A 56,889-nucleotide genomic window follows, 5' to 3' on the forward strand; every position below is an offset into this window, starting at 1 on the left:
ATGGTGTTTGCCGAAGAATCGACCGTGGCGCCGTTCGCCCTGCGCGCGCGCCGCGAAGGCTTGCGCGACTTCGGCGCGGTGATGAGCCCGCACAACGCGTTTGCCGTGCTGCAGGGCATCGAAACCCTGGGCCTGCGCATGGACCGCCATGTTGCCAATACCCGCAAGGTCATCGATTTTCTATTGTCCAATCCGGCCGTGGAATCGGTGTCCTATCCCGAGCTGCCGACCCACCCCGACCACGAGCTGGCCAAGACCCTGCTGCCGAAGGGCGCCGGCGCCGTGTTCACCTTCAACCTGCGCGGCGACCGCGCGGCCGGCCAGCGCTTCGTCGACAGCCTGGCCATCTTTTCTCACCTGGCCAATGTGGGCGACGCCAAGTCGCTGGTGATCCACCCCGCCTCCACCACCCACTTCCGCGTGCCCAACGAACAGCTCGAACAGGCCGGCATCACGCAAGGCACGATGCGCCTGTCGGTGGGGCTGGAAGACGCGGACGACCTGATCGCGGACCTGGCGCGTGGCCTGAAACTGTCACAGAAAGGCGCCTGAGATGATCTACATCGTCGACAACGCAAGCGCTTATTGCTACACGGGCGGCAAGCCATTCAACGCCGCGCAACCGACCGCCGTGTTTATCCACGGTGCGCAGAACGACCATAGCGTGTGGGCGCTGCAGACACGCTACTTTGCCCACCACGGCTGGAATGTGCTGGCGGTCGACCTGCCCGGCCATGGCAGGAGCGCAGGCGACGCCAAAACCACGGTGGAGGAACTGTCGCGCTGGATACTGGCGGTGCTCGACGCGGCCGGCGTGCCGCAGGCCATGCTGGTCGGCCACAGCATGGGTTCCCTGATCGCGCTGGAAGCGGCGTACCAGGCGCCCGGGCGCGTCAGCCAGCTGGCCATGCTGGGTTCGACCTATCCAATGAAAGTGTCGCCGGCGCTGCTGGAAACGTCGAAAAACGACGAGCAGGCGGCGATCGACATGGTCAATCTCTGGTCGCATTCCTCGATCGCGCAAAAGCCGTCGTTTCCCGGCCCCGGTTTCTACGCCATGGGCGGCGCGCGCCGGCTCAAGCAGCGCATCGCTGCCATCAATCCGGCGCACGTATTCCATACCGATTTTTATGCCTGCAATGCCTACGCCAATGGCGAAGCCGCGGCAGCGTCCATCCACTGCCCGACCCTGTTCCTTTTCGGCGCGCGCGACATGATGACGCCGCCAAAATCGACCAAGCTGCTGGTCTGCGCCATCGCGCATGGCAAGGTGGTGCAGGTCGATGCCGGCCATGAACTGATGGCCGAGCAGCCCGACGCCGTGCTCGACGCCCTGTATGCGTTTGCCGCCACCAAACCCGCTTTTTTAACGAAAACTTCATGATTTCCACCGCCGTCCTGTTCAGCACCCACCACCTTCCCGACCATCCGGATTTTGACATCGACGCCATCTCTGGCCTGGCCGAATGGCGGCAAGCCACGCCGATGCTGTTCAAGCTGCTGCTGGGCAGCTCTGCGCAGGCCATTACCTGGCCCCTCTACGACGATGGCGAGGAACATGTTTGCGTGCTGGCCGCACCGATGGCCCAGGCGCGCGCCAGCTGGCAGGCGCTGGCCGCGCTGATGGACAAGCCGCGCGACGCGGCCGCCATCGTTGCGCGCAGCGCCATCGCCAGCTTGCTGGCCAACGGCGAACAGTGGCTGGTGCTCGATGGCGTGCAGTTGATAGGCCACGATATCGGCACGCCCGAGTTTGCACAGCAGCTGCAGGCGATCGCCGCCGAAGCGGCAGCGCTGCAGGCGGCGTTGCTGTGCGGCGACCGGGAAGTACTCGCGCCGCTGCTGGCCGCCAATATGGACGCCATCGGCTACTGGTGTTCCTCTGCCAGCGCGCACCTGGCCAATATCGAAGAACGCGCGGTCGAAGAACTGCCGTTCATGCAGCGGCTGAACGTGCTCGCATGGGTGGAGGAAGCGCAGTGCTACGAAGTGACTGCCATCGCCGATCCTGCCGTGCACGGACTGGTCACGCCGTATGGCCGCTGGATCGTGCCGCTGGAAATGCAGGCGGTCGACCTGGGCAGTCACTATGCCGAGGAAGGCTGGATCACCTATGCGCCGGCCACGCAGCCCGGCTGTCAGGGTCTGCTGGATCTGAACGGCACCATCGTGCTGCCGCCCGCACCTGGCGCGCTGTATGTGATCAGCCCCCATCTGGCGCAGCAGATCGCGCCAGACGGCACCAGCAGCCTGCTGCACCTGCCCGACGGCAGATTGCTGATGGATAAGGTGTGCCAGATCGGCCAACGCGAGGATCAGCTATTCGACTTCGAGCGCGATATGCAGGATAACGATGAGCGCAATGTGTGCGGGGTGATCGATGCGACAGGCATGCTTGTGGTGCCGCCCCAATACAGCTCGGTGCAGGACTTCGGCACGCGAAAAAAAATCGCCATCGTCAGCCAGCGTATCGGCGAGCGCTTTCTGTTCGGGCTCGTCAACAGCAAGGGCGAACCGCTGGCGCCGTGCCAGTACACCTTCATCGACAGCGCCACCACCTCGTCGCCGCCGAAGCTGCGCAAGAACCTGGTCTACGCCATCGACGCGCAGGGCCTGGTCTGCATGCTGACCCTGGACGGCAAGCAGGCCTTCAAGCCGCAATATGCTCCCGCGCACCATCTGCACGGCGTCACCGCGCAAAGCGACTTCCTGTTCGTGCTCAAGGACGGCATGGTGTGGCGCATGGATTTTGCGGGCGGGCTGCTGGTGCAGGTCGACACGCTCGACGGCTTCCGGGCCGATATCTCGGCGCAGCTGAACCAGGCCCTGGGCTTGAACAAGCAAGCACCCGTGGAGCGCAACAGCTATACGCCGGCACAGCTGCTGGAACTGGCCGACCACGACCAGCTGCGCGCCATCGCCGCCCTGCTGCTGCAAGGTGACGAGGCACTGGCCCGGCGCTGCGTGGACCTTGCATTGGAAGAACTGAAGGAAGACGACCCGGAAGAAGAATATGAAGGCGACACGCCGGAAGCGGCCTGCCTGTTCCTGCTATGGTCGACCGCTGCCGACGCGCTGGGCCATGGCACCACGCTGGACTGGAAGTCGGTTGATGAAATCGCCATGATCGGCCAGCATATCGCCGTGCCGGCCCTGCAGGACTTCACGTGGGACGGCGAGGAGGATGGCGCCAGCATCACCGATGGTTTCGAGGCCATCGCGCGCCACCTGGCGCCGCACGGATTGCAGCTGGTGAACATGCAGGGTGGCGAGGACACCTATTGGCTGGCCGTGCTGCGCGATCAGGACAGAAAGGCCTTTGAGGCGATTGCGCGGCAGTCGGCCATCGAACCCGTCTTTTATTGAGTCACTTGCAGCGCACTTCGCCAAAGTGCTTGGCCAGGCTCATGCCCAGGCCTTCTTCCACCGCGCCTTCGACCTGGGCCGCCAGGCGCGCCGCTTCTTCGGCCGCCTCGATGTCGCGCTCGTTGGTGGAACCGGCCGGGTAGCCGGAGTTCACCCGCATGCCGCCGAACACGAACAGGCGGTAGACGTCGGCCAGGGTGATGCGGTTGACATTGCCCAGCAAGACCCAGTGGTCGGAACTGTCGGCCACCCGCTTGCCCCATTGCACGCGCACGGCCGCTTCCACATTGACCCGGCCCACCCAGCCCTGCTCGACCATCTTGTCGAGCAGTTTTTCCATTTCATCGAAGCCCAGCCGCGTGCTGCTGCGGATCTCGGCCGCGCCCACCAGCGCCGAGTCGGCGCAGTGGCAGGCCTGGTGCAGCACTTTCAGGATCGCCACGGCGTCGACGAATTCGCTGCCGGGCGCCGCCTGGTACCACCAGCGCTCGTATTTGACGACTGGCAAGGCGGCCACCAGCAAGGCGCCCACCAGGGTGATCATCCAGCTGAGGTAAATCCACACCAGGAACAGCGGCAGCGCGGCCAAGGCGCCGTAGATGCGCGAATAGGTGGGGAAGTCCTGGATGAATTCGCCGAAACCACGCTTGGCCACCTCGAACGCCAGCGCCGCCAGCAGGCCGCCCCAGGCCGCGTCGCGCCAGTCGACGTCGCGGTTCGGCACCGTCATGTACAGCAAGGTGAACGCCAGCATGGTCAGGCCGATCGACACCAGGGTATAGAACACGGCGCCGAGGAAAGGCACGTCGCCCACCAGGCCGCTGGTGGCCATGAAGACCCGCGTGGTCACCGTCAGCGACACGCCCACCAGCAGCGGCCCCAGCGTCACGATCGCCCAGTACACCAGCAGCCGCCTGGTCCAGCGCCGCTCCTGGCGCACGCGCCAGATGCGGTTGAACACGCGCTCGATCAGGTTCATCATCGCCACCGACGTGAAAATCAGCGCGCCGGCACCGATCGCCGACAGGCGCGTCGCTTTCGAGGCAAACGTGGTCAGGTAGCCGAGGATAGTGTTCGAGATACCCTTGGGCATCACGCTCTGGATAAAATAATCTTCCAGCGCGTGGCGGAAGGTATTGAACAGCGGAAAAGTGGTAAAGATGGCCAGCGCCAGGGTCAGCAGCGGCACCAGCGCGAACACGGTGGCGAACGTCAGGCTGCCTGCCACTTGCGGCAAGCTTTCCTCGCGCACGCGGCGACCGGCAAACAGCAGCAGGTCGCGCACTTCGGGCCACTTCATGCCGCGCATGACGGCGATGCCGAAGCGCACGGTCTGCGACAGGTAGAGGAAGAAGGACTGTATGGTTTTTAAAAACATGTAATCGAAATCAGAACGGCGCCATGTCGGCTTCGTATCGGGCTGCAAAGCGCCCTATAATACCAATGATGAAGCCTACCAATCTGATTATTCTCGTATTGTTCTACTCCCGCCATGGCGCCACGCGACTATTGGCCGAACTGATCGCGCAAGGCGTGGAAAGCGTACCCGGCTGCGATGCCCGGCTGCGCACCGTGCCGGCCGTCTCCACCGTGGCCGAAGCCACCGCGCCGGACGTGCCCGCGCATGGCGCGCCCTATGTGGAACTGGACGACCTGCAGGAATGCGCGGGCCTGGCGCTGGGGTCGCCCACGCGCTTCGGCAATATGGCCGCGGCCATGAAGTATTTCTGGGACGGTACGGCCAGCGACTGGCTGGCCGGCAGCCTGGCCGGCAAGCCCGCCTGCGTGTTCACCTCCACCGGCAGCCTGCACGGCGGCCAGGAATCGACCCTGCTGTCGATGATGATCCCGCTGTTCCACCACGGCATGCTGGTGATGGGCCTGCCCTATACCCACCCGGAACTGATGACGACCTCCACCGGCGGCTCGCCGTATGGCGCCACGCACTGGTCCGGCATCGATGGCGACAAGGCCATCAGCGAGGATGAAAAACGCCTCGCCCTGGCGCTGGGCCGCCGCTTGGCCGAAAACGCCGTCAAGCTGGCGGGCGCCTGATGAACGGCGTGCTGCACAAGTATTTTCACTGGGGCGCGATCGCCAGCCTGGCCACCTTGATCGTCTGGTGCGTGCTGTGGGAAACCGTGCTCGCGCCCCTGAAACCGGGCGGCTCCTGGCTGGCCCTGAAAGCCGTGCCGCTCCTGATTCCGCTATATGGCGTGATCAAGCGCGACGTGTACACGCTGCAATGGTCGTCGATGGTGATCCTGCTGTACTTCACCGAAGGCGTGGTACGCGGCTACAGCGACACCAATCCGACGTCGGCCTTCATGGCCTGGGGCGAAGCGATCATCGTCTGCGTGTATTTCTTCTGCGCCGTGCTGTATCTGCGACCATATAAAAAAGCCGCCAAGCGCATGGCCAGGGAATTGCTGGAAAAAGTAAACAAGGTAAATATCAAAAAATGAGCGACCGAACCGATTTCCTTGATGCCTGCCGCGAACTGCTGGGCGACACCTTTGTGCTGACCGATGCGCCCGACATGGCGCCCTTCCTGACCGACTGGCGCGACCGTTTTACCGGTGTCGCGCTGGCCGTGCTGCGCCCCGCTTCGGTGGAACAGGTGGCCGGCGTGCTGCGCGCCTGCAGCCAGTGGTCGATTCCGGTGGTGCCTCAGGGCGGCAATACGGGCCTGGTATTGGGCAGCATCCCGGATGCGTCCGGCACGGCCGTGGTGCTGTCGCTGGCGCGGCTGAACAGCATCCGCCAGCTCGATGCCGTCAACCGCACCATCACGGTCGACGCCGGCTGCATCCTGCAGACCATCCAGGAAGCGGCGACCAACGCGGGCTGCCTGTTTCCGCTGTCGCTGGCGGCCGAAGGCAGTTGCACCATCGGCGGCAACCTGGCCACCAATGCGGGCGGCACGGCCGTGCTGCGCTATGGCAATACACGCGAGCTGTGCCTGGGCCTGGAAGTGGTCACGCCGCAAGGCGAAGTCTGGTCCGGCTTGCGCGGCCTGCGCAAGGACAATACCGGCTATGACCTGCGCGACCTGTATATCGGCGCAGAAGGCACGCTGGGCGTGATCACGGGCGCCGTGATGAAACTGTACCCGCAGCCGAAAGCCTGCATCACGGCGCTGGCCGCGATGGAGTCGCCCGCCCACGCGCTGCGGCTGTTACGCCTGATGCAGGACCATTGCGGCGCCAGCCTGACCGGTTTCGAGCTGATGTCGCGCTATTGTTTGCAGCTGGTGGCCGAGCAGTTCCCGCAACTGCCGCGTCCGTTTGCCGAAGCGCATGGCCAATATGTGCTGCTGGAACTGTCCAGCAGCCAGTCCGAGGCGCATGCCATCGAATTGCTGGAAGCGAGCATAGGCGCGGCGCTGGAAGAGGACTTGATCGCCGACGCCGTGGTCGCCAGTTCGGTCGCGCAATCGGAAGGCCTGTGGCAGCTGCGCGAACATATTCCGCTGGCCCAGGCGCAGGCCGGCAAGAACATCAAGCACGATATCTCGCTGCCGATCTCCGTCATCGCCGACTTTATCGCCATCACCGACGTGGCCTTGGCAACGGCCTTCCCCGGCTGCCAGCTGGTGTGTTTCGGCCACCTGGGCGACGGCAACCTGCATTACAACGTGGCGCCGCCAGCCGGCATGACGGACAGCGATTTTCTGGCCAACCAGGACGCCATCAACCGCATCGTGCATGATCGGGTAGCAGAGTTTGGCGGCTCGATCTCGGCCGAACACGGCATCGGCGCTCTGAAAAAGGCGGACCTGGCCCACTACAAGTCGCCGCTGGAACTACAGCTGATGCGCGCCGTCAAGCAGGCGCTGGACCCGCGGAACATCATGAATCCGGGGAAGATATTGTGAGAGCGCTTGTCTTTTTGCTGTTCGCGGCCAGCAACTGTGCCAGCGCGCAGACCGCCTACAAATGCGTGCAGAACGGCCAGACCAGCTACAGCGAAACGCCGTGCGCGGCCGGCCAGCTGCAGATCATCGAGGTGCCGCCACCGCCGCCCGCGGTCGACAAGGGCGCGGCCACGCGCCAGCAGCGCGTCGCCAGCCAGCTCGAATCGGTGCGCAAGCAGCGCGAGGCACGCGAGGACCAGGCCCGGGCGCGCGGCGCGCAGCAGGCCGAGGTGCTTGAAAAACGCTGCGCCCAGCTGCGCCTGGAACAGAAATGGGCGGCCCAGGACGCCGTCGGCGCCGGCGACAGGACGCGTGAAGCGGCGCAGCTGAAAGTGCGGCGCGCCGGCGAAAAACTCGCCATCGAATGCCTCCATTGAGCGCCCCCGCCAGCGGCGCGGCTTCTGCTTCACAACGCTTGCTGTCGCGCTGGCTGCTGTTCGGCGAATGGCGCGCGCATCCGGTGCGCGCGCTGGTCGCCATCCTGGCGATTGCCATCGGCGTGTCGCTGGGCTTTGCCATCCACCTGATTAACGCGGCCGCCTTCAACGAGTTTTCCACGGCCGTCAAAAGCCTGTCCGGCCAGGCCGACGTGCAGGTGGCCGGGCGCGAAGCGCTGTTCGATGAAAGCATCTATCCATGGCTGGCGCAGCGCGATGGCGTGGCCGTCGCCTCGCCGGTGCTGGAACTGCATGCGGGCGTGGTCGATGGACCCGACACCAACGGCGCCCCGCTGCAGATACTGGCGCTGGACGTGTTCCGCGTCGGCTTTATTTCGCCCGACCTGATCGGCGCGGCTGGCGACGGCCAGCCCTTCGACACCCTGGCCGACGACGCCATCTTCCTGTCGCCGGCCGCGCTGCGCTGGCTCCATCTCGCCGAAGGCGGCAAGCTGGCCCTGCGCGCCGGCACCGGCAGCGTGCCATTGCGCGTGGCGGGCTCCCTGCAAAGGGCGCGCGCCGGCCAGCGCATCGCCGTAATGGATATCGGCGCGGCCCAGTGGCGCTTCAACAAGCTGGGGCAGCTGTCGCGCATCGATCTGAAACTGCGCAATGGCGTCAACCGCGACGCCTTCCAGGTGGCGCTGGCGCGTGACCTGGAGGCGCAGTATCCGGGGCGCTTTCGCGTCGGCCAGCCCAACGACGATAACCAGAACAGCCGCAACAACAACCTCAGCCGCGCCTACCGGGTCAACCTGACGGTGCTGGCCCTGGTGGCGCTGTTTACCGGTGCGTTCCTGGTGTTTTCCACCCAGGCCCTGTCCGTGATCCGCCGCCGCAGCCAGTTTGCGCTGCTGCGCGTGCTGGGCATGGAACGCGCCAGCCTGCTGCGCCAGGTGCTGCTGGAAGGCACCAGCCTGGGCGTGGTGGGCGCGGCGCTGGGCATCGCGGCCGGCTACGCCCTGGCGGCCGTGGCGCTGCGCTTTTTCGGCGGCGACCTGGGCGCCGGCTATTTTGCGGGCGTGCAGCCGCAGGTGCAATTCACGCCCGTCGCCGCGTTCGTGTATTTCGCTCTGGGCCTGGGCGTGGCCTTGCTCGGCTGCGCGGCCCCGGCGCTGGAGGCGGCGCGCGCCGCGCCCGCCATCGCCTTGAAGTCGGGCAGCGAAGAAGCGGTGACCACGCGCCTGGCCAAGAGCTGGCCGGCGCTGGCCTGCCTGCTGCTGGCCGGCATATTGAGCCAGCTGCCGCCGGTTTTTGAGCTGCCCCTGTTCGGTTACCTGTCGATCGCGCTGCTGCTGATCGGCGCGATTGCGCTGATGCCGCAGCTGGCGGCGCTGGTATTTCGCTTCCTGAACCGCGCCTGGCTGCGCACCGCCGCCAGCGGCCGTTCACCGGTGCTCAGCCTGACCCTGGCGCGGCTGGCCAACGCCTCGGGCCAGGCTGGCATCGCCTTGGGCGGCGTGCTGTCGAGTTTCAGCCTGATGGTGGCGATGGCCATCATGGTGTCGAGTTTCCGCGTCTCGGTCGACGACTGGCTGCTGCAGATCCTGCCGGCCGATGTGTATGCGCGCGCGGCTGCCAGCGGCAGCACGTCAGGCATCAATCCGCGCGAGCAAAGCCTGATCGCCGCCCTGCCCGGCGTGGCCAAGGTGGACTTCCAGCGCCTGCGCAGCATGTCGCTGGCCGCCGACCGGCCCGATGTGGTGCTGATCGCGCGCCCGGTCAACCTGCAGGACCCGGGCAAGAGCCTGGTGCTGGTCGGCGACACCCTGCCGATTCCCGCTGGCGCCAGGCCGGTATGGCTGTCGGAAGCGGCGGCAGACCTGTACAACCGCAAGGCCGGCCAGCAGATCGACCTGCCGCTGGCCGGCGGCCTGCATCGCTTCTTTATCGCCGGCGTGTGGCGCGACTATGCGCGTTCCAGCGGTTCGGTCCAGATGCCGCTCGACACCTACCGCGCCATCACCCGCGACATGGACGTCAGCGACGCCGCCATCTGGCTGGACAAGGGCGTCTCCGCTGCGAAGCTGAAGGAAAACCTGAAAACCCTGCCGTTTGGCGACAGCCTGGAAGTGTCGGAACCGTCGGCGATCCGGGCGCTCAGCCTGCAGATCTTTGACCGCAGCTTTGCCGTCACCTATCTGCTCGAGGCGATCGCCATCGTGATCGGCCTGTTCGGCGTGGCCGCCACCTTTTCCGCGCAGACCCTGGCGCGGGCGCGCGAGTTCGGCATGCTGCGCCATGTGGGCGTCACGCGCGGGCAGATCCTCGGCATCCTGGCGTTCGAGGGCGGCGCCCTGACGGCGCTGGGCATCGCCACTGGCTTTGTGCTGGGCCTCCTGATCAGCTTTGTGCTGGTGTTTATCGTCAACCCGCAATCGTTCCACTGGACCATGCAGCTGCACCTGCCCTGGCCCTTGATCGCCACCGTCGCCGGCGCGCTGCTGGTGGCCGCCGCCACCACGGCGCTGGTCTCCGGCCGCCAGGCGCTGTCCGGTGGCCCCATCCGCGCCGTCAGGGAGGACTGGTAATGCGCCATCTGTTTGTATTGTTGATCGCCCTGGCCCTGCCCGCCCTGGCCGCGCCGCCGGCATACGCTCCCGTCACGCCGCTGCCTGCCGGCCAGTCATTGAAACTGCCGCACGACTTCGGCGCCCACCCCGCCTACAAGACGGAATGGTGGTACGCCACCGGCTGGGTGAAAACCGCTGGCGGCGAGCAGCTGGGCTACCAGGTAACCTTCTTTCGCAGCGCGACCGCCTTTGACGCCGACAACCCCAGCGCGTTTGCGCCGAAGCAGCTGATCATCGGCCACGCGGCGCTGTCCGACCCGAAAGTGGGCAAGCTGCTGCACGATGAAAAAAGCGCGCGCGAGGGCTTCGGCCTGGCCTACGCCAAGGTGGGCGACACCGACGTCAAACTCGACGACTGGCGCATGCAACGCCAGCCCGACGGCAGCTACAAAGTGACACTGGCGGCGCGCGACTTCAACTTGCAGCTGCGCCTGGCGCCGACCCAGCCCGCGCTGCTGCAGGGTGAAAACGGCTTTTCACGCAAGGGCCCGCGCGCTAGCCAGGCCAGCTATTACTACAGCGTGCCGCAGCTCGCCACCAGCGGCACCATCGCCCGCGCCGGCGGCAAGGCCGAAGCGGTCACCGGCACCACCTGGCTGGACCATGAGTGGTCGAGCCAGGTGCTGGACGATAACGCCAGCGGCTGGAACTGGATCGGCGCCAACCTCGACGACGGCGGCGCGCTGATGGCCTTCCAGATCCGCAGCAAGACAGGTGCTAAACTATGGGCCCACGCCAGCTGGCGCGATGCATCGGGCAAGGTGACGCAGTTCGCGCCAGGCGACGTCGATTTCACGCCCACGCAGCTGTGGCGCTCGCCCCGCACCAGGGCCGAATACCCGGTCGCCACCGAGATACGCACGGGTACGACGCGCTGGCAGGTGACGCCGCTGCAGCCGGACCAGGAACTCGATTCGCGCAGATCGACCGGCGCCGTCTACTGGGAAGGCGCGGTGACGGTGAAGCGCGATGGCCAGAGCGCCGGCCACGCCTACCTGGAAATGACGGGGTATGTGGCGCCGATGAAGCTGTAAAACTGTAATACCGGATAAGTAAATCAAAGCGAAAACCAATGACAACCAGCACCGAAGCAACGAAGACCACCATCAGCACAGCACCCGCCGACACCGGCAGCAGCCGCGAACTGAAAAAAGGCAGCCTGGCCGCCTTCAAGGGCCTGATGCCCTTCCTGACGCCCTACCGCAAGCAATTCGTCCTGGCCGGCATCGCGCTGGTGGTGGCGGCCGCCTCCACCCTGGCCATACCGGCCGCCTTCAAGCAGATGATCGACCTAGGTTTCGGCGGCGCGGCCGGATCGAGCAGCATCCAGCACGTCGACCTGGTATTCCTGGCCCTGTTCGGCGTGGCCTCCATCCTGGCGCTGGCCACGGCCGCGCGTTTCTATACCGTCTCGTGGCTCGGCGAGCGCGTGACGGCCGATATCCGCAGCGCCGTCTACCGCCATGTGGTGACGCAAAGCCCCGAGTTCTTTGAAACCACGCAGACCGGCGAAGTGCTGTCGCGCATCACCACCGACACCACCCTGATCCAGGCCGTGGTCGGCACCAGCATCTCGATGGCGCTGCGCAATGTGCTGCTGTTCCTCGGCGGCCTGGTGATGCTGTTCGTCACCAGCGCCAAGCTGGCCGGCATCATTATCGGCCTGCTGGTGCTGGTGGTGGTGCCCATCATCGTGTTCGGCCGCAAGGTGCGCAAATTGTCGCGCGACTCGCAGGACCGCATCGCCGACGCCTCGGCCATGGCGGGCGAAATCCTCAACGCCATGCCGACCGTGCAGGCTTTTACGCATGAAAACATCGAATCGAAGCGCTTCGGCGATTCGGTCGAAGGCGCCTTCATGACGGCCATGCGCCGCATCCGCGCGCGCGCCCTCTTGACCATGATCGCGATCCTGCTGGTGTTCGGCGCCATCGTCTTCGTGCTGTGGCTGGGCGCGCGCGCCGTGCTCGACGGCTCGATGACGGGCGGCGACCTGGGCCAGTTCATCCTGTACGCGTCCATCGTGGCCGGCGCCATCGGCGCGCTGTCGGAAGTGATGGGCGAAGCCCAGCGCGCGGCCGGCGCCACCGAACGCCTGCTGGAACTGATGGCGGTCAAGTCGGAAATCGAATCGCCGATGACACCACTGGCCCTGCCCGCGCGCGCCGCGAATGGCGCCGCCCTGAGCCTGGACGATGTGATGTTTTCGTATCCGTCGCGCCCGGACACGGCCGCGCTGGACCATGTCAGCCTCGATATCCGCGCCGGCGAAACGGTGGCCGTGGTGGGCCCGTCAGGCGCCGGCAAGACCACCCTGTTCCAGCTGTTTTTACGTTTCTACGATCCGCAAAGCGGCAGCATTCGTCTCGATGGCGTCGACATCAAGCAGCTCGACCTGCATACCCTGCGCGACGCGATCGGCATCGTGCCGCAAGATACGGTGATCTTCTCGGCTGACGCGATGGAAAACATCCGCTATGGCCGCGCCAACGCCAGCGACGACGAGGTGATCGCGGCGGCGAAAATGGCGGCCGCCCACGAATTTATCGAGCGCCTGCCGAACGGCTACAAATCGTTCCTCGGCGAGCGCGGCGTGCGCCTGTCCGGCGGCCAGCGCCAGCGCATCGCGATTGCGCGCGCGCTGCTGAAAAATCCGCCGCTGCTGCTGCTCGACGAAGCGACCAGCGCGCTGGACGCCGAATCCGAACGCCTGGTGCAAAAAGCGCTGGAAGCGGCCATGGTCGGCCGCACCACCGTCATCATCGCCCACCGCCTGGCCACCGTGCAGCGCGCCGACCGCATTATCGTCATGGAAGACGGCAAGATCGTCGAGATGGGCACGCATGCCTCGCTGGTGGCTTTGGGAGGCATCTACGCCAACCTGGCCGCGCTGCAGTTCCACCATGTACAAATCAACTGAGTCTTGACATGAACGCTTTTTTCCACGCCAGCCTTGGCATTACCGACTTCTGGACTTTTTTGCTGGGCACGATCTTTATCGTCATCCTGCCCGGTCCCAACTCGATGTATGTGCTGTCGGTGGCGGCGCAGCGCGGCGTGCGCCCGGCCTACCAGGGCGCGGGCGGCATCTTCCTCGGCGACCTGATTTTGATGGTGCTGTCGGCCTGCGGCGTGGCGTCCCTGCTGAAAGCCAGCCCCGCGCTGTTTTATGTCGTCAAATATATCGGTGCGGCCTACCTGGCCTGGATCGGCGTGCAGATGCTGCTGGGCTGCTGGCGCAAGCTGCGCGCGAAGGAATCGGCGCAGACGACGGCTGCCGCGCCGGTCGCGCTCAAGGAAAGCAATCCGTTTCGCAAGGCGCTGATCATCAGCCTGATGAACCCGAAAGCGATCCTGTTCTTTATCTCCTTCTTTATCCAGTTTGTCGATCCGAAGTTCTCCGCGCCGGCGCTGTCGTTTGTCGGCCTGGGCCTGATCTGCCAGGTGATCAGCTTTACCTACCTGACCGCCATCATCTTCCTCGGCGCGCGCCTGGCCGAGACCTTCCGCCGCCGTCGCCGCCTGTCGGCCGGCATGGGCGGCGGCGTGGGCGCCATGTTTATCGGCTTTGGCGCGAAACTGGCCACCGCCACCTTGTAAGTCACGGAGTTTTGCATGAGTGATCTTGAACTGCGCCAGCGCTGCCACACCATCCTGCCTGGCCAGCGCCAGCCCACGCCAGCGGCCACCTTTGCCGCCATGGCCGCCTGGTGCGAGGCGAATGATGTTGCGCACGATACCTATGGCGAAGGCGCGCTGATCGAAGCGTTCGAACAGAAGATCGCCGCGTTGCTGGGCTTTGAAGCAGCCGTGTTCTGCATCACCGGCACCATGACGCAGGTGACCGCGCTGCGCCTGGCCTGCCAGGACCGCGGCTCGCGCCTGGTGGCCCTGCACCCGACCTCGCATATCCTGCGCCACGAACGGGGCAACCATGAACTGCTCGACCATTTCAAGGCGCTGTTCATCGGCGATCCGCACCGGCCATGGACGGTGGACGATCTGCGCGCCGTGCCCGACGCCCTGGGAGCCGCGCAGGTGGAATTGCCGATGCGCGAAATCGGCGGCCAATGCCCGCCCTGGGATGAACTGAACGCCATCAAGCGCCACTGCCGCGAGCACGATATCCATCTGCATATGGATGGCGCGCGCTTGTGGGAAGCGCAAGCGGGTTTCGGCCAGCCTTTGGTGTCGATCTGCGACGGTTTCGATTCCGTCTATGTATCGCTGTACAAGGGCATCGCGGGCCTGGGCGGCGCCGTGCTGGCCGGCAGTCCGGCGTTTGTCGCCAGGGCGCGCGCCTGGTTCCACCGCCAGGGTGGCAATATCGTCCACCGCACGCCGTACGTGGTGGCCGCCGCGATGCAGTTCGACGCGCGCCTGGCCGCCATGCCGCAGTACTTTGCGCGCACCGAGTGGCTGTATCAGCTGCTGAAGGATTATCCGGCCATCGCCGTCAATCCGGCCCGCCCGCAAGCCAATATGCTGCACCTGCATCTGCCCGTGTCGCGCGAGCGGGCGATTGCCATCCGCAACCAGGTGGCAGAGGAACACGGCATCTGGCTGTTCGGCCGCGCCAGCCACGCGGCGCTGCCGAACCATAGCGTGGTGGAGTGGTATGTGGGGGATCAGTTGCTGGAAATGGCCGATGACACCGTGCGCAAGGCGCTCGATTTGCTGGTCGCCGGATTTACAATACAGGTCGCGTAGGTCGGGTAGGTCGGATTAGCGTAGCGTAATCCGACACATTGTTAGCGCCGCGGATGGTGTCGGATTACGCGGCGTTCCGCCGCTAAACCGACCTACCCGGGCTCAAACCATAGGTATATTTGATCAGGTAACTGGCGCCGATGGGCTTGGCGTCCGCCCCCGGCGCCAGCGCACTCCCGCTCCGGTAATCGGGCAACTGGAAGTGTTCAGCCGAGCCGCCATACCGATACCCAAGCACGGCGAACAACTCCGGATAAAGTGCCGGCTCCAGCGTACGGCCGTCACACAGCATCCAGCCCAGGGCTTCGACGGTGACGTCCGTACCGCCGGCATAGGCAATTACCGCGCCGACGGGCGTGTCGATGTAACCGGGGCTGGGGAAAAACGGCTGCGGCAAAACGGCGCTCATGGCAGTGTCTTCCTGCTGCGTCCACTATCCTCGATGTCCATACGCATAGCCAGCCTTTCTCCTTGTCATGTCCGGCGCGAGATGCTGCCGGATGCGACAGAATAATGTATCAACATTTTCCGAAATGCAAGCTCATCGCCGTACGGCACGAAAAAAGGCGCCCTCGGGCGCCTTTCTCACATCACGGCGGCCATGTCGGCCGCCGCCAGCCGCTTAAAACTTGTAGTTGTAAGCGACACCCAGCAATTGCATGCGGGTTTTGAACAGGCCTTTGGTGGTTTCACCATTGCCCGTGCAACCGGTCGTCACCGGCGAGCACAGATTCGTGTAGTTGACGGCGGCGTCCTTGAAGTCGATGAAGCTGTAGGCCAGGTCCAGCGAGGAATTGGCGTCGAGCTTCCAGTTGGCGCCGATCGAGTACTGCATGCGGTCGCTGTCCGGCAGCGCCGGGTGGCGCAGCTCGGCGCTGCGCACGGGCGCCTGGTCGTGGGCGATACCGGCGCGCAGCAGCAGATTGCTGCTGTATTTGTAGTTGGTGCCCAGCGAGACACGATAAGTGTCCTTCCACTGCTGGCGGATGCGCTCGTCGCCTTCGGCCGTCGGCGGGAACTGGATGTCCAGGTTCTGCAGGCGCGAGGTGCGGGTCCAGGTGACGTCGCCCATCAGCGCCCATTTGTCGTCCAGCTGGTGAAAGCCGTTGACCGACAGGGTTTCCGGCGTGCGCAGTTCGACCAGCGCGCCCGAATTGACCTTGCGCGAGGCGGCGGCGATAAAGGCGTTGACGGCCGCATTGTTCGACACTTGCGAGAAGTCCCACACGGTATTGCCCTTGAGCTTGTGCGAGATCGACGAGCGGTAAGCAATACCGACGCGCGTGCCCTGGTCCAGCTGGTACAGATAGCCCAGGTTGAAGCCGAAGCCCCAGTCCTTCCCGTCCATCTCGGCGTGGCCGTCCTTGGCGCCCTGCAGCGCCGCACCGGCCGCCTGTGCCGCGGCCAGGCCTTGGGTGCGTGCGATATTGGCCAGGAAGGCCGTCGAGGCGGCCGGCGCGTGCTGCGCCAGGAAGGCCACGGAACCCGGCACGTCGACCGCCTGGCCCAGTTCGGCCTTCATGAATTCGGCGGTGACGCCAAAGCCGAACGAGTGGTGCTCATTGAGCTTGAACGAGGCGGACGGGTTCAGTGCGATCGCTTCGAGCTTGATATTGCTGATCGCATAGCGGCCGCTCCACTCGTTGCCGTAATCGAGCTTGGCGCCATACGGCACGAACAGGCCGGCGCCGATGGTCCACTGGTCGTTGATCTTCTTGCTGGCGTACAGGGCCGGCGCGAACACGGCGTCCGGCGCGTAATCTCTGGTGGTGCCGCCCGGCACGCGGTTGGTGAAGGTGCGCGAACCGGTGTCCTGGAACGTCGAATGCGGCAGCACCAGGGTGCCGCCGCCCAGCAACTGCGTGCCTTCCAGGCGCGACAGGCCGGCCGGGTTGTAGAAAATGGTGGAAGCGTCGGACGCTTCGGCGCCATTGGCGTCGGCGCTACCCTGGCCGGACACGCTTTGCGAGCCGAAGCGATAGCCCGATGCCTGGGCGGTGGTGGACAGGCCGGCCAATGCGGCGGCGATGATCAAGGGCAGATACGATGGTTTCAAGTGGGTCTCTCTTTATTTTTAGTCATGTCTCGGGCATGGCAACCGTGACTCCAATCACGGCCGGCACCGGCGAAGCATAGCCGAGTTTTGAAAAAAAAGCGAACGATCGCTCTTTTTTACAAAACGAGAGCGTAAGGGGCGCGCGCGCGCGCAGGATGGTCGATCAGGAAGCGCTTGAGCATCAGTTCGAGCATCTGCTCGGCGGGCACCGGGCGCGAGATGAAATAGCCCTGCACCTCATTGCATTGCAGCGCGTGCAGCATGTCGAGCTGTTCGCGCGTTTCCACCCCTTCGGCCACCACGCTCATGCCCAGCGCGTGGGCCATCGAAACGATCGCCCGCACGAACACCTCGCCCTGCTCCGAGCGGCCCAGCTCCATGGTGAAGGCGCGGTCGATCTTCAGGCCGTCCATGGCGAACTTCTGCAGCTGCGACAGCGAGGAATAACCGGTGCCGAAATCGTCGACCAGCAGGCGCACGCCCAGCGCGCGGATCGCCGCCAGTTGCTCCACCGCCCGGTTCTGTTCATCCATCATGGCCGACTCGGTGATCTCGACCTCGATCAGGCGCGCGTCGATGCCGTGGCGGGCCAGCGCCGACGCCAGCACCTGGTGCACGTCGCCGCGGCCGAACTGGCGCGCCGAGACGTTGATCGATACCGGCACCAGCTCCAGGCCATAGGTCTTCCAGCGCGCCAGCTGCTGGCAGACTTTTTCGATCACCACTTCGCCCAGCTGCGAAATCAGGCCGCTGCTCTCGGCCACCGGGATGAATTCCAGCGGCGGCACCATGCCATGCTGGGGATGTTGCCAGCGCACCAGCGCCTCCATGCTGCACAGCTGCCCGCTCATGGTGTCGACGCGCGGCTGGTAGACCACCAGGAATTCATCCTGTTCCAGCGCCGTCACCAGGCTCTGTTCCAGCTCGCGGCGGTGGCGGATGGTTTCGAACAGGGCCGGCTGGAAGAAGCGGTGATGGCCCTTGCCGGCCGTCTTGACCGCGTACATGGCGATATCGGCGTTCTTCATCAGCACGTCGGTCTCGGCGCCGTCGCGCGGATACATGCTGATGCCGATCGAGGCGCCCATCTTGTGGCGCTCCGGGCCCAGGTAGAACGGTTCGTCGAAGGCGGTCGCGATGCGCTGCGCCACCTGCTCGGCGCGGCTGTCATCCTCGACCGGATCGAGCAGCACCACGAATTCGTCGCCGCCCAGGCGCACCACATGGTCGCCCGGACGCAGCACGGCGTTCAGGCGCAGCGAGGCGGCGCGCAGCACCTTGTCGCCTTCGGCGTGGCCCTGGGTGTCGTTGATGTCCTTGAAGCCGTCGAAATCGATGAACAGCAGCGCCAGCATATGGCCATCGCGCGCCGCGCGGGCCAGCGCGCCGGGCAGGAACTGCTGCAGCCAATAGCGGTTGGGCAGGCCCGTCAGGCCGTCCTCGTTGGCCAGGCGCCGCAGGTCCTGCTCGTGCAGCTTGGCCGCGCTGATATCCTGCAAGGTGACGGCGAGGCGGTCGCCGCTGCGCACCAGGCGCCGGCGTATCCAGCGCAGCTTGAACGGGTTGCCTTCCGCCAGTTCGATCTCTTCCTCCGAAAAGCCGGACACCATGGCGGCCCGGTAGTTGTGGATCAGGTCGCGGAAATATGGCTCGTGCGCGCGCGACTGCAAGCGCATGCCCAGCAACTGCTCGCGGCGCACGCCGAAAAAGTCGGCGCCCGGCTCGTTGCAGTCGACCAGCTCGAAATCGATGATCACGCCGTCGGCGTCGCGCAGCGCGGCGATGATATAGAAGCCGTCGCTGGTGCCCTCGGTCGCCATGCGGTAGGCATTGCGCACGCCCTCGGACTGGTGGTGGCGCCAGGCCAGGCGCAGCGACAGCCCGGTGGCGATGCAGGTGAACGCCAGCAGCAGCAGGCTGACGGCCGACGCGATACCGAGATAGATCGTGCGCGTTTCCTGGTAAGGCTGCAGCACCTGCGTGTCGGCCAGGGCGACCACGGCGGTGAACGGATAGGCTTTCAGGGCTTGCCATCCCACATAGCGGCTTTGCGCATCGGCAAACGCGGTGCGCCCTTGAGACTGCATGGCGCCGCTGTCGCCGTCGAGGAAACTGGTGTCGAGAAAGGCCGCTCCCTGCGGTGGCAGCACGGTGGCGCCCAGGCGCACGCTGAGCAGCTCGCCCTCCTCGCCCACCATGGCCGACATGCCCAGCTTGCCGAAATTGACGCTGTCATAGAATTCGGAAAAATACGCGGAGTGGATGGAAATGAGCAGCACGCCATCGAAATTGCCATCGGCGTCTTCCAGGCGCCGCGTGAAATGCACCAGGGAGCCGGCCTCGCCCCCGCCCGCCTTGTCCTCGCCCATCTTGCCCAGCGCGATGCGCAAGGCACTGGAATTGCTGCGCCAGTGGCGCAGCAAAAAGTCGCTGCGTTCGCTGGTACGCAAACGCTGCACCGGCGCCGTGGTCGTCACGGCATGGCCCTTGCGGTCGAAGATGGCGACAATCGCAAACTGCGGCATGGCGTACATGCCGCGCGTTTTCAGCTGCTCCAGGCGCAGCTTGCCATCGGCATGTTCCCATTCATACTTGAGCTGCAAGGTCAGCTGGTCCATCTGCTCGACCGTGCGCAGCAGGTACTGGCTGTAGGCTTTTGAGAGCGAGGCCACATTGTCGAGCGCCTGCTGCTGCGCCACCTTCTTTTCCGCTTCCAGCTGCAGCATGGTGGCAGCCCACAGCACGGCGCACAGGGCCAGGCCCAGCAAGGGCCAGGCCAGGATCAGGCGCAGGTTGGCCTTCAGGAAGTCGGCCTTGCCCATTTGCACCATGGCGGTGTGATGGCGATTGAAATATTGTCGCAGGAACATGGTGCTGGGGTCTGCCGTTTCTATATTATTTCTTTATGGACATATAAGTTACCACAGAGTCATGCTTACCGCGCATTCAAGATAGTATTGCAGGCACGATGCCAAGCGAAACAGGCCGCTGCGTTACAATCACCATCCTTACCGTTGGAGCGTACCATGCAGCAATATCAAGATTTGATCAAGACCGTCCTCGACACTGGCAGTTGGCAAGACAACCGTACCGGCATCCGCACCCTGAGCGTGCCGGGCGCCATGATGCGTTTCGACCTGGCCGCCGGTTTTCCTGCCGTCACCACCAAGAAGCTGGCGTTCAAATCCGTGATCGGCGAATTGTGCGCCTTCCTGCGTGCTTCGCGCAATGCTGGCGAGTTCCGCGCGCTCGGTTGCAAGGTATGGGACCAGAACGCCAACGAAAACGCGCAGTGGCTGGCCAACCCCTACCGCGAAGGCGAGGACGACTTGGGTCCGGTGTACGGCGTGCAATGGCGCCAGTGGCCGGCCTACAAATTGCTGGATGCCAGCGCGCCAGCCCAGATCGCCGATGCCCAGGCCAACGGGTTTACGCTGGTCGCGCCCGTCCATGAAGATGGCGTACAGAAAGTGCTGTTGTACAAGGCGGTCGACCAGTTGCGCGAGTGCCTGGACACCATCATGCACAACCCGGGCAGCCGCCGCATCCTGTTCCACGGCTGGAACCCGGCCGTGCTGGACGCCGTCGCCCTGCCCGCCTGCCATTTGCTATACCAGTTCATCCCGAACGCCAATACGCGTGAAATCTCGCTGTGCCTGTATGTGCGCAGCAACGACATCGGCCTGGGCACGCCCTTCAATATCGCCGAAGGCGCGGCCCTGCTGCACCTGGTGGCACGCTTGACGGGCTATACGCCGCGCTGGTTCACGTATTTTATCGGCGACGCCCATATCTATGAAAACCACCTCGACATGGTTCAGGAGCAATTGAAACGCGCGCCATTCGCCGCGCCGCGCTTCGTCATTTCCGACCGCGTGCCCGACTATGCCAAAACCGGCCAGTACGAGCCGGAGTGGCTGGAAAAAATCGAACCGTCCGATTTTTCGCTGGAAGGCTATGAACACCACGCGCCGATCAAGGCGGCGATGGCCGTTTGATTCGGGTAGCACAAGGCGCGGGTCAGCTCCTGTTATTGAACCGCGCTTTGCAAGGCACTGGACTTTTTTGCGCCAACCTTTAAAAGTTCGTCAATGATGGCCTGATTCTTTTTATCCAGGGCTTCATCGAGAGCGGAGGTATGCCAGTTCTCGTCCACGTAATTGGGATCGACGTTTTGGGCAAGAAAAAACTTGACGTGATCAAGATTGCCGAAGCGGGCCGAATACCAGAGCATATATTCCGGCTTGCTTGCCTTGAAGTCGGCGCCATGGCGTACCAGCAGATCAAAGATTTTCCTGGTGTCCGGATTGTTGATCTCCTTGAACGCATTTGAAAAATGCTCAATCGAGAAATAAGCATGCTCGGACTGCTTCAAGGAAAATTGAAAAGGCTCTCCCTTGGAAAATAGCCATTCCAGCATTTTCAGACGTTGCGCCGGTGACAGCGTTTCACTATACACCGGTGCATACACGAGATCAGTCCAGTCCTTCTCCTGACCGGCCTCTGCGACAGGAAACCCTTTGATTTCCAGTTGTTCGAGCAGATCGACCCTGCCTGCCTTGGCCAGGTCGACCATCAAGTCACGCACATAGCGCCATGTTTTTTCCCTGTCCGGGATTTGATCGAAATATGTGAAGAACTCCGTAGGCGTGCCTGAACTGATGGCGTTGAAAGTCTTGGTGGTGGCGCTGGAATTATATCGATACTCGGCTAACTGTTTTTTGCTGATTGATCTGATTTCATGGAATGACAGTAATAATGCGCTGGCAAGCAGAATAGCCAGGCCTGTTTTGGCGCCACCTTTATGACCACCGTATAGAAAAATCCCCAGAATAAAAGTATGGATATGCAGAATCCATGCAACAACGAAGATCAAATAAGCAATCAAGGCATCGCCATTGGGTCCGTTTCCATCACTGGCCATTGGAAACGTCTTGCGCATCAAAATCAGATAGACGATAGACAGCAAACAGCTTAAAAATACGCTTATCTTGAAGTATGATTTCATCTTCCACCGGGCCTGATAGCATGAAACAGGCCCCATCTTACAATAGAAATATTGGTTGACCTGTTCGGCATTCTCCACGATTTCTGCTGGCGAACGCCGGGAGCAGGAGGCATACAGCCGAAGTCGGCAGACAAAATAATCAGGAATACGATGGCGATCACACCACTGGCAGCACTGCACCGCAAACTGTTCGACGAGACCGATGGCGTCAAGTTCGGCAAGCTGGCGGACAGGCTGCTCAAGAAGCACGGCGAGAGCGACCGGCAAGCCGTGCTGGCCATGCTGACCGCGTATGCGCGCGACGGTCAACTGCTGCACTGGCGCAATTTCCTGATGAACGATATCGTGCGCCTGATGCAGCCGGGCGAACAGCGCGATTTTTTCGCGTGGGCCGTGACGCAAGAAAAACTGGCCTATTGGGGCATCGACGGCCTGCTGAAAAGCAGCGGCAGGCAGGCGTATGACACGGTGGTGGCGCTGGCCGTCTCGGACGCCATGCCGCTGGAAGTGAAGGCCAAGGCCGTGAAAAGCCTGGCCGTACTGAGCCGCCAGCCGTTTGACGCCGGCTTGCCGCAGGACCCGGGCCACTGGAAGGCGGACAGCCTGCGCCTAGATGATGTGCTGGCCTGGCAGCGCGATGGCTATCCGGACGGCGCGGGCTTTGCACCGCCGGCCATGCATGCATCGCTGGACGATCCACGTACGGCGCTGGAAAAAGCCGCCGCAAGCCTGGAAAAAAAACTGGCGGCCGTGCGCAAGCAGGACCAGGACCTGGCGCGTCCGTCCAACTGGCTGGTGATCGCCAGCGAGGCCGACTTGGCCGCCATCGACGAACGCTGGACTTTACCGGAACAATACCGGCGCTTCCTGGCCCGCTATTCGCCGCTCAGGGTGCATATCGACAGCAAGCGCTATTTCCAGGGCTTGAACCTGTACGGCGCGGCGGACCTGCTCAAGGCCCAGCACGGCTACTCGTACAATCCGGTCGACCAGGAAATCATTGCCGGATGGCCGGCGAGCTACGTGGTGATTGCCGATGCGGGCGCCGATCCGTATTGCCTGGACCTGTCCGCCATTACCGACGGCGACGCGCCGATTTACACTGCCGAGCACGGCGCCGGCGCATGGCGTTTTGAGCGCCATGCGGACAGTTTTGTCGACTTCCTCAAGGGAATCGCCAAAGCCGCTTAGCCTGGTTCTCCACCGGGCCCACCCGGCCCAGGACCGCCTGGCCCGCCCGGACCGCGTCCACCCGGCGGACCAAAGCGCGGCTCGCGCTCGCCCTCTTTCGCCGCCGAGGTGGCGCCGCCAATCCGGTACGACAGCCCCACGTAGATCATGCGGCCATCGAAGCTGCGCGTGCTCGTCTCGCGCAGCGAGGCGCTGTTGATGACGGTTTCCATCTTGTTGGTGCTGAGCACGTCCGTCACATTCATCACCAGGTTCAGCTGCGGCGTGAGCACATGGCGCCAGCTCATGTTGAGCGTGTTGTTCGGCGAGCGGTAGCCCTGGCCCGACAAGGTCTTGCCCTGCATCTGCAAGGCCAACTGCACCTGGTTAGCGGGATTGAGCTGGTAGTTCAGGCGCGCCCGGCCGCTCAGGGAATTGGCGGTGCGCGTGCTGCGGTTGCCCAGGTCATCCTGCGAGGTCTGCTGGCTGCGCGCCAGGTTGCCGCTGGTGTTCAGGGTCAGCGATGGCGTCAGCTTGCCCGACAGGCTGAATTCCAGTCCGCTCGAATGGCTGCCGGCGCCGTTTTCACGCGTGGTCAACAGCACATTGTCGCTGATGAAATAGCGGTAGTCGACGATGGCGTCCTTGTCGCGGCGGTGATAGCCGCGCAGGCTGCTTTCCAGGCCGAACAATTTCGTCTCATAGCCGACCTCGAAGGAATCGGTCTGCGTCGGTTTCAGCTGCGGGTTGCCGGACGAGACATTGAATTCGTCGCGGTACACCACGTAGGGGTTCAGGTCGCCCGCATTGGGCCGGCGGATGCGGTGCGCATAGCTGAAGCGCAGATTGCTTTCGTCGTTGACCTTGTAGGTGGCGAACAGGCTGGGAATATAGTTCACATAGCTGTTGCCGGCTTCGATGCCGCCCGTGATCTGGCGAATGTCGAGGTCGGTGTATTCGGCGCGCAGGCCGGCCAGCGCGCCCCAGCGCTCGGACAGGCGCATCTGGTACGAGCCATACAGCGCGATGGTGCGCTCGTCGAGCTCGTAACGGTTGCTGCGCATGGCGTTGACGGTTTCACCGAGCGTCACGGGATTGATGTCGGTGTAGAGCGTATCGAAACTGCTCTTGTTGTCGGCCACCTTGTAGCCCAGCTTGGCCGTGCCGCCGGCCAGCGGCCGCTCGTAGTCGCCGCTGAAGTCGACGATGCGGTTGCCCGTGTCGCTATGCTGGCGCGCACGGGTGTCCAAGGCGTTGCCGGTGGCGATCGCGTAGACGTTGGCGTAGTCGCTATTGTTGTCATTGTCGGAGGACGATACGCGCAGGTCGATCTTCAGGGTTTCGCCCGGCAGTTCTCCCTTGTGATCGTAGCGCGCGCCCCAGCTGTAGTTGCGGCTGTCGCCATTGCGCAAGGTGCTGCGCACATAGTCGCCGATGGTGTTGCCGCTGCTGTCGCCGTTGATGTAGCGGTCGGTCGAGCGCGCATCGTTGCTGCGGCCGTTATACGACACGCTGGCGGCCAGGGTGTCGTTGGCGTCCAGGTTGTAGTTGACGGTGCCGTTTACGCCCAGGGAATCGTTCAGGCCATTGCTGACGGAGCTCTGGCTGCTGGGCGCGAACGCGCCGGTCTGGCGGTCGAGCCGCTCGCGGCTGGTCTCGCCTGTCGAGTTGCGTCCGTCATGGCGGAAATTGATGCCGCCCTGGAAGCCCCACGGGCCTTCGTTGTAGGTGCCCGAGGTGGATGTGTTGTAGCGCCCGGCAATGCCGGCGTTGGCGTTGACGGTGGCAAAGCCGCCCGGTTTGCGGTTGCGCCGCATCACCAGGTTCAGGATCGGGCCGCCACCGGCCTCGTTGCCGAACTGCGCGCCGGGATTGTTGATCACTTCCACCGATTCGATATCGTCGGCCGCCATCGCGTTCAGGGTCGCCCCGCGCGAATCGCCTTGCAGCATGGCCGACGGCTTGCCATCGATCAGGATCTGTACATTGCTGCTGCCGCGCAGAGACACCGTGCCATCCGGGTCGACCGCCACCGACGGCACGTTGTTGAGCGCATCGGCCGCCGTGCCATTGGTGCTGCCGACATCGGACTTGACGTCGTAGACCTGGCGGTCGATGCGGCCGGTCGGGCGTTCGGCCGTGACGCTGACGGAAGGCGTGGTGTCGGCGGCGGCTTGCTTGACGACCGGCACGGTTTTCGCGGGTGGCGCGTTGATGACGACGGCGTCGGCCGCAGGCGGCTGGGTCTGCGCCTGGGCAGCAGTATTGGCGTACAAGAGGCTGCCGCCAGCGATACAGCAGAAAACGATTTTTTGCATGGACTTTATGGAGGTGATGGCGGCGATGGCGCCGCGGGCGGCTGTCATGCCAGGATGAATCAATGGCACGATTTTAGGGGGCTAGCCAAATGAGAACAATTGGTATTTACTCAGTTTAACGTTTAAAACAGTGTTGTGGTAATCCTGCCTCATTTGCTGATCGCGGACCGGCAGACGCTGGCCGCATGAACCAGCCGGAAGATCGGAATTGAAAGACATGCTGGCAATTGAAATTATTTGGACTATACTCACATCAGACTAATCAAACTAATCAAAGCAATTGAACCAGCAGAGAGTCATATCATGATGGATATTGAAGTTGAAGCAACAATAGACAATGTCGTTTCCTTTGCCGGACAGCCGTCCGAAGTCAGCGAGCAATTGCAGGGCCTGAAAAATGGCCGCGTGGTGGCCATTGCAATAGAGGATATTTCTCAGCGCGAAAATGATGCTCTGGAAAACATGCTGCTGGGCGCCGCCAGGCTGTTCAAGCAAACCATGTCCGAGCAACTGGCCGAACAGATGTCCTTGCTTGCCAGGGCCTTCGCGCCGAAAGAGCCGCCGACGCCGGTCATGCTGAAAGAAGCGGAAATGATGGCGCGTGCGCAAAAAGCCGTGTTTGCCGCTTCCGATTGGCTCACCGCAGCGCAGGTCGCTACCCTGGCCGGTTTCAGCGACTCGAACCTGAGCGCCCAGCCCAGCAAATGGCGGCGCGAAAGCAACATCTTCACTGTGCGCCTGGATGGCACCGAGTACTTTCCAGGCTATGGACTCGACCGCGATCACGGCTATCGCCCCTTGAAAGCGCTGAAAAAGATCATTGACCTGTTCAAGGGGCACAAGGAAGGCTGGGGGCTGGCGTACTGGTTTGCCTCCAACAACAGTTTCTTGGGCGGCAAGCGTCCGCTGGAGCTGTTAAAAACCGCGCCGGAGCAAGTCTTTGCCGCCGCGCAGGATGAGCTGGAAGGCATCGTGCATGCCTGATATCGCAAAAACATCCCTGCACCTGACAATCTACAAGTTGCCAGCAGGGACGTTTTTGCACCGCATACATCAAAGCTGTTACGGTGGCACGGAGTTTAATCCTGGCACCAAGGGCAATGCCCGCTTCTCTCCCATCGCCACTCCCGACGGCACAGCTATCCCAACCATGTATGCGGGAGAAACCTTTGATTGCGCCGCGATGGAGTCCATCTTCCACGACGTGCCCTTCGCACCAGGATTCAAAAGCCTGGCAAAAAGCAAGCTCAAGGATCAGGTATATTCCGAGATCAACACCACGGCCGAACTGATGCTGGTCGATCTACGTACCACCGCCCTGCGCAAACTCGGCATCGAGCGCAAGCATCTGATCGACACGGAAAAAGACCAGTACTCATCGACGCGCGAGGTGGCTGTCGCCATCCACACCCAGCGGCCCGATGCGCAAGGGCTGCTGTGGACCTCGCGCCAGGATGACAGCGCCAAGTCAGTGGTACTGTTCGGCCACCGGATCGCGCCCGGCACCTTGCAACAAACGGCAGGCCCACGCGACCTGGTTAATGACACGACTGTCTATGAGAAGGTCTTGACCCTGGCCGAGCGCATCGGTGTCGAGATCGTTCCCGGCATCTAAGAGCCTATCCCAGTAGATGAATACGCCCCCTGCTGGCGCCCCTCAGAAGCGGGGACTGCGTTGCTCGTCGTTGCATGGCTCGCCATGCGGCCTCCTCGCGCCTTGTCCGCGCTCCTGATGAGCTGCAAGCAGAAGACGCTCACTACTGGGATAGGCTCTAAGCCTGCAAACAGCTTACGCCAGCAGCCCATGCTGCCGCGCCAGCTTCAGCCAGCCCGGATATTCCGTCATCAAGAGGTCATACAGCTCGCCGTCGCTGTGCTCGTCAGGCGAGCTGACGGAGAAATAATTGGCGTTGTCGACCAGGCGGCCCTGCAGTTCATCGAGCTTTTCCAAGAAGGGGAAATCGGAGTCGGCAAAGGCGGCGAGGAATTTGCTTTTCGATTTGCGGCCCTTGCCGATGCCCATGAATTGCCAGAAGATCGGCTCATTGCTGGACCAGCGCAATTGCTTTTCCGTTGTCGCCTGATCGCTGGTGCCGCCGTCGGTCACGAACATGACATAGACGGGCAGCTCGGCGCGAAGGGGACGGCTGCGCTCGCCGCCGCGCGCGTCGGGAAAATAGAACGCACGGATCGCTTCCATCGCCCGGCCGTAGCGGGTGTCGCCTTCGAGCGGATGGTGGTCGATGGCGCGGCTGACATAGGTGGTGCAGTTGCGCAGGTCCATCGGATCGGGCTGGTGGACGTTCTTGCCGAACAGGAAAACGTCGATCTCGCCATCGTCGTCGAACTTGCAGCCCAGGGCCAGGATGCGCTCGGCGAACTGCTGCACCAGGCCGTCGCGGTACAAACGGCCCATGGAACCGGAAATATCGAGGCACAGGCAGACCTTGGCGCGGTGGTCAAGCAGCCCCACTTTTTGCAGCGAGACGCCCGCCTGCTTGACCAGGCTGACCAGCTGCGGCGCTTCGCGCTCGACCCGCTTTTCCAGGTTGATCTTGGCTTGCGCCACGGCGGAGACGGCGGCGGGCGCGGCAGAGGGAGCGGCGGGCGCAGACTGGTCGACCTCGCCACCGAAATGGCGCACCAGCGCATCGAGTCCGCCATTGAAACCCTGGCCCACGGCCATGAAGCGCCACTGGCCATCCTTGCGGTAAAGCTCGCCCAGCATGACGGCTTTTTCCTGCGCAAAGTCCTTGCCCGCAAACGCAAAGCGGGCAACTTCGCGGCCGGCGGCCAGCAGGCGCAGATAACCCGTTTGCATCTGCGACATCACGCCGCCGCCATCGATGCTGGCCGTCAGCACGAGACGATCTATACTCGCGGGCAGGCGCGCCAGCTGGAAGGCAAACGCGGCGCCATCGCCTTGCGTGCCGCTTTTCGCTTCCACCGCGCCGCACGGCGTGCGCGGCTGGTTGAAAAAGGTCATGTAGCGGTCGTCCGACAGCTTGCCGGCCGCGTCGAGGCCAAAGCAGGCAAAGTCGAGCGTCAGGCCCTGGGCGGCGACACCGATTTCCAGCACGCCATCCGGCGCCGATTGCGCCAGCGGCAAGCGCTGGCCCTTGGACAAAGCTTCCATTCCATTCTCCTTCACACGATATAGCGGCGCGGATTGTCCGCATTGAAATCATCCTCGTCTTCCTTGTCGTCGCCCTTGAAGACGACGGGACCGTCAAACGCCAGCTGCAAGGATTCGCCCTGCCAGCGCAGCCATGGCGTCGCTTCGCTGTCCGGCTCGGAGGTCTTGCCCGACGGTTCCAGCACGATGCTGTCGGCGTAGACGCGCGCGAGACCGATCACATAGGTGTAGACATCGTCGTCGCCGGCGCCCGAGTCGCGGAAGTCAAACGCGCATTCGACCACCTGCTCGCCATACTCCATCACCATTTTCGGGCGCATCGAGGCAACCGACACGGCGCCATTGGCCAGTGCCGAGTAGACGCTGAACACCAGGCCCACCGTGCCGCCATAGAACTGCGCCAGGGCGGGATTGACTTCGACCGTTTCCGTGGCCGGCTCGCGGCCGGTGACGTTGGTCACGTCGCCCAAGTGGCGCACATAGGGCATGGCATCGAAACTGCCCGACTTTTCCGGTGCCTGGATGCAGCGCATGCGGCCATCCGGCAACAGTATGCCCACCCTCAAGTCCAGGTCGTCGTTATCGTCGTCGCCATCGCCGTTATCGACCCAGGTGGCCTTGACGATCAGTTTTTTCGGCGCACTGGCGCCCTTGGCCAGCGACAATTTATGCGTCTGGCCCGCCTTGGTCAGTGAAATCTTCGACAGCGAAATCCTGGGCGCCACCGGTTCGGCCGCGGCCTGCGCCACCTCGCCGCCGAAGTGCGCCACCAGCGCATCGAGTCCGCCGTTGAAACCCTGGCCCACGGCCATGAAACGCCATTGGCCGTCCTTGCGATAGAGCTCGCCCAGCATGACGGCTCTCTCGTTGGCAAAATCCTTGCCGGCATAGGCAAAGCGCGCCAGCTCGCGCGCCCCATCGAACAGGCGCAGATGGCCGCTGCCCAGTTGCGACAGGGTGGCGGCGCCATCGATGGCGGCCGTGATCACCAGGCGGTCGATGGAGGCCGGCAAGCGGTCCAGCTGGAAATGGAAACCGGCGGGGTCGCCGGCCGGGGCCCGCACGTCCACCGCGCCGCACGGCGTGCGCGGCTGGTTGAAGAAAGTCATGTAGCGGTCATCGGATAATTTGCCGGCGGCATCAAGGCCGAAACAGGCGTAATCGAGCGCCACGCCCTCGCCGGCGATACCGAGTTGCAAAACATTGCCCGTGACAAGGCCGGCCAGTGCCAGGCGCTGCCCTTTGATCAGAGTTTCCATGCGGAATTGAGCTTTGATTATTTGAAAAGAGGGAGCGCCGGACAACGGCTCAGGGCAAGGCGCGCTGCCGAAGACAGTACGAATGTACGGCGAGGCAGCAGCAACGCTGCCATGGGCCGTTTTCCGGTGCTCTTAAGCGTTGATGCCGAAGGAGACTGCCAGGGGACCCAGGCCGCCTTTGAAACCTTGGCCGATGGCCTTGAATTTCCATTCGCTGCCGGCCCGGTAAATTTCACCGAAGATCATCGCCGCTTCCGTCGAACCGTCTTCCGACAGGTCGTAGCGGGCGATTTCCTGGCCGTTGTCGCCGTTCAGGCAGCGGATATAGGCCTTGCTGACCATGCCGAAGTTCTGCTTGCGGTTCTCCGCGTCGTGGATGGTGACGGCCACGGCGATCTTGTCGATATCGGCAGGCACATTGGCCAGGTCGATGGCGATCTTTTCATCGTCGCCGTCGCCGCCGCCGGTGGTGTTGTCGCCGGCGTGGACGATGGAGCCATCGGCAGACTTCAGGTTATTGTAGAAAATGAAGTCGGCATCGGAGCGGGCCTTGCCGTCCGTTTTCAGCAGGAAGGCGCTGCCGTCCAGGTCGAAGGCGGCGCCATCGGTGGCGCGTGGGTCCCAGCCCAGGCCGACCACGATTTTTTTCAGGCCGGGAGCTTCCTTGCTCAGGTTGACATTGCCGCCTTTTTGCAAACTGATCGCCATGATATTTCCTCTATTAAATAACTGAGTGGATAAGAAAAATGCCAATTCGGTAAGAGCCGTCAGCCTACCACAAAGTAAATCCGTGCCAGACGCGCACTATTGAAAATAATGCCATGAGGCAAAAAATAGCGGGGCTAGCCCTGCGCCTGGCGCCGAAATGATCGATAATGCCCGTCCAGACAGCCTGCAATCGATTCTGATGACATCAACGTTTCCCCTCCAGCTAGACCTGCTTCCCGGCACCCTGTGCGACGAACGGATGTGGACCAGCCTGGAGCAAGCCCTTGGCGACGGCTATCTATATAAGCACCTGCCCTTGCACCGGTCGCGCACGCGTGCGGACATGCGCGAGCTGATCGCCACGCACAGCGCGCCGCAGTCGCACCTGGTCGGCTTTTCGCTGGGCGCCTACCTGGCGCTGGAACATGCGGTCCATCATCCCGAACGGATCGCCTCGCTGACCCTGATCGCCAATTCGGCCAGGGGCTTGCCGCCGGACGAGATCGCCACCCGCAAGCGCGTGATCGCCATGCTGGAAAGAAATAGCTACGCCGGCATCACGCGCCAGCGCCTGCGCGAGCTGCTGCACCCCTCCCACCTGGACAATGCCGCCATCACCGGCCTGATACGCGCCATGGCGCTGGACCTGGGCAAGGATGTGCTGCTGGCCCAGTTCGCCCAGACGTTCGACCGCCCGGACCTGATGGACCGCCTGCCCGGTCTGCCCTTCCCGGTGCTGATCGTCGGCTCGGCTGGCGACCAGTTGGTGGCCAGCGGCGACCTGGCGGCGATGGCCGAGCAATTGCCGCACGCGACCCTGCATCTGCTGCAAGAACCCAGCGGCCATATGATCCCGCTCGAAGCGCCGGCCGAACTGGCGCGCGCCATGCAGGCCTTCCTGAATCGGGTGCAGTCTGGAGCGTGACGCCAATATCAACGATAATGGCAAGTATTGAGAACACCAAAAAATGAATTGATTCAATGAGCACACTGACCATTATCGTCGCCACCGACCAGCAAGGCGGCATCGGCATCGACAACACCTTGCCATGGAAGCTGCCGGAAGACCTGGCGCACTTCAAGCGCATGACCACCGGCCACCCCATCATCATGGGCCGCAAGACGTTTGATTCGATCGGCCGGCCGCTGCCGAACCGACGCAATATCGTTATCACCCGCAATCATGAATGGCGCCATGAGGGTGTGGAAGCGGTCGGCTCGGTGGGGGACGCGATCGCGCTGCTGGACGGCGCGCAAGGGTTTGTGATTGGCGGCGCGGAAATCTACCGGCAGTCGCTGGCGCTGGCCGAGACACTGATCATCACCGAAATCGGCCACACCTATGCCTGCGACGCCTTTTTCCCGAAGCTGGACCAGGCTGAGTGGCAGGAAACGGCGCGCGAGGCGCATGTTTCCACCGCTTCCGGCTTGCCGTATGCATTCGTGACCTGGCAGCGCCGGCGTTAAAAGCGTGCTTTTTGCGCCGTCATACGCTCGTCACACCATTCAGGCATGCTGGCGCGCGCTGTGCGTAATTTCGTTATGATATTTTTTTCCCGCAGACGCCGCATTTCTGCGAGAATCCCGTTCTTATTTTTTTTCTGCGATTGCCTGGCCACATATTTACCCGGCTGTCGCGCCCTAGTCCGCCCCTCCACACAAGTTTAGGGGCGGCTTGCTTTTTTGGAGACATGCATGAAATTTCGTTTCCCCATCGTCATTATTGACGAGGATTTCCGTTCTGAAAATACGTCCGGCCTGGGCATTCGCGCCCTTGCCGCCGCAATGGAAAAAGAAGGCATGGAAGTGCTGGGCGTGACCAGCTACGGCGATCTGTCGCAATTTGCCCAGCAACAATCGCGCGCGTCGGCCTTCGTGCTGTCGATCGACGATGAAGAATTCGGCGCCGGCTCGATCGAGGAAACCGACCACGCGTTGAAGTCCCTGCGCGCCTTTGTCGAAGAAATCCGCCACAAGAACGCCGACATCCCGATCTACCTGTACGGCGAAACGCGCACCTCGCGCCATATCCCGAACGATATCCTGCGCGAACTGCACGGCTTTATCCATATGTTCGAGGATACGCCCGAGTTTGTCGCGCGCCATATCATCCGCGAAGCGAAAAGCTACCTCGATGGCCTGTCGCCGCCGTTCTTCCGCGCGCTGGTGCACTACGCCAACGACGGTTCCTACTCGTGGCACTGCCCCGGCCACTCGGGCGGCGTGGCTTTCCTGAAGTCGCCGATCGGCCAGATGTTCCACCAGTTCTTCGGTGAAAACATGCTGCGCGCCGACGTCTGCAACGCCGTCGAAGAACTGGGCCAACTGCTCGACCATACCGGTCCCGTTGCCGCCTCCGAGCGCAATGCGGCGCGCATCTTCAATGCCGACCATTGCTATTTCGTCACCAACGGTACCTCGACCTCGAACAAGATGGTGTGGCACTCGACGGTGGCGCCTGGCGATATCGTGGTAGTTGACCGCAATTGCCACAAATCGATTCTGCACTCGATCATCATGTGCGGCGCGATCCCCGTGTTCCTGATGCCGACCCGCAATCACCTGGGCATTATCGGCCCGATCCCGCTGGCTGAATTCACGCCGGAAAGCATTGCCCGCAAGATCGAGGCGAACCCGTTCGCGCGCGAAGCGAAGAACAAGAAGCCGCGCATCCTGACGATTACCCAGTCGACCTACGACGGCGTAATCTACAACGTCGAGACCCTGCGTGAAATGCTGGACGGCAAAATCGACACCCTGCACTTCGATGAAGCATGGCTGCCGCACGCCACCTTCCACGATTTCTACAAGAACATGCACGCGATCGGCAAGGACCGTCCGCGCGCCAAGGAATCGATGATCTTCTCGACCCAGTCGACGCACAAATTGCTGGCCGGCCTGTCGCAGGCCTCCCAAATCCTGGTGCGCGAATCGGAACAGGTCAAGCTGGACCAGGACGCCTTCAACGAGGCCTACCTGATGCACACCTCGACCTCGCCGCAGTATTCCATCATCGCCTCGTGCGACGTGGCCGCGGCCATGATGGAAGCGCCGGGCGGCACCGCGCTGGTGGAAGAATCGATCATGGAAGCGCTCGATTTCCGCCGCGCCATGAAAAAGATCGACCAGGAGTGGGGCCAGGACTGGTGGTTCCAGGTGTGGGGACCGGACAACTTCAACGACGAAGGCATGGGCCAGCAGGAAGACTGGATGATACGCGCCGAGGACGACTGGCACGGCTTCGGCGACCTGGCACCCGGCTTCAACATGCTCGACCCGATCAAGGCGACCATCGTCAACCCGGGCCTGTCGCTGGACGGCCAGTTCGGCGAGACCGGCATCCCGGCCTCGATCGTCACCAAATACCTGGCGGAACACGGCGTGATCATTGAAAAATGCGGCCTGTACTCGTTCTTTATCATGTTTACCATCGGCATTACCAAAGGCCGCTGGAACACCCTGCTGACGGCCTTGCAGCAGTTCAAGGACGACTACGACAAGAACCAGCCGATGTGGCGCATCCTGCCGGAATTTGCGGCGGCCAACCCACGCTATGAAAAAATGGGCCTGCGCGACCTGTGCCAGCAGATCCACGATTTCTACAAGGCGTACGACGTGGCCCGCCTGACGACGGAAATGTATCTGTCGGACATGATCCCGGCCATGAAGCCATCGGACGCGTTCGCCAAGATGGCGCACCGCGAAATCGAGCGCGTCGCCATCGACGAGCTGGAAGGACGAATCACGTCGATCCTGCTGACGCCGTATCCACCGGGCATTCCGCTCCTGATCCCGGGCGAGCGCTTCAACAAGACCATCGTCGACTACCTGCGCTTCGCACGCGACTTCAACGAGCGCTTCCCCGGCTTCGAGACCGATGTGCACGGCCTGGTGAAACGCGAAGTCGACGGCAAGCGCGGCTACTTTGTGGACTGTGTGCGCCAGGACGATTAAGTTTTCCCGAGCATGATTCGAACGCCGCCTGGCTTACCTCAGGCGGCGTTTTTCATGGCTATGTCACCGTCAAATGTGGGAACGTGCCCAAAGTGGCCCTGAGCAAGCTTTCGGGAGACAATATTCTTTTGGCGTCGAGTATCCAGCGCCAACCCAGGTAGTTGGGCAAGTAGCGCGTCGCGACACCATGAAAGACGCGCAGCCATTCCCGCAGCCGGCTGTGATACGCGTTGACGTTCTGCACGTGGACAGTGCCATGTACGCGTATTCCGGCCCGCAAGTTCACGGCGGCATGCAGGATGCCCACTTCTCTCGCAAACACCGGATAGGCCGGATGGCCATCGCTCACCAACAAGATGTCGCGATCGATCACAGGTGGCAGGCAGGCGTGCAGCCTGGCCTTGGTCAGCTGGCCCAGGCCAGTGACGAAATCAACGGTTTGCCCGGTGCGGTCACGTGCCACCAGGATGCACACTTGCTCATCCGAAATGCCGCGCTGGCGGGCAGCACCGCCTCGCTTGCGTGCCGGCCGTGTCATGTGCCGGGACCCTTTTTGCGACTCCAGTACATACATCTCGTCGGCCTCGGTAATGCCGTGCAGGCAGCGTGGCCGGTCGGTCTTGGCCAGCGCCAGGAAGCGATGGCGCCAGCGAAAGCTGGTATTGCGATGGACATTGACTTGGGCGGCGGCCTTGCGCACCGAAAACGAGTTGAGCAAACAGTCGGCATAGGCCAGCCATCGTTCCTTGTGGTGCAGATGGGCCAGCGGCGTGCCCGTCAAGGCGTTGAAAGTTTTGCCACAAGGAACACAGCGATAGCGTTGCAAACCATGCGCCTGGCCATGCCGGTGGAAACGTGTCGCGCCACACGCGGGGCAATGCAGCTGCGCCTGCGCTGCTTGTTCGATCAGGACGACGGCCGCATCCTGCGGCGCGCTGCTATGCAACAAGTTACTGCAGACAATACGTTGGCGATGCGACAGGTGCGGAATTTGTCTGGCGAATGCCTGCCACTGGGCGGTATCCATCATCGGCTCCTGGAAGGAAAGACCTGATCAGTCAGACCGCAGCAACTGCAGAGCGTTCCCACCGCTTTCGGTGACATAGCTTTTTTGGTTCGCCAGGTTTCACGCTTGCGCCAGATCAAACGCCCTGCTATCCCCTCTCCTAAGATGATCGCCTCACCGGCTATCTGGTTGTGGGACAGGCATGGCGCTCAAGGTCTGGCTGGAAGTACTGCAACAGGCGGCGGCCACTTCGGCTGCCCTCCTGAGTACGGCCTTGCAGCAGGCCCAGCTGTCGATAAGCCGGCCCGCCGATGGCATTCCCGGCATCGTGCTGTTCTGCCAGCCGGACACGGCGCTGCTGCAGGCGCTGGCCGCGCTATGCCGCCAGGCGCAGGTGCTGGCCATTGCCGCCAACGGCGCGCCGCTCGACTGCATGCAGCAGCGCGCGGTGATGGCGGCCGGCGCGCGCGATGTGCTGGTGTGGCCGCCGAACGCCATCGATGCGGGCCAGGTGCTCGCGCGCCTGCAGCGCTGGCAGGCGGTGGCGCAGTTGCTGGCCTCGGACGCCGTGCGCGGCACCCTGGTCGGCGATAGCCAGTCCTGGCGCGCCCTGCTGCGCGAGGCGGTGGAAATGGCCGTTTTCAGCCAGGCCTCCGTGCTGATCACGGGCGAGACCGGGACCGGCAAGGACTTGCTGGCGCAACTGATCCACCGCCTGTCCGCCTGCCGCGGCGAGCTGACCGTGCTCGACTGCACCACCTTGTCGCCGGAACTGGCCGGCAGCGAACTGTTCGGCCATGAACGGGGCGCCTACACGGGCGCGGCCGGCGCGCGCGACGGCGCGTTTGCGCTGGCCGATGGCGGCGTGCTGTTCCTCGATGAAATCGGCGAGCTGCCGCTGGCGATGCAGGCACAATTGCTGCGCGCCATACAGGAACGCAAGTACAAGCGCATCGGCGGCAGCAGCTGGCAGCCGACCCAGTTCCGCCTGGTATGCGCCACCAACCGCGCGCTGGAAGACGAAGTGGCGCGCGGCGCCTTCCGGGCCGACCTGTATTACCGCATCGCCGGCTGGTGCTGCCGCACGCCGCCCTTGCGCGAACGCTGCGACGATATCCTGCCGCTGGCCATGCATTTCCTGCGGGAACTGGCGCGCGCGCCGCCGCCCGCGCTGGATGCGGCCGTGCGCGAATACCTGCTGCTGCGCGACTATCCGGGCAATGTGCGCGAGCTGCGCCAGACCGTCACGCGCATCTGGCAGCGCCATTGCGGCCCCGGCCCGATCACCATCGGCGCGCTGCCGCCCGAGGAATGCCAGCTCGCGCCGGTCTGGCCCGACCGGCAGTTCGAGGCCGGCGTCAAACGCGCCCTCGGCCTGGGACTCAAGCTGCCCCATATCACGCGCTGCGCCACCGAAGAGGCGGTGCGCCTGGTGCTCGACGAAGAACATGGCAACAACCAGCGCGCCGCCGCCCGCCTGGGCGTGACCGACCGCGCCCTGCAACTGCGCCGCAAGGCGGCGGCTTGCGCAGCCAAGGCCAGCCCGCCCTGACTCAGGCTGGCGGCACTGCGCCGGTCAGCACGATGCGGTTGCCGCGCCGCTGCCAGCGCCCGCTGTCGCCGTCGGTTCCGGCGCCGCCTGCCCGCTGCGGCGGCGCCGGGCGAAAGTGCGGCAACTGCTGCCGCAGCGCGTCCGTCAGGGCGCTCTCCACCGCACGCGCGCTGCCGTCCGAATCCCCGGCCAGCCGCGCCGCCTGGCCGGCCACGCGCACGAAACGGCGCGCCACCTCGAGTTCATCCTCGCCGGACAGCGCGCCGCCAAATTCCAGTTCCAGCGCATTGCTGGCGGCACGGCCCAGGGCCGAACCGAGCGCCGTGCCCACGCCGGGAATCGGGATCATCGAGCCGAGCGCGCCGCCGACGAACGGCAAGGCCGTCTTCACCACCGCCTTCAAGGCGCCGCCGAGTGGCTTGGCGATCTTCCTGACGCCCTTCCAGACGCTTTTGAAAACCTTGCCCAGGAACTGCTCCAGTTCCTCTTCGCTGGCCACTTCCAGCAACTCCATGGCCAGTTCCAGTTCTTCCTGTTCGCCGAACAAGGCCGGCTGTGCGCCGAACTCCAGCACTTCAAAGCCGGCGCCTGCGCCGGCGCGTTGCCGGCATTGCCTGCAGCCGCATTGCAGTTGATGCATGACGACCTCCCTTGTTGATATCAGCCCCACGTCTCGCCCATCACCGCCACTTCCAGTTCGCGCCGCTGGTTGGTCAGTACGCCGCGCCGGTGGGTGAACATATCGGCATGGATGCTTTTTTCCACCAGGCGCCGCTGCGTGGCGGACTTCAGCGGCGCCACGTACACCTCATGGCCGGACAGGTCGAGCCCCATCATCTTGCCGCACAAATGGTGCTGCTTGAGGCGCCGCCGCAAATCGTCGGTCTGGCCGCTGTAGGCGCGCCGGCCGTCCCTGGTATCGAATTCGATCAGGTACAGGCCGGCGCCGGTGGCTTTCGCATTGCTGACGGCTTGCGCCAGCTTGCCCACCGACTGGTAGTTCAGGCCGGCCGCCTCGCGCACGCGGCCCAGGGTGGCGGCCAGCACAGGCGGCACTTCGCCCTGCCCGTCGCCATCGCCAGCGTCCTGACCGGCATCCTGGTCATTCCAGGGTTCGGGCTGCGGCGACGGCTGCGCTGTCGGATACAGCACCGGATACGCCACCGGGTAACTGCCCCAGCCCCGGTAGCGCGGCGGCACGGGGCGGCGCGGTCCACGCAGCGGCGGACGCGGACGCAAGCGCCCTCCCCGGCCGCGCCCACCGCCGGCGCCGCGCCAACGTTCGTCCTCCCACTCCTCTTCCCCCTCGCCTTCGCCTTCGCCCTCCCACTCCCGCTCTTGCTCTTGTTCCCACTCTTGCTCCTGTCCCCATTCACCCTGTACGGCTGCGCCAAACGGCAGCACTTCAAATGACTCGTTCATATCGCCTCCTTGCGTAACAGTCCAGCAGGTCGATCACCTGCGCCAGCTGCGCCGGCGCGTGGTCGGCCCGCAGCAAAAACGTCAAGCCTCCTGTGTGCGCCAGCGCCCGCACGCCGGCCACCTGCAGGCCCGCCTGCCAGTGCGCGCGGCCGGGCAGGTGCTGCACCGGAAACGCGCCGCCCCGGCTAGCGATGCCGGCGCTGGCCAGCCCGGCGCGCCACTGCGCCACATTCGCCGCCAGCCTGGCGCGCAAGCATGCGCCATGGCGCGCATTGATGGCCAAGGCGCGGCTGGCCGCCGCCAGCACGGCGGCCGACGGCGGACTGGCATGCACGCGCGTCTGGCTATGGGCCGTGAAGCGCCTGATCAATGCATCGGGGCCGGCCAGCACCGCCAGCGGCACGCCGAAACCCTTGGCCAGCGACGCGCCGATGACGATATGCTCGCCGCGCAAGCCATGCCGGCGCGCCGAGCCGCCGCCGTCCGGCCCCGATATGCCCAGCGCCTGCGTGTCGTCCAGCAGCAGATAGCCGCCCGCCTGCCGCGCCAGCGCCGCGTAGCCGGCCAGCGGCGGCGCCCGCTCCCGGCCCGGCACATACCCATCGGCCAGGATCAGGGGCCGGCGGCCGGCCTTGCGCCAGCAGCGCACCAGGCGATCCAGCGCCGGCAGGTCGCCGCAGGCAAAGCACCGCAGCGGCAAGCCCAGCGCCTGCGCGCGCTCGGCGCCCCAGCGCGCGATCGGGTAGCTGGCCTGGTCCACCAGCAGCACCAGCGGTTCGCCGGCGAACATGCCGAACAGGTCCCAGTACAGATGCAGGGTCGACGGCAGCAGGCACGCCGCTTGGCAGCCCTGCAGCCGCGCCAGGCGCGCGGCGATCCTGGGCGCGCCGGCCATCTCGCCCAGAGCGGCCGGCTGGCCCAGGGTCAGCGCGGCCCACGACGCCAGTGCGGATGAGGGGTGGCGCATGCCCAGGTACAGGGCGCTGCAAAAGTCCAGCATGCGCGCCACACCGCACCGTCCTACACGCTGCGCAGCTGCTGGTTCATGCGCTGGCGCAGCAGCACCGACGGCATGGTCGCTTCGATCGCCGGATCGCCCGCTTTCGCCGACAGGTCGACCCCCGTGACGGCGCGGTAGGCGTGGATATAGCCCTGCACCTGCGGGCGCCAGAAGCGCGCCCAGTTGAAGGCCTGGGTCGGCTCGTAGATATCGCTCCAGTTGCCGTAGCGCACCGACAGCAGCAGCTGTTCGCCGAAGATGGCCAGGCTGCGGAAATGCACCACGCTGGTATCGGTCCAGCCCTGCAGTTTCTTCATGGCGTCGACCCGGTCCATCCACCCTTCCGGATACGCCACCATCACCCGCGTGGGCAAAAATTCGCGGAACTCGGGCCGCGCCAGCATCCATTGCTGCATCAGCATTTCGATGCGGGCGGTGGACGGCAGGTCGCCGAACTGGTTGCTGGCGCCCTGCGACAGGATCAGGTGGATCTCCTTCAGCGCGTTCAGCACCGGGAAGGCGTCGGCCTTGACGGTGGTGTCGTCATCCTGCTTGTAGAAGGAAGTGAGCAGGCGCAGCAGATGATGGAAGGCTTCCAGGAACTTCGAGCGGCTGTCGGCTGGCCGGAAGTGCTGCACCGCCTTGCCATCGAGCCGCACGCCGTAATGATGGTCGTACTCGTAGTTGCGGCGCATCACCGTCAGCCTATGCTGCTCGTCCTGGGTGTAGCCCCACAGCAGATTGTTCAGCGGCCGCAAGGTGTCGATTTCCGTGTTCGCCAGCGGGTCGAGCTGGCTGCCGGGCGCGCGCAGGTTCTGGAAGCGCTGGGCGATGGCGTTCATGGTCTGCACCAGCATGCCCTCCTCGTGCCAGTACGACCAGATCAGTTCGAGCAGGCAGGGATTGGCCAGCTTTTCCTGGATGATCCCGAAGCACACATCGACCTCGCCTTCCTGGCCGCGCGGGATGCTGATCGGGATATCGGGCAGCTTGCGGCGGATCACGGCCAGGTAGGGCAAGGTCTGGAAGCCGTCGATGTTTTCCAGGTAGTCGTTGCGCAGCACCGTTTCCAGGTCGCGCCCCTGCGGAATATCGCGCCGGTCCAGGTAGGCGTTGTCCTCGGCCAGGTTAAAGGCCAGCGGCTGGTTCAGCACGCCGCAATTGACCATCACGAAGGCCTCGGTGGCCACCTTCAGCACGCGGTAGGAATCGGCGTCCGAAAACGGCAGCGCGCGCCGCTGTTTCAGCGACTGGAAGGCGTCGGCCTTGCGGGCGAAGCGGCCCTCCTCGAAACCGCGCACGCTGCCGAGGTCGCCGCAGAACAGGCTGTCCATGAAATGCAGGTAATTGGTGAACGACATGGCCTCGGTGCTGTTGCGGATCAGGGTCCACAGCGGCAGGTCTTCGGTCGGCTCGGTTTCGGTACGCGTCAGCGACACGCCGAGATTGCCGGAAATCGGCGTCGGCTGGCGTTCTTCGGTGTCGTATTCGGCGTCGACGGCCAGCATGGCGTTTGGCGTCAGGCCTTCGGGCGTCGGCAGCAGGCTGCGCATTTCCGGGCGCTGCGACAGCATCACCTGCGCCGCGAAGCGGTGCATGCCGGCGCGCCGCACGGGTGTGGAAAACATATTGGCCTTGCCGCGCAGCGGCGTCCACGGCGACGCCGCCAGCACCTGCACCAGGGTGCGCCCGTCGACGCTCTGGTCGCCGTCGAACGTGACGGTGGCAACCGCGCGGTCGCCGACGCGGCCGTAGCTGCAGTCGCTGGGCTGGCAGTCGCTGTTTTCAAACACCAGCTCGACCTGCGGATTCAATTGCGGCTGGAAGCACAGCGTGGCGGCGCAGCCGGCCTGCACCTGCACGCACTGCGGCGCGGTGGTGGGGTAGTTGCCGTAGACGCCCACATAGGCGCCCGGCGGCAACTGCGAAAACACGGTGCCGCCACCGCCATCGGTCCAGCGCACGCCGACCAGCATGGCCGGATCGGCGAGCCAGTTGGCGGGCTCGAAACCGGCGCAATCGGCGCTGCCCCGGCGGTACAGGCTGATGGCGGCGTTGACCACCACCCTCCCGCTGTCCTGCTCGTGTACGGTGACGGCGATGCTGCCGCCCGCTTCTATCGGGCCTGCGCCTGCGTGGCCTGCGGCCCTGCGTTTGCTGCTCATGTCATTCTCCTCAATGGATAATCAATCGTGACGCCAGGCGCGGCACCGCGCCATCCGCCAGCTGCCCATGGCGCAAAGGGTTATGCCGCAATGGGTTATGGCTTAATACATCAGCACACAGTTCCGAAGTGTCCAGGGTGGCGCGCAGGGCCCAGTGGGTCAGCAAACGCCCCAGCAGCTCGCTTTCGTCTTCCGGACTCAGGCTGCCGCTGGCGCGCGCCTGGCCCAGCACGGCGAATACCAAGGTCGGTGACGCCTGGTACATCTGGCGCGGCGCCGCGCTCCACTGGCGAAACAGGCTGGCCAGCAGGGCCGGCTGACGCTGGTGCACAGCCATCACTTCGACCAGCGAGCGCCCGCGCAGGGCCGGCGGCCGGTGCTGCACCAGCAGGCCGACCAGCGCCGCCATGCTGGCCTGCAGTTGTTGCAGCAAGCGCTGCTGGGCCGGCGGCAGGCGCTCGGGCGGGTAGTACGACAGCCACAGCTGTTCGATGCGCGTCCATTGCGGGTGCGGATACAGGGCGCGGCCCATGGCGCAGCTGAGGCGCACGCGCAGCCACGGCACCGGGTGCGGATCGTCGACATTCAGGCGAAACACGAACACGCGCGGCAGGCTGACCACGCCGATCAGGCCCAGGGTGGCCGCCACGCCGACCCGCGCCAGCGACCAGAAGTCCGCGACGATCTCGGAGATCCAGCGCTCCCACAACTGCCACACATGCACCGCGCCGCTGCCGCCATACTGCATCGCCTGCAGCACCGGGCGCAAGGACGCCACCAGGTCCAGCAGGGCCGCGCCCTGGTGGCCGATCTCGTGCACCAGCGACGAGGCGATGCCGCTGCCGATCATGCGTTCGCGCGGCAGGCGAATGATGGCGACCGGATTTTCGCCGCCGCCGGGCAGGCGCGTGCGCGCGCGGCGTATCGCCGCTCCCGGGCCCCGGTCCAGGTAGCAGATCAGCGGTGGGCTCTGGTAGTAGCGGTACGGCAGGGGCAGCGCCAGCGCATCGGCGGCGACGATATCGAGGCCGGACAGCCAGACGCCCGTCTTGTGTTCGCTGCGCTGCGTGATCACTTCGTTGAACAGGTCGAACTGGGTCAGCGCCGCATTGAATTTCAGGCGCAAAAAGGTGAAGCGGCGCTGCGCCTCGGCCGGGGTGGCGCTGCTGGCGCGGTCGGCCTGTTCGCGCCGCAACCACCACTGGAACTGCGCCACCATGCGCCGCAGTTCCCGGCGGCCCTGCACCAGCTGGCTTTCGATGGCCGACTGGGCGCTGGGCATCAGGGCGGCGGCCAGCACCGTCGGCTCGATCAGCGCGAACGGTTCCAGCCGTCCCAGGCGCGCCAGCAGCGAGCGCGCTTCCTGGCCCAGCATCCAGGCGGCGTAGGCGCCGATGGCCATGATCTCAGACGCCGTACAGGACGATTTTCTGGCCCTGGCGCGCCCAGCGGCCGCTGGCCGCGCGCCCACCCTGGCCTGGCCGGCCCTGGCCGCCATTCTGCACGGCCAGCTGCCCACCCTGGCGTGCCAACAGGCCCGGCGCGAACTGGCGCGCCGCCGCGCTGGCCGCCTGCTGGGCGACCGCGCGCGGATCGCCGCCGCGCGCCTGCGTGGCGCGGTTGACGGTATCGGCCGCCAGCCGCACGAACTGTTTCGCGCCTTCGAACTCGCGCTCTTCGCCGGAACCGCTTTCCGCCTCCAGGCCCAGCGCATTGCCGGCCGCCGAGGCCAGGCCGCTGCCGATCTTGGCGCCCAGCGGGCCGCCGAAATAGCCGCCGATGGCGCCGCCGGCCAGCGGGATGGCTTTTTTCGCCACGCCCTTGAGCACGCCGCCCACGGCCTGGCCGATGGGCGACTTGATGACGCTGCCGGCCACCGAAGCGGCCTTGCGCAGGAAATTGCCGAGAAACTGTTCCAGCTCGGCCTCGTTGCTGACCGACAGCAATTCATTGGCCAGTTCCATTTCCTCGGCCTCCGAAAACAGGGCGTTGCCGCCGCCCTCGCCGCTCCATTCGCCCTGGCCGAATTCAAACTGCTCGGCTTCGAAGCCAGTCGCTTCCTGGTTGTATTCCATGGTCGTACGATCGATGTCATGCATGATGCGCTCCCGTGAGTGTGACAGTGGTAAAACGGTGGTAGACGAGTGATACGGCGGCGCCGGCGGCCTGGACGCCTGCGCCGCATGCTTCAGCAACCCCGGCGCCAGGGTGCGCGTCACCTGCAGCAAGGCCGATGCCACTTTCTGCTGCGGCGCAGCGCCCGCCGCAACCTCCTGGCGCGCCAGCGCCGTATTGACGGCGCAGGCCAGTTGCACGATGCGGCGCGCCAGTTCAAATTCCTTGTCTTCCGGACTCAGCCCTTCGAGTTCCATGCCGAAGATGCGCGCCGCGCGCCGCTTGTGCTCCTGGGCCGCGCCATGCAGCGGCATCAGGGGCGCCAGCACGCGGTTCAGCAACTGGCGCAAGGGCAGCGCCAGCGGTGTGCCGCGCAGTTGCCGCCCGGCGCGGGTGGTGGCCAGCAAGTGCGACAGAAAAGCGTCGAACTGCCCCGGCCGCCGCACTTCCAGCAGCCGCGCCGCCAACGCCAGTTCGTCCTCGTGCTGCAAGGGCAGCACGGCGGCCGGCATCGGCATTTCCATCTCGGGACGGTAGGCAAGCAAACGGCTGCTCATGGCGCGCTCCTGTAACTGGAAGTTTTGGGGCATGCCCCGCCGCCCTGTTTTTGCAAGCCGCGTGCCAGCCCGCAGCGCCGGTGACATGCGGGAAACCGGCGAAACAAGCTTCGTCCATGGCGTAAAAACCATGGTTTCCGGCGAAGCCAGTTTCGCTTCGCCATGTGCTTTTCAGACAAGCTTTATTTAGGGAAATTTTTACGTGTCGAATATGCGACACTTGCCATCGAAGCGTAAAAATATTTCCCGTTAACACAATAAAAATCTTTCCGAAATACAGCTTAACTTCCAGCAAAATACGCCCATCCGCACGCAAAACAGGAAGTGATCAAGACGAAAAGTCGCTTTGCCAATAGATGTGGAACGGGCATGGCCCTACAATGACGGAGCCATGAATCACTTGCCCAACGGAAACTAAATGACCAAGCCCAACCTGCGCCGCCTGCTGGCGTCGACTTTGCTGAGCCTGCTGGCCGCTTGCGGCGGCGGCGGTGGCGGCGACAGCCAGACACCCTCCGCGCAGCAACCGGTGGTCACCGTGCCGCCGCCAGCCACCGGCACGCCGGCCACGCCAACCGTGCCGGCCGATCCCGGTACGGTCACGCCGCCGGTGGTGGTCACGCCAACCGTGCCGGCCCCGGTGGCGGCGCGCGTGTTTACCCGCAAGGAAGCGTCGCGCTTTCTTGCCCGCGCCACGTTCGGCCCGAACATGGCGGCCATCGATGCGCTCGCCGCCAGCGACAGCGACGCCTGGTTTGCCGAACAGTTCGCCAAGCCGCAAACCTTGCACCTCGCCTATATGGACAAGTTGCTGGCGGCACAGGTCGCTTCGGGCGGCCCGCGGGTCGGCTTCACGGCGTTCTATGAAACCTTCTGGCAGCAGGCCATCCGCGGCGACGACCAGCTGCGCCAGCGCGTGGCGTTCGCCCTGTCGCAGATCTTCGTCATCTCGATGCAGAACGAGACCGTCCGGCCGCTGGTGCGCGGCACCTCCAGCTACTACGACATGCTGGGACAGCACGCCTTCGGCAACTTCCGCAACCTGCTCGAGGGCGTGGCGCGCCATCCGATGATGGGCATTTACCTGTCGCACCTGCGCAACCAGAAGGAATCGGGCACCCGTACGCCCGATGAAAATTTCGCCCGTGAAGTGATGCAGCTATTTACCATCGGCCTGGTCCAGCTGAACCCGGACGGCAGCGTGAAAATGTCCGGCGGCAAGCCGATCGACACCTACACGCGCGAAGACGTGGCGGGCCTGGCCAAGGTATTTACGGGCTTGAGCTGGGCCGGCCCGGACCAGGCCAATGGCCGTTTCAACGGCAGCGTCGCCGACCCTGAACGCGATTCGAAGCCGATGCAGATGTATGCGGCCTTCCATTCGACCAGCGAAAAGCGCTTTCTCGGCCAGAGCATTTCCGGCGCCACCAGCGGCGACGACGACATCAAATTGGCGCTCGACACCCTGTTCAACCATCCGAACGCGGCGCCCTTCTTCAGCCGCCAGCTGATCCAGCGCCTGGTCACCAGCAACCCCAGCGCGGCGTATATCGGCCGGGTCTCGGCCGTGTTTGCCAACAATGGCAAGGGCGTGCGCGGCGACATGCAGGCCATCGTGCGCGCCGTGCTGCTCGACCCCGATGCGGTGGCCATGGCCGGCAGCACCATGCGCACAGGCAAGCTGCGCGAACCCCTGCTGCGCCTGGCCAACTGGATGCGCGCCTTCGACGCCAAACCCGCCAACGGCATCTACAATATTTACTACCTGGACGATCAACTGAGCGGCCTGGGACAGAGTCCGCTCAATGCGCCTTCCGTCTTCAATTTCTACCGCCCTTCCTATGTGCCGCCCAATTCCGCCATCGCCAGCGCGGGCCTGGTGGCGCCTGAAATGCAGATCACTTCGGAGCCGTCGGTGACCGGCTACCTGAACTTCATGCAGGAGGCCATCAATTCCGGCATCGGCGACGCGCGCCTGGTCAAACCCGACTACACCAGGGAACTGGCGCTCAGCGCCGACGCCAACGCGCTGGTCGACCGGGTCGATTTGCTGATGATGAATGGCGCCATGTCGTCACGGCTGCGCGGGCAGATCGTCAACGCCGTCAACAGCATCACCCTGCCTGCCGCCAGCGCCACCAATGCCCCGCAGATCGCCAATCTGCAGGCAAACCGGGTCAAGCTGGCGATTTTCCTGGCCATGGCCTCGACCGAATATCTGGTGCAGAAGTAAAAGGACACGACATGACCATCAATGCTCCCCATTTTTCCCGCCGCCGCTTCCTCGGCTCCATGCTGACCCTGGCCGGCACCGGCGCCGCGCCGTTCGCGCTGAACCTGGCCGCCATGGGCAATGCCGCCGCCCAGTCGGCAGGCGACTACAAGGCCATGGTGTGCTTGTTCCTGAACGGTGGCAACGACGCCTTCAATACCGTGCTGGCCACCGACAGCGCATCGTGGAATGAATACCTGCGCGTGCGCAACACCGGCGGCAGCGACTCGATCCACCTGCCGGGCACCGGCGAAACGGGCGGCGTGCTGCCCATCGTTCCCGCCACTGCGCAGGCCGGCCGCAGCTTTGCACTGCACCCCAGCCTGGGGCCATTGAAGGAATTGTTCGATGGCGGCCGCGCGGCCGTGGTGGCCAATGTCGGCACCCTGATCGCGCCGACCACGCTGGCCCAGTACAAGGCGAAAAGCGTGGCGCTGCCGCCCAAGCTGTTCTCGCACAACGACCAGCAATCGACCTGGCAATCGGGCCAGCCCGAAGGCGCCAGCGTGGGCTGGGGCGGCCGCCTGGGCGACCTGGCAATGGCCGGCAATGCCAATGCCATGTTTACCACCATTTCGGCGGCCGGCAACACGGTCTTCCTCAGCGGCCAGCAGGTGCGCCAGTTCCAGGTCGGCCAGGCGGGCGCCGTGCCGATTCGCGGCATCAGCGCCAACCTGTTCGGCACCGCGGCCGGGACCAGCGCGCTGCAAGCCATTCTGGCGGACGCCGGCAACGACCTGATCGAACAGGAACAGAAATCGGCGGTGCAGCGCGCCATCTCCAGCCAGTCCATCCTCAGCGGCGCCATGCTGGCCGCCGGCCCCACCGGCGTGCCCAATCCGACCAGCTACATCAATCCGACCACGGGCGTGGCGGCCACCAATCCGCTGGCGGTGCAACTGCAGACGGTGGCGCGCATCATCGGCGGGCGCAGCGCGCTGGGGGCCAAGCGGCAGGTGTTTTACGTGACCCTGGGCGGCTTCGACACGCACGACCGGCAAAAAATCCAGCAGGCCGACCTGATGGCCCGCCTGGCGCATGCCCTGGCGTATTTCGACACCACCCTGGCCGCGCTGCAAGGAACCGACCTGCGGCGCCAGGTCACCACCTTCACGGCCTCGGACTTCGGCCGCACCTTTACCAGCAATGGCGACGGCACCGACCACGGCTGGGGTGCGCACCACTTCGTCGTCGGCGGCGCCGTGCGCGGCCGCGATATCTACGGCGCCTTCCCGGCCTCCGGCCTGGGCCATGCGCTCGACGTCGGTTCCGGCTCGCTGCTGCCGACCATCTCGGTCGACCAGTACGGCGCCACCCTGGCCAAATGGTTCGGCGTGCCGGACAGCCAGCTGGGCGAGGTATTTCCCAACCTGGCCAATTTTACCCAGCGCGACCTGGGTTTCATGAATACCTAGCCATTCACGCCGATTGTCAGCGTCACGACATAACCATCGGTGGCGTTGCCCGTCACGCCCGCCATCTGCAAGCTGGTGCCGTCGCTGAAGACATTGTCGGTGGCATAGCTGATCTGCGCCAGGTTGCGCACGCTGGAGGTGTAGCCGCTGGCCGTGTAGACCTCGTTCAGCGTCGCCAGCGGAAACGTGAATTGCGAGGTCTTGATGCGGTTGCTGGCGGCCGCCGCCCTGGCCAGGCTGGGATAGACTTCGAAATGCACGTGCGGCATGCGCCCCGCATAGCAGCCGGGAAAGATGGTGGTAAACGACAGGCTGCCGCTGCTGTCCGTTTCCTGCACCCCGCGCAGATAGTTCTGCGCCGTCACGCCGCTCGAATACAGCGAATACAGGCCGTCGCGGTCGCAATGCCACAGATAAATCGCATAGCCGGCCAGGCTGGCGCAGCTGGCGTTGGCGTTCACCAGCTGCAGCTTGATGGTGAGCGGTACGCCGGCCGCCACGCCGGTGGCGCCGTTGAAACTGCTGCGGATATCGCTGCGCACCACACCGGTCTGGTTCAGCACATTGATGATGCTGCCGCCATTGGTGTTGGTGCCGTCGGCCGGATACGGTCCGCCCGTCTCTTCAGGGATCACGGCGCAGGCGGTGGTGGTCGGGGTGGTGGCCGTGGTACCGGTGCCGGTGGTGCCGGTGGCCGTGGTGCCGGTCGACGCCGTATCGCTGGCACTGGAACCGCCGCAGCTGATCAAGGGCAAGGTGGCGGCGCCCGCCAGCACCCAGCGCAGCAGGCGGCGCCGTTCCAGCGCCTGCCGCTGCATCATTTCAAGGTCGGACGCCAGGCCGAAATCATGTAAATCCATACGTACTCCATCAGGTGGGGCAAGCCGGCCAGCGCGGGACTGAGGCTGGCGCACAGGAAGCAACACTGCATGAGTTTGTCGCCCATGCTGTGTTTGACCCTGTTGGCTGGCTTGCGGTTCATGGTTCAGGCCGTTGTATTGACCAGGTTGCCGCTGGACGACAGGCTGCCGCCGGCGCTGGCCGAGCCCAGGCTGCCAGACAGGGCTTGCAGGAAGCTGGCCAGCTTGTCGGAGCTGCCGCTGTTGCTGCTGCCGCCCAGCGCGCTCAGCAGGCTGGAAAAGCTCGATTGCAGCTCGCTCACGCTGCTGTCGGTGCTGGCCGTGCCGTCGCTGCCGGACGAGCTCAGTTTTGAAAGCAGGCTTTGCAGGTCGGATTCGATATTGCCCGGTCCGCGACCGCCGCCCGGTGGCGGGCCCGATGGCGGCTCGCCGCCCTCGCCCTGTTCGCCACTCTCGCCCCCGCCGCCGCCACCTTGCGCGCGCAGGCTGCCCATCAGCTGGTGCAAAAAGGCGCCCAGCGCCTGGCCGGCATCGGCCGTGCCGGAAGTGCCGCTGGAACTGGCCTCGTCGGAAGTGTCCGACTCGCCATCGGCCACCGTCACGCCGATCGACGACAAGGCGCTGGAAATGGCGTCCAGGAAGGCGCTGTCGTCAGGCTTCGGTGGCGGCGTGCCGCCCACGCTGGTGGTATTGCCGGTACCGCTGGTGCTGCTGGTGCCACTGAGGCGGGCAAACGCGGCCAGCTGGCTGGCGGCGCTGCTGGAATTGACGGCGCTGATGCTCATGGTTTTCTCCCTCGACAAACATTGGACTTATTTTTCACCGCGCGGGGCGGGGCCGCGGTCGTTGCCCGGACCGTCCTCGTCGCGGCGCGCCTCGACCTGCTTGCGCTGTTCCGGCGTCAGCACGGCCAGCAACTGCTGTTCCAGGCGCGCATGCTGCAGGCTGATCTTCGCCATCGCCTGCGCCGCGCCATTGGCCAGCGCCACGGCTTTCGCATCGTCATAGTGGTTCGACGAGGCCAGCTCGCGCAGTTGTTCATGCGCCTTGAAGGCGATCTTCTGCTGTTCGCGCAGCAGCGGCGCCTGGGCGTAGGTGGCGGCAAAGACCTTGTCCTGCTGCGCTTCGCTCAGTTCCACGCCGCGCAGGAAGGGCGGCAAGCCCGCACCGAAACCGCGGCCCGGGCCTTCCATGCGTGAACCCGGACCCGGGCCAGGACCGTGGTCAGGCCCCTGCTGGGCATGGGCCGCCAGCGGTGCGCCCAGGGCGGTGGCCAGCAGCAGCGACATCATGACAGTTGCTTGTTTCATGCTCGAATTCCTCTCGTTTCAATGAGACTCGATTGTGCGGCGCTTGCATGTAAAGCAACGTCAGCGCCAGGTAAAAACGTGTAAAGCAATGTGAAAAACTGTATAAAGGAAGCAATGTAAAAGCGGGTAAAACGCAGCAAAGGCCCTGGCCGGGGCTGCTATCATGGCCGATCAACATCGGAAAAATCAGGAAGACGCATACGCATGAGCAAGGTATTGTTAATCGACGACGACATCGAACTGGTCGGCATGTTCCAGGAATACCTGGAGCAGGAAGGTTTTGAAGCGAAAGCCGTGCATGACGGCGAACGGGGCGCCGCCGAAGCGCTGACGGGCCAGTACGCCATCGCCATCCTCGACGTGATGATGCCGCGCATGAATGGCCTGGAAACCCTGCGCCGCATCCGCGCCGGCAGCCGCCTGCCGATCCTGATGCTGACGGCGCGTGGCGACGATACCGACCGCATCGTCGGCCTGGAACTGGGTGCCGACGATTACGTCACCAAGCCGTGCACGCCGCGCGAACTGACGGCCCGCATCCGCGCCATCCTGCGCCGCTCGCAAGCCGTGCCGCTCGACACCTCGGCCACGGCGCCGCTGATCGTGGGCAACCTGACGATGTGGCCGGAACAGCGCCGCGCCGCCTGGGCCGGGGTGCAGCTGGAATTGACGAGCACGGAATTCAACCTGCTGGAAGTGCTGGTGCGCAATGCCGGCAAGCCGGTCAGCAAGAATCAATTGTCCGAACTGGGGCTGGGCCGGCCCATGGCCCGCTTCGACCGCAATATCGACGTGCACCTGAGCAGCCTGCGCCGCAAACTCGGCAGCCTGGACGACGGCCGCTCCTGCCTGCAGACCGTGTACCGGCTCGGCTACCAGTTGATCAAGGAATAAGCGTGGGCCGTCTGTTCTGGAAGTTTTTCCTGTGCATCTTGCTGGCCCAGGTCGCCGCCACCATCGGCATCGGTGGTACTTTCTGGCTGAAAAGCCGCGCCGCCCAGCAGGCGCGGACGCAGGAAATCGATACCAGCCCGCCGGCGCAAATGGCCATCGAAGCGGCCACCGCCACCCTCGAAGCGGGCGGCAGCAAGGCGCTGCAGCAGTTTATCGGCAAGCTCGAACGCATGCGCGTGATGGCGGTCGATGGCGGCGGCCGCGAGCTGATGGGCCGTAGCGTGCAGCCGGCCATGCTGGACAAGGCGCGCGCCCTGCTGCAACAAGACCAGCCGCGCGCCGTCGTGCGCGAGGCGACCGGCAGCGACGGTGTGCGCTATCTGCTGTTCCTGCCCTATTCCGAGCATTTCCGCACCGCCGGCACCGACGCCGCGCGCGAAACCCTGAACGCCATGGGCATGGCGGGCAACCGCGCCATGCCGCCGGGGCCGCGCATGGAAGGACCCGGCCAGCCACCCGGGATGAACGGCATGAACCAGCCACCGCGCCGCGACGGCATGGGCAGCGGCATGGGCGGCATGCCGCCAGGGCCGCGCATGGACAGCCCCTACCGCACCTTTATTCCGATTATCGCCGCCACCGTGGCCAGCCTGCTGTTCGCCTTCCTGCTGGCCTGGTATTTTTCGCGCCCCATCCGCGACCTGCGCGCCGCCTTCGAAGCGGCCTCCGGCGGCGACCTGGCGCCGCGCTTCCAGGCGGTCGCCAGGCGCGGCGACGAACTGACCGATCTGGGCCGCGATTTCGACCGCATGACGGGCCGCTTGCGCAGCCTGATGGATAGCCAGACGCGGCTGCTGCACGATGTGTCGCACGAATTGCGCTCGCCACTGGCGCGCCTGCAGGCCGCCATCGGCCTGGCGCACCAGCAGCCCGACAAACTGGCCGCCTCGATGGACCGCATCGAGCGCGAAAGCGTGCGCATGGACAAGCTGGTCGGCGAACTGCTGACACTGTCGCGGCTGGAAGCGGGCGCCGTCAATCCGCTCAACGAAGACTTCAGCATTGCCGATCTGCTGCACGATATCGTCGAGGATGCCCGTTTCGAAGCCGAGGCCGACGGACGCCAGATCGGCATCACCGTCAGCGGCGACGCCGATATCGCCAGCGCCATCGTCAACGGCCAGGCTGAACTGCTGGGGCGCGCGGTGGAAAACGTGGTGCGCAACGCCATCAAGCACAGCCCGGACGTCAGTGTCATCAGCGTGGTGCTGTCGCGCCATGACGAGGGCCGGCAGGTACATGTGAGCGTGCTCGATCATGGTCCCGGCGTGGCCGAGGCCGACCTGTCCGCCATCTTCGAGCCCTTCTTCCGCGCCAGCAACACGCAGAAATCGACCGATGGCCATGGCCTGGGCCTGGCCATCGCCCAGCATGTGGTCAAAGGCCATGGCGGCACCATTGCGGCACGCAACCGCAGCAGCGGCGGCCTGTGCGTGGAAATACGCCTGCCCGCCAAACAGCCGGGCTGACATCAAAACTTATGCCTGGGTGTCGATGATGCTGCCCAGGGTCGAGGTGGCCGAACGGGCCGGGCTGCTGGCCGTGTCCGCGCTGCTGGCGGCCTGACTGTCCTGTTTCTGCTGCGCCTGCTGAGCGGCGGCCGCCTGCAATTGCGCGATCTGCGCCTGCAGCGCCTGGATCTGCTGCGCCAGCTGCTCCTGCAATTTCTGCGCCGTTTCCGTCTGTTCGCCCTTCTGCGACTCCGTCAACTGCTTTTGCGCCGCCGTGATCTGCTTCTGCAGGGCAGCAATTTGCGTGCTGCTGCTGGAACTGCTGCTGCTGGCGGCCGCGCTGACCGCGCCGCCCGAACCGATTGCCGATACCATGATGATTGCCTCTTCTCTGTGTCAATACCATTATTATCGGCAAAGTTTCCTACAGATAAAGATGCACAAGTGTAAAGGCGGGTAAAGGCGGCCTGGCGGCGGACGCCGCTGTAGCGCGCTTCGCCAGCCCTGGCGGACTGGCTGATGCAGCGCCCCTGAATCAGGTCTTCGGCAAGGTCACGCCAACCTGGCCCTGGTATTTGCCGCCGCGGTCCTTGTACGAGGTCTCGCACACTTCGTCGGACTCGAAGAACAGCACTTGCGCCACGCCTTCGTTGGCGTAGATTTTCGCCGGCAAGGGGGTGGTGTTGGAAAACTCCAGCGTCACATAGCCTTCCCATTCCGGTTCGAACGGCGTGACGTTGACGATGATGCCGCAGCGCGCATAGGTGCTCTTGCCCAGGCAAATCGTCAGTACATTGCGGGGGATGCGGAAGTATTCGACGGTGCGGGCCAGTGCGAAGGAATTGGGCGGGATGATGCAATAGCCCTTGCCCGAGACGTCGACGAAGTTATTGGCGTCAAAATCCTTGGGATCGACGATGGTGGTGTTGATGTTTGTAAACAGCTTGAATTCATCGGCGCAGCGGATGTCGTAGCCATAGCTTGAAGTGCCGTAGGAAACGATGCGGTTGCCATCGCGTTCCTTGACCTGGCCCGGTTCGAACGGCTCGATCATGCCCGTTTGTTCCGCCATGCGGCGTATCCATTTATCGCTTTTAATCGTCATCGCTGGGGCATCTTTCTAGAATATCGGAATGGCTGGGGCGCGCAGCCTGGAGGGCAGCGGCCCGAATGGCAGGATTTTACGCGAAAACCCACTGGCTTTGGCCCTCTCATCCCGAATTTCCTCGCCTAAACCTGCCGTGCCAGCAGGGCCGTGATCATTTCATGTATCACCTGCGCCGTCAGCTCGGGCGCCTCCATGGGAAACAGGTGGCCGCCCGGCACTTGCCGGAAAAACCTGCCCACCAGTTTTTTGGTCGCCGCCAGGCCCGCCTGCCGGCATTCGACCGAGTCCAGGCCGCCAATAAAGCCGACCGGCACCGGCAAGCCGTCTTTCACCAGCGCGCCCACATGGTGCGGCAAGCCGCGATATACGTCTGTTTCCACTTCGCGCGTAAAACGCAGCTGCACGCCGTCGGGATGGGGCGCCAGGCCGCTGGCCATATAGTCGCGCAGCACCTGCGGCGCCCAGATGGAAAACAGCTCCTTGGCGGCAAAGTGGTCATGCGCCGCCTGCGCGTCCGGCCACACCTTGCGGCGCCGGGCCGAAAAACGCGCCGGCGAATAGCGCTCGCCGATGGCCGTGTTACGGGCCAGGCGCACGAACATGGCGCGCCAGCCGGCCACCACGGGCGAATCGAGCAGGACCACGCAGCGCACCAGGTCGGGCCGGGCCTTGGCCGCCATCACGCTCAGCATGCCGCCCAGCGAATGGCCGACCAGGATCACGGGCGCGCTGTAGCGGCGTTCCAGGTCATCGACCAGTTCGCGCACCAGCCCGGGCCAGCCGGCCGTGACCGGGTAGCGCGGATCGTGGCCATGCATGTCGAGCGCCTGTACCTCGTAGTGCTGGCCCAGCAGCGCAAACAGCTGGCGGTAGGTGCCGGCAGGATAACTGTTGGCGTGGGCAAAGTGGAGCTGCGGTAATGTCATGGCGGGTTCTGGCAGGCTGGGCGATGGATAATTGTAATGGCAGGCCGGCCAGATGGATCAGAGCGCGCACTCTAATTGCGGGGCAGTCACCGTTGCGCCGGGCACGAACGAGGCCAGCACTTCAGCAAGTTCCGCGACCGACTCCACCACGCAAAAGGCGCCGTCGAACGCATGGTGGCGGTTCATCTGGTTGCGCAAGATAATGCATTCCAGTCCGGCCGCGTTGGCGGCCCGCAAGCCGCGCGGCGCATCTTCCACCGCCACGCACTCGTCGGCCGCCAACCCCAGGTGCTGCAAGCCCAGCAGATAACCGTCGGGGGCCGGCTTGCTGGCGCCGTACGACTCGCGCGTCAGCACGAAATCGAACTGCTGGCGCAAGCCGCTGTGCGCATGGCTCAGTTCAAAATGTTCGTGGTAGGCGCTGGTGACCACGCCCATGCCCACATGCGGCCGCAAGGTGTCCAGCAAGTGGTCCATGCCCGGCATCGCCAGCTGCCGCGCCTGGCGCAGCCGTTCCCCGAACAAGCGCTTGCGCTCCAGCCGCAGCCGGTCGACCAGCGTGAGGTTGTGGCCCTGCCCCAGCAGCAGATGCCAGGCGCCATAGTTATTGTCCAGGAACCAGTCGAAAAACTGCTTGGGCGTCAGGTCGATGCCGTAGGGCAGCAGCAGATCACGGTTGCTTTCGTAAAACAGCTGCTCGGTATTGACCAGCACGCCATCGTTATCCCACAGCACGCCGCGGATGGTTTTCATGACGGTTTTACTTGAAGAAGATGTCGTAGGACAGTTTCACGATCAGCATCACCAGCAGCACCAGGAACAACACCCGCACAAAGGCGGCGCCACGGCGCACGGCGATCCAGGTGCCCGTCAGCGCGCCGAGGATATTGCACACCGCCATGGGCGCGGCCACCGCATACACGACGTGACCGGCCGGAATAAAGAAGGCCAGCGCGGCGACGTTGGTGGCGATATTGACCAGCTTGGAGCATGCCGAGGCCAGAATGAAATCAAAACCGAACACGCGGATAAACAGGAAGATCAGAAAACTGCCCGTGCCCGGCCCGAACAGGCCGTCATAAAAACCGATGGCGCCGCCGATCACCACCGCCAGGATGCGTTCGCGGGTACCCACCGTGCGCGCCTCGCGCATACTGCCGAAATCCTTCTTGATAAACGTGTAGATCGCCATGATGATGATCAGGACCAGCACCATCGGCCGCACCACCTGCTGCGGCACATAGGACACGGCGGCCGCGCCCATGAACGACATCACGAAGGCCGCGGCCACGGCCGGCAGCACCAGCAGCCAGGGCACATGCACCTTGCCGATAAATGAGCGCGCCGCAAACGTGGTACCGCAAGCGGACGCCAGTTTATTGGTGCCCAGCAAGGACGTCGACGCCATGTTCGGCATCAGGTTGAACAGCGCCGGCAACTGGATCAGCCCGCCCCCACCCACGGCGGCATCGATCAGGCCGGCAAAAAAGGCAAATAAACACAGCAGTGAAATAGTCAGCATGGCGGCAAGGGAGAGGATGGCAACAGGGCGAGTATAGGCCGCGCCGGTTTTTCTGGATGCAACTTCATATTGCGCTAAACGCAATCAGGCGTAACGCTTGACGAAATGGGCCGCTCTGCGCTCTACTGTCCTTTTACGCTGCGGGAACCTGGGAATGTCGATCAAGCTGATGTGGGAAATCCGCGCCTTTTGCACGGTGGTGGAAAAACGCAGTTTCGTGCACGCGGCGCGCATGCTGGGCCGCTCGCCGTCGGCGGTCACGCGCGCCATCCAGTTCCTCGAAGAAGCGATCGGCGCGGAACTGATCCTGCGCACGCAAAAGCAGTTCACCCTGACGACCGCCGGCGAAACCTATTACGCCTCGGCCAAGCACTTGCTGGAAACCCAGGCCGAAGCGGAAGATCAATTGGCCGAACTGAGCAATTCCCCGCAAGGCTGGGTGCGCATCTCGGCGCCCGAGATCCTGTCGCTGGGCTTTTTGCCGAAACTGGTGGCGCAGTTCTCGCGCGACTACCCGAACGTGTCGGTCGACATCCATTTCTCGGACAAGTCGATCGATCCGATCCAGGAAAAGCTCGACTTCGCCATCCGCGGCGCCTTCCCCCAGTCCAGCGAGCTGATCGGCTACGCCCTGTGGAACTAC

49 protein-coding genes (2 of these 49 cut by a window edge) are annotated in these 56,889 nt (G+C 64.3%); 25 read left to right on the forward strand and 24 right to left on the reverse strand.

What is annotated here, in order from left to right; translation table 11 throughout:
* The 3 genes in view from Q8L25_RS22670 to Q8L25_RS22680 are tightly spaced (at most 1 nt apart) and all read left to right on the forward strand, a layout consistent with a single transcriptional unit that may run on beyond the window.
* Nucleotides 1-552, forward strand: the 3' end of a protein-coding gene (locus tag Q8L25_RS22670; protein WP_308921550.1) for an O-acetylhomoserine aminocarboxypropyltransferase. It extends 759 nt beyond the left edge of the window; only the last 552 of its 1,311 coding nucleotides appear in the window; its start codon lies off the left edge, out of view; it ends in the stop codon at nt 550-552.
* 1 nt (nt 553) lies between these two features.
* Nucleotides 554-1,384, forward strand: coding sequence for an alpha/beta hydrolase (locus Q8L25_RS22675; protein WP_308921551.1), 831 nt, complete (start codon nt 554-556; stop codon nt 1,382-1,384).
* Nucleotides 1,381-3,366, forward strand: a complete 1,986-nt coding sequence (locus Q8L25_RS22680; RefSeq protein ID WP_308921552.1) for a WG repeat-containing protein — start codon at nt 1,381-1,383, stop codon at nt 3,364-3,366. Before Q8L25_RS22675 ends, Q8L25_RS22680 begins: the two co-directional genes overlap by 4 nt.
* Before the next feature lies 1 nt (nt 3,367).
* Here Q8L25_RS22680 and Q8L25_RS22685 read toward each other — a convergent pair whose 3' ends face one another.
* Nucleotides 3,368-4,744 carry a YihY family inner membrane protein gene (locus tag Q8L25_RS22685; protein ID WP_308921553.1) on the reverse strand — a complete coding sequence of 459 codons (1,377 nt, stop codon included), beginning with the start codon at nt 4,742-4,744 and terminating at the stop codon, nt 3,368-3,370.
* A 68-nt stretch (nt 4,745-4,812) separates the two neighbouring features.
* On the opposite strand from Q8L25_RS22685, the gene wrbA reads away from it, so the two are divergent.
* Genes wrbA through Q8L25_RS22730 form a run of 9 tightly spaced genes read left to right on the forward strand, consistent with a single transcriptional unit; the run spans nt 4,813 to nt 15,002 of the window.
* Nucleotides 4,813-5,421 (forward strand): NAD(P)H:quinone oxidoreductase, encoded by a 609-nt coding sequence (gene wrbA, locus Q8L25_RS22690; RefSeq protein WP_308925777.1) that lies wholly within the window; start codon nt 4,813-4,815, stop codon nt 5,419-5,421.
* Nucleotides 5,421-5,831 carry a DUF2069 domain-containing protein gene (locus Q8L25_RS22695; protein WP_308921554.1) on the forward strand — a complete coding sequence of 137 codons (411 nt, stop codon included), beginning with the start codon at nt 5,421-5,423 and terminating at the stop codon, nt 5,829-5,831. The genes wrbA and Q8L25_RS22695 overlap by 1 nt, the downstream gene beginning before the upstream one ends.
* Entirely contained in the window at nt 5,828-7,243 is a 1,416-nt protein-coding gene (locus Q8L25_RS22700; protein ID WP_308921555.1) for an FAD-binding oxidoreductase, read from the forward strand. The genes Q8L25_RS22695 and Q8L25_RS22700 overlap by 4 nt, the downstream gene beginning before the upstream one ends.
* Nucleotides 7,240-7,659, forward strand: coding sequence for a DUF4124 domain-containing protein (locus Q8L25_RS22705; protein WP_308921556.1), 420 nt, complete (start codon nt 7,240-7,242; stop codon nt 7,657-7,659). Before Q8L25_RS22700 ends, Q8L25_RS22705 begins: the two co-directional genes overlap by 4 nt.
* Nucleotides 7,647-10,250: an FtsX-like permease family protein gene (locus tag Q8L25_RS22710; protein WP_308921557.1), complete on the forward strand. Its 2,604-nt coding sequence runs from the start codon at nt 7,647-7,649 to the stop codon at nt 10,248-10,250. Before Q8L25_RS22705 ends, Q8L25_RS22710 begins: the two co-directional genes overlap by 13 nt.
* Nucleotides 10,250-11,326, forward strand: a complete 1,077-nt coding sequence (locus Q8L25_RS22715) for a carotenoid 1,2-hydratase (protein ID WP_308921558.1) — start codon at nt 10,250-10,252, stop codon at nt 11,324-11,326. The genes Q8L25_RS22710 and Q8L25_RS22715 overlap by 1 nt, the downstream gene beginning before the upstream one ends.
* A 38-nt stretch (nt 11,327-11,364) precedes the next feature.
* On the forward strand, nt 11,365-13,212 hold the full coding sequence (locus Q8L25_RS22720) for an ABC transporter transmembrane domain-containing protein (protein WP_308921559.1): 1,848 nt from the start codon (nt 11,365-11,367) through the stop codon (nt 13,210-13,212).
* An 8-nt stretch (nt 13,213-13,220) separates the two neighbouring features.
* Complete coding sequence (leuE, locus tag Q8L25_RS22725) at nt 13,221-13,892, forward strand: leucine efflux protein LeuE (protein WP_308921560.1); 672 nt, start codon at nt 13,221-13,223, stop codon at nt 13,890-13,892.
* 15 nt (nt 13,893-13,907) lie between these two features.
* Nucleotides 13,908-15,002: a beta-eliminating lyase-related protein gene (locus Q8L25_RS22730; protein ID WP_308921561.1), complete on the forward strand. Its 1,095-nt coding sequence runs from the start codon at nt 13,908-13,910 to the stop codon at nt 15,000-15,002.
* 82 nt (nt 15,003-15,084) lie between these two features.
* Here the strand turns inward: Q8L25_RS22730 and Q8L25_RS22735 are convergent, their stop codons facing one another.
* The 3 genes from Q8L25_RS22735 to Q8L25_RS22745 form a co-directional block, all read right to left on the reverse strand.
* Entirely contained in the window at nt 15,085-15,411 is a 327-nt protein-coding gene (locus Q8L25_RS22735; protein ID WP_308921562.1) for a phage tail protein, read from the reverse strand.
* A gap of 213 nt (nt 15,412-15,624) precedes the next feature.
* A complete protein-coding gene (locus tag Q8L25_RS22740) occupies nt 15,625-17,058 on the reverse strand; it encodes an OmpP1/FadL family transporter (protein WP_308921563.1) in 1,434 nt (477 codons plus the stop codon).
* 116 nt (nt 17,059-17,174) lie between these two features.
* Nucleotides 17,175-19,928 (reverse strand): EAL domain-containing protein, encoded by a 2,754-nt coding sequence (locus tag Q8L25_RS22745; RefSeq protein ID WP_308921564.1) that lies wholly within the window; start codon nt 19,926-19,928, stop codon nt 17,175-17,177.
* 156 nt (nt 19,929-20,084) lie between these two features.
* On the opposite strand from Q8L25_RS22745, the gene Q8L25_RS22750 reads away from it, so the two are divergent.
* The gene (locus tag Q8L25_RS22750; protein WP_308921565.1) at nt 20,085-21,056 is read left to right on the forward strand and encodes a thymidylate synthase; all 972 of its coding nucleotides are present in this window, start codon (nt 20,085-20,087) and stop codon (nt 21,054-21,056) included.
* A gap of 32 nt (nt 21,057-21,088) precedes the next feature.
* Here the strand turns inward: Q8L25_RS22750 and Q8L25_RS22755 are convergent, their stop codons facing one another.
* Entirely contained in the window at nt 21,089-22,144 is a 1,056-nt protein-coding gene (locus Q8L25_RS22755) for an ankyrin repeat domain-containing protein (RefSeq protein WP_308921566.1), read from the reverse strand.
* Nucleotides 22,145-22,216: 72 nt separating this feature from the next.
* On the opposite strand from Q8L25_RS22755, the gene Q8L25_RS22760 reads away from it, so the two are divergent.
* A complete protein-coding gene (locus Q8L25_RS22760) occupies nt 22,217-23,257 on the forward strand; it encodes an SMI1/KNR4 family protein (RefSeq protein ID WP_308921567.1) in 1,041 nt (346 codons plus the stop codon).
* On the opposite strand, the gene Q8L25_RS22765 is transcribed toward Q8L25_RS22760, so the two are convergent.
* Complete coding sequence (locus Q8L25_RS22765) at nt 23,254-25,602, reverse strand: outer membrane beta-barrel family protein (protein WP_308921568.1); 2,349 nt, start codon at nt 25,600-25,602, stop codon at nt 23,254-23,256. The genes Q8L25_RS22760 and Q8L25_RS22765 overlap by 4 nt on opposite strands.
* Before the next feature lie 189 nt (nt 25,603-25,791).
* Here Q8L25_RS22765 and Q8L25_RS22770 point away from each other — a divergent pair, with 189 nt between their 5' ends.
* Both Q8L25_RS22770 and Q8L25_RS22775 read left to right on the forward strand, forming a co-directional pair.
* Nucleotides 25,792-26,538, forward strand: a complete 747-nt coding sequence (locus tag Q8L25_RS22770; RefSeq protein WP_308921569.1) for an antitoxin Xre/MbcA/ParS toxin-binding domain-containing protein — start codon at nt 25,792-25,794, stop codon at nt 26,536-26,538.
* Entirely contained in the window at nt 26,531-27,169 is a 639-nt protein-coding gene (locus Q8L25_RS22775; RefSeq protein WP_308921570.1) for an RES family NAD+ phosphorylase, read from the forward strand. Before Q8L25_RS22770 ends, Q8L25_RS22775 begins: the two co-directional genes overlap by 8 nt.
* Before the next feature lie 174 nt (nt 27,170-27,343).
* On the opposite strand, the gene Q8L25_RS22780 is transcribed toward Q8L25_RS22775, so the two are convergent.
* The 3 genes from Q8L25_RS22780 to Q8L25_RS22790 form a co-directional block, all read right to left on the reverse strand.
* Nucleotides 27,344-28,690: a VWA domain-containing protein gene (locus Q8L25_RS22780; protein WP_308921571.1), complete on the reverse strand. Its 1,347-nt coding sequence runs from the start codon at nt 28,688-28,690 to the stop codon at nt 27,344-27,346.
* Nucleotides 28,691-28,701: 11 nt separating this feature from the next.
* Nucleotides 28,702-29,949, reverse strand: a complete 1,248-nt coding sequence (locus Q8L25_RS22785; protein ID WP_308921572.1) for a TerD family protein — start codon at nt 29,947-29,949, stop codon at nt 28,702-28,704.
* Nucleotides 29,950-30,081: 132 nt separating this feature from the next.
* Complete coding sequence (locus tag Q8L25_RS22790) at nt 30,082-30,657, reverse strand: TerD family protein (RefSeq protein WP_308921573.1); 576 nt, start codon at nt 30,655-30,657, stop codon at nt 30,082-30,084.
* Nucleotides 30,658-30,814: 157 nt separating this feature from the next.
* On the opposite strand from Q8L25_RS22790, the gene Q8L25_RS22795 reads away from it, so the two are divergent.
* The 3 genes from Q8L25_RS22795 to Q8L25_RS22805 all read left to right on the forward strand — a co-directional run bounded on the left by Q8L25_RS22795 (nt 30,815) and on the right by Q8L25_RS22805 (nt 34,611).
* Entirely contained in the window at nt 30,815-31,582 is a 768-nt protein-coding gene (locus Q8L25_RS22795) for an alpha/beta fold hydrolase (protein WP_308921574.1), read from the forward strand.
* Between the two features lie 56 nt (nt 31,583-31,638).
* Nucleotides 31,639-32,124 (forward strand): dihydrofolate reductase, encoded by a 486-nt coding sequence (locus Q8L25_RS22800; RefSeq protein WP_308921575.1) that lies wholly within the window; start codon nt 31,639-31,641, stop codon nt 32,122-32,124.
* A 228-nt stretch (nt 32,125-32,352) separates the two neighbouring features.
* On the forward strand, nt 32,353-34,611 hold the full coding sequence (locus tag Q8L25_RS22805; protein ID WP_308921576.1) for an arginine/lysine/ornithine decarboxylase: 2,259 nt from the start codon (nt 32,353-32,355) through the stop codon (nt 34,609-34,611).
* A gap of 58 nt (nt 34,612-34,669) precedes the next feature.
* Here the strand turns inward: Q8L25_RS22805 and Q8L25_RS22810 are convergent, their stop codons facing one another.
* The gene (locus Q8L25_RS22810) at nt 34,670-35,638 is read right to left on the reverse strand and encodes an IS1595 family transposase (RefSeq protein ID WP_308925778.1); all 969 of its coding nucleotides are present in this window, start codon (nt 35,636-35,638) and stop codon (nt 34,670-34,672) included.
* A gap of 181 nt (nt 35,639-35,819) precedes the next feature.
* On the opposite strand from Q8L25_RS22810, the gene Q8L25_RS22815 reads away from it, so the two are divergent.
* Entirely contained in the window at nt 35,820-37,169 is a 1,350-nt protein-coding gene (locus Q8L25_RS22815; protein ID WP_308921577.1) for a sigma 54-interacting transcriptional regulator, read from the forward strand.
* A gap of 1 nt (nt 37,170) precedes the next feature.
* Here Q8L25_RS22815 and Q8L25_RS22820 read toward each other — a convergent pair whose 3' ends face one another.
* Genes Q8L25_RS22820 through Q8L25_RS22845 form a run of 6 tightly spaced genes read right to left on the reverse strand, consistent with a single transcriptional unit; the run spans nt 37,171 to nt 44,428 of the window.
* On the reverse strand, nt 37,171-37,809 hold the full coding sequence (locus tag Q8L25_RS22820; RefSeq protein WP_308921578.1) for a hypothetical protein: 639 nt from the start codon (nt 37,807-37,809) through the stop codon (nt 37,171-37,173).
* Nucleotides 37,810-37,829: 20 nt separating this feature from the next.
* Entirely contained in the window at nt 37,830-38,591 is a 762-nt protein-coding gene (locus Q8L25_RS22825; protein WP_308921579.1) for a GIY-YIG nuclease family protein, read from the reverse strand.
* Nucleotides 38,575-39,591, reverse strand: coding sequence for an aminotransferase class I/II-fold pyridoxal phosphate-dependent enzyme (locus tag Q8L25_RS22830; protein ID WP_308921580.1), 1,017 nt, complete (start codon nt 39,589-39,591; stop codon nt 38,575-38,577). Before Q8L25_RS22830 ends, Q8L25_RS22825 begins: the two co-directional genes overlap by 17 nt.
* A gap of 20 nt (nt 39,592-39,611) precedes the next feature.
* On the reverse strand, nt 39,612-41,756 hold the full coding sequence (locus Q8L25_RS22835) for an 8-amino-7-oxononanoate synthase (RefSeq protein ID WP_308921581.1): 2,145 nt from the start codon (nt 41,754-41,756) through the stop codon (nt 39,612-39,614).
* A 10-nt stretch (nt 41,757-41,766) separates the two neighbouring features.
* Nucleotides 41,767-43,158, reverse strand: coding sequence for a hypothetical protein (locus Q8L25_RS22840; RefSeq protein ID WP_308921582.1), 1,392 nt, complete (start codon nt 43,156-43,158; stop codon nt 41,767-41,769).
* 4 nt (nt 43,159-43,162) lie between these two features.
* Complete coding sequence (locus Q8L25_RS22845; RefSeq protein WP_308921583.1) at nt 43,163-44,428, reverse strand: hypothetical protein; 1,266 nt, start codon at nt 44,426-44,428, stop codon at nt 43,163-43,165.
* Between the two features lie 418 nt (nt 44,429-44,846).
* Between Q8L25_RS22845 and Q8L25_RS22850 the strand changes: the two genes are divergently transcribed.
* Nucleotides 44,847-46,661, forward strand: coding sequence for a DUF1800 domain-containing protein (locus Q8L25_RS22850; RefSeq protein ID WP_308921584.1), 1,815 nt, complete (start codon nt 44,847-44,849; stop codon nt 46,659-46,661).
* An 11-nt stretch (nt 46,662-46,672) separates the two neighbouring features.
* Nucleotides 46,673-48,115: a DUF1501 domain-containing protein gene (locus tag Q8L25_RS22855; RefSeq protein WP_308921585.1), complete on the forward strand. Its 1,443-nt coding sequence runs from the start codon at nt 46,673-46,675 to the stop codon at nt 48,113-48,115.
* Here Q8L25_RS22855 and Q8L25_RS22860 read toward each other — a convergent pair.
* From Q8L25_RS22860 to Q8L25_RS22870, 3 genes are all read right to left on the reverse strand, one after another.
* The gene (locus Q8L25_RS22860; RefSeq protein WP_308921586.1) at nt 48,112-48,975 is read right to left on the reverse strand and encodes an intradiol ring-cleavage dioxygenase; all 864 of its coding nucleotides are present in this window, start codon (nt 48,973-48,975) and stop codon (nt 48,112-48,114) included. The genes Q8L25_RS22855 and Q8L25_RS22860 overlap by 4 nt on opposite strands.
* A 125-nt stretch (nt 48,976-49,100) precedes the next feature.
* Nucleotides 49,101-49,760: a hypothetical protein gene (locus Q8L25_RS22865; RefSeq protein WP_308921587.1), complete on the reverse strand. Its 660-nt coding sequence runs from the start codon at nt 49,758-49,760 to the stop codon at nt 49,101-49,103.
* Nucleotides 49,761-49,787: 27 nt separating this feature from the next.
* Nucleotides 49,788-50,285: a periplasmic heavy metal sensor gene (locus tag Q8L25_RS22870; protein WP_308921588.1), complete on the reverse strand. Its 498-nt coding sequence runs from the start codon at nt 50,283-50,285 to the stop codon at nt 49,788-49,790.
* A gap of 204 nt (nt 50,286-50,489) precedes the next feature.
* Between Q8L25_RS22870 and Q8L25_RS22875 the strand changes: the two genes are divergently transcribed.
* Together Q8L25_RS22875 and Q8L25_RS22880 are read left to right on the forward strand one after the other, a co-directional pair.
* Nucleotides 50,490-51,179, forward strand: a complete 690-nt coding sequence (locus Q8L25_RS22875; protein ID WP_308921589.1) for a response regulator transcription factor — start codon at nt 50,490-50,492, stop codon at nt 51,177-51,179.
* 2 nt (nt 51,180-51,181) lie between these two features.
* On the forward strand, nt 51,182-52,708 hold the full coding sequence (locus Q8L25_RS22880; protein WP_308921590.1) for an ATP-binding protein: 1,527 nt from the start codon (nt 51,182-51,184) through the stop codon (nt 52,706-52,708).
* Between the two features lie 9 nt (nt 52,709-52,717).
* On the opposite strand, the gene Q8L25_RS22885 is transcribed toward Q8L25_RS22880, so the two are convergent.
* From Q8L25_RS22885 to Q8L25_RS22905, 5 genes are all read right to left on the reverse strand, one after another.
* Nucleotides 52,718-53,065 (reverse strand): FlxA-like family protein, encoded by a 348-nt coding sequence (locus Q8L25_RS22885; RefSeq protein WP_308921591.1) that lies wholly within the window; start codon nt 53,063-53,065, stop codon nt 52,718-52,720.
* Between the two features lie 160 nt (nt 53,066-53,225).
* Complete coding sequence (gene dcd / locus Q8L25_RS22890; RefSeq protein ID WP_183677490.1) at nt 53,226-53,795, reverse strand: dCTP deaminase; 570 nt, start codon at nt 53,793-53,795, stop codon at nt 53,226-53,228.
* Between the two features lie 125 nt (nt 53,796-53,920).
* The gene (locus Q8L25_RS22895) at nt 53,921-54,724 is read right to left on the reverse strand and encodes an alpha/beta hydrolase (protein WP_308921592.1); all 804 of its coding nucleotides are present in this window, start codon (nt 54,722-54,724) and stop codon (nt 53,921-53,923) included.
* 57 nt (nt 54,725-54,781) lie between these two features.
* Nucleotides 54,782-55,477: an HAD family phosphatase gene (locus tag Q8L25_RS22900; protein ID WP_308921593.1), complete on the reverse strand. Its 696-nt coding sequence runs from the start codon at nt 55,475-55,477 to the stop codon at nt 54,782-54,784.
* Nucleotides 55,478-55,484: 7 nt separating this feature from the next.
* On the reverse strand, nt 55,485-56,246 hold the full coding sequence (locus Q8L25_RS22905) for a TSUP family transporter (RefSeq protein ID WP_308921594.1): 762 nt from the start codon (nt 56,244-56,246) through the stop codon (nt 55,485-55,487).
* A 154-nt stretch (nt 56,247-56,400) separates the two neighbouring features.
* Between Q8L25_RS22905 and Q8L25_RS22910 the strand changes: the two genes are divergently transcribed.
* Nucleotides 56,401-56,889: the 5' portion of a LysR family transcriptional regulator gene (locus Q8L25_RS22910; protein WP_308921595.1), read on the forward strand. It continues 435 nt past the right edge of the window; only the first 489 of its 924 coding nucleotides appear in the window; it begins with the start codon at nt 56,401-56,403; its stop codon lies beyond the right edge, outside the window.

This window comes from Janthinobacterium sp. J1-1, from assembly GCF_030944405.1.
GTDB lineage: Bacteria > Pseudomonadota > Gammaproteobacteria > Burkholderiales > Burkholderiaceae_D > Janthinobacterium.

Bases quoted from the DNA above. Each gene is read 5' to 3' on its own strand.
- Q8L25_RS22855 (WP_308921585.1), top strand. From the start codon at position 46,673: ATGACCATCAATGCTCCCCATTTTTCCCGCCGCCGCTTCCTCGGCTCC.
- Q8L25_RS22685 (WP_308921553.1), bottom strand. From the start codon at position 4,744: ATGTTTTTAAAAACCATACAGTCCTTCTTCCTCTACCTGTCGCAGACC.
- Q8L25_RS22835 (WP_308921581.1), bottom strand. From the start codon at position 41,756: ATGAGCAGCAAACGCAGGGCCGCAGGCCACGCAGGCGCAGGCCCGATA.
- Q8L25_RS22815 (WP_308921577.1), top strand. From the start codon at position 35,820: ATGGCGCTCAAGGTCTGGCTGGAAGTACTGCAACAGGCGGCGGCCACT.
- Q8L25_RS22895 (WP_308921592.1), bottom strand. From the start codon at position 54,724: ATGACATTACCGCAGCTCCACTTTGCCCACGCCAACAGTTATCCTGCC.
- dcd (WP_183677490.1), bottom strand. From the start codon at position 53,795: ATGACGATTAAAAGCGATAAATGGATACGCCGCATGGCGGAACAAACG.
- Q8L25_RS22750 (WP_308921565.1), top strand. From the start codon at position 20,085: ATGCAGCAATATCAAGATTTGATCAAGACCGTCCTCGACACTGGCAGT.
- Q8L25_RS22730 (WP_308921561.1), top strand. From the start codon at position 13,908: ATGAGTGATCTTGAACTGCGCCAGCGCTGCCACACCATCCTGCCTGGC.
- Q8L25_RS22905 (WP_308921594.1), bottom strand. From the start codon at position 56,246: ATGCTGACTATTTCACTGCTGTGTTTATTTGCCTTTTTTGCCGGCCTG.
- Q8L25_RS22840 (WP_308921582.1), bottom strand. From the start codon at position 43,158: ATGGCCATCGGCGCCTACGCCGCCTGGATGCTGGGCCAGGAAGCGCGC.
- Q8L25_RS22850 (WP_308921584.1), top strand. From the start codon at position 44,847: ATGACCAAGCCCAACCTGCGCCGCCTGCTGGCGTCGACTTTGCTGAGC.
- leuE (WP_308921560.1), top strand. From the start codon at position 13,221: ATGAACGCTTTTTTCCACGCCAGCCTTGGCATTACCGACTTCTGGACT.
- Q8L25_RS22720 (WP_308921559.1), top strand. From the start codon at position 11,365: ATGACAACCAGCACCGAAGCAACGAAGACCACCATCAGCACAGCACCC.
- Q8L25_RS22865 (WP_308921587.1), bottom strand. From the start codon at position 49,760: ATGAGCATCAGCGCCGTCAATTCCAGCAGCGCCGCCAGCCAGCTGGCC.
- Q8L25_RS22775 (WP_308921570.1), top strand. From the start codon at position 26,531: ATGCCTGATATCGCAAAAACATCCCTGCACCTGACAATCTACAAGTTG.
- Q8L25_RS22800 (WP_308921575.1), top strand. From the start codon at position 31,639: ATGAGCACACTGACCATTATCGTCGCCACCGACCAGCAAGGCGGCATC.
- Q8L25_RS22900 (WP_308921593.1), bottom strand. From the start codon at position 55,477: ATGAAAACCATCCGCGGCGTGCTGTGGGATAACGATGGCGTGCTGGTC.
- Q8L25_RS22845 (WP_308921583.1), bottom strand. From the start codon at position 44,428: ATGAGCAGCCGTTTGCTTGCCTACCGTCCCGAGATGGAAATGCCGATG.
- Q8L25_RS22790 (WP_308921573.1), bottom strand. From the start codon at position 30,657: ATGGCGATCAGTTTGCAAAAAGGCGGCAATGTCAACCTGAGCAAGGAA.
- Q8L25_RS22885 (WP_308921591.1), bottom strand. From the start codon at position 53,065: ATGGTATCGGCAATCGGTTCGGGCGGCGCGGTCAGCGCGGCCGCCAGC.
- Q8L25_RS22715 (WP_308921558.1), top strand. From the start codon at position 10,250: ATGCGCCATCTGTTTGTATTGTTGATCGCCCTGGCCCTGCCCGCCCTG.
- Q8L25_RS22825 (WP_308921579.1), bottom strand. From the start codon at position 38,591: ATGAACGAGTCATTTGAAGTGCTGCCGTTTGGCGCAGCCGTACAGGGT.
- Q8L25_RS22760 (WP_308921567.1), top strand. From the start codon at position 22,217: ATGGCGATCACACCACTGGCAGCACTGCACCGCAAACTGTTCGACGAG.
- Q8L25_RS22680 (WP_308921552.1), top strand. From the start codon at position 1,381: ATGATTTCCACCGCCGTCCTGTTCAGCACCCACCACCTTCCCGACCAT.
- Q8L25_RS22820 (WP_308921578.1), bottom strand. From the start codon at position 37,809: ATGCATCAACTGCAATGCGGCTGCAGGCAATGCCGGCAACGCGCCGGC.
- Q8L25_RS22735 (WP_308921562.1), bottom strand. From the start codon at position 15,411: ATGAGCGCCGTTTTGCCGCAGCCGTTTTTCCCCAGCCCCGGTTACATC.
- wrbA (WP_308925777.1), top strand. From the start codon at position 4,813: ATGAAGCCTACCAATCTGATTATTCTCGTATTGTTCTACTCCCGCCAT.
- Q8L25_RS22765 (WP_308921568.1), bottom strand. From the start codon at position 25,602: ATGACAGCCGCCCGCGGCGCCATCGCCGCCATCACCTCCATAAAGTCC.
- Q8L25_RS22875 (WP_308921589.1), top strand. From the start codon at position 50,490: ATGAGCAAGGTATTGTTAATCGACGACGACATCGAACTGGTCGGCATG.
- Q8L25_RS22810 (WP_308925778.1), bottom strand. From the start codon at position 35,638: ATGGATACCGCCCAGTGGCAGGCATTCGCCAGACAAATTCCGCACCTG.
- Q8L25_RS22780 (WP_308921571.1), bottom strand. From the start codon at position 28,690: ATGGAAGCTTTGTCCAAGGGCCAGCGCTTGCCGCTGGCGCAATCGGCG.
- Q8L25_RS22870 (WP_308921588.1), bottom strand. From the start codon at position 50,285: ATGAAACAAGCAACTGTCATGATGTCGCTGCTGCTGGCCACCGCCCTG.
- Q8L25_RS22785 (WP_308921572.1), bottom strand. From the start codon at position 29,949: ATGGAAACTCTGATCAAAGGGCAGCGCCTGGCACTGGCCGGCCTTGTC.
- Q8L25_RS22700 (WP_308921555.1), top strand. From the start codon at position 5,828: ATGAGCGACCGAACCGATTTCCTTGATGCCTGCCGCGAACTGCTGGGC.
- Q8L25_RS22710 (WP_308921557.1), top strand. From the start codon at position 7,647: ATGCCTCCATTGAGCGCCCCCGCCAGCGGCGCGGCTTCTGCTTCACAA.
- Q8L25_RS22675 (WP_308921551.1), top strand. From the start codon at position 554: ATGATCTACATCGTCGACAACGCAAGCGCTTATTGCTACACGGGCGGC.
- Q8L25_RS22795 (WP_308921574.1), top strand. From the start codon at position 30,815: ATGATCGATAATGCCCGTCCAGACAGCCTGCAATCGATTCTGATGACA.
- Q8L25_RS22745 (WP_308921564.1), bottom strand. From the start codon at position 19,928: ATGTTCCTGCGACAATATTTCAATCGCCATCACACCGCCATGGTGCAA.
- Q8L25_RS22695 (WP_308921554.1), top strand. From the start codon at position 5,421: ATGAACGGCGTGCTGCACAAGTATTTTCACTGGGGCGCGATCGCCAGC.
- Q8L25_RS22860 (WP_308921586.1), bottom strand. From the start codon at position 48,975: ATGGATTTACATGATTTCGGCCTGGCGTCCGACCTTGAAATGATGCAG.
- Q8L25_RS22805 (WP_308921576.1), top strand. From the start codon at position 32,353: ATGAAATTTCGTTTCCCCATCGTCATTATTGACGAGGATTTCCGTTCT.
- Q8L25_RS22830 (WP_308921580.1), bottom strand. From the start codon at position 39,591: ATGCTGGACTTTTGCAGCGCCCTGTACCTGGGCATGCGCCACCCCTCA.